The 55379-nt window shown below is 67.2% G+C and carries 53 protein-coding genes and 1 riboswitch (2 of these 54 cut by a window edge); of the genes, 32 read left to right on the forward strand and 21 right to left on the reverse strand.

What is annotated here, in order from left to right; translation table 11 throughout:
• Window positions 1-829, forward strand: partial view of a carbohydrate ABC transporter permease gene (locus NFU08_RS01775; RefSeq protein WP_174176316.1) — the 3' portion only. 125 nt of this gene lie to the left of the window's left edge; 829 of the gene's 954 nt are visible here — the last part of the coding sequence; its start codon lies beyond the left edge, outside the window; it ends in the stop codon at window positions 827-829.
• 26 nt (window positions 830-855) lie between these two features.
• Here the strand turns inward: NFU08_RS01775 and NFU08_RS01780 are convergent, their stop codons facing one another.
• Entirely contained in the window at window positions 856-1881 is a 1026-nt protein-coding gene (locus NFU08_RS01780) for a LacI family DNA-binding transcriptional regulator (RefSeq protein WP_174176318.1), read from the reverse strand.
• Window positions 1882-1906: 25 nt separating this feature from the next.
• Between NFU08_RS01780 and NFU08_RS01785 the strand changes: the two genes are divergently transcribed.
• Genes NFU08_RS01785 through NFU08_RS01795 form a run of 3 tightly spaced genes read left to right on the forward strand, consistent with a single transcriptional unit; the run spans window position 1907 to window position 7119 of the window.
• Window positions 1907-3967, forward strand: a complete 2061-nt coding sequence (locus NFU08_RS01785) for a beta-galactosidase (RefSeq protein ID WP_251420270.1) — start codon at window positions 1907-1909, stop codon at window positions 3965-3967.
• Window positions 3968-3973: 6 nt separating this feature from the next.
• A complete protein-coding gene (gene yicI / locus NFU08_RS01790) occupies window positions 3974-6148 on the forward strand; it encodes an alpha-xylosidase (protein ID WP_251420271.1) in 2175 nt (724 codons plus the stop codon).
• 35 nt (window positions 6149-6183) lie between these two features.
• Window positions 6184-7119, forward strand: coding sequence for an aldo/keto reductase (locus tag NFU08_RS01795; RefSeq protein ID WP_251420272.1), 936 nt, complete (start codon window positions 6184-6186; stop codon window positions 7117-7119).
• A gap of 337 nt (window positions 7120-7456) precedes the next feature.
• On the opposite strand, the gene NFU08_RS01800 is transcribed toward NFU08_RS01795, so the two are convergent.
• A complete protein-coding gene (locus tag NFU08_RS01800) occupies window positions 7457-7783 on the reverse strand; it encodes a hypothetical protein (protein WP_251420273.1) in 327 nt (108 codons plus the stop codon).
• Window positions 7784-8412: 629 nt separating this feature from the next.
• On the opposite strand from NFU08_RS01800, the gene NFU08_RS01805 reads away from it, so the two are divergent.
• Both NFU08_RS01805 and NFU08_RS01810 read left to right on the forward strand, forming a co-directional pair.
• Window positions 8413-8691: a putative quinol monooxygenase gene (locus NFU08_RS01805; RefSeq protein WP_251420274.1), complete on the forward strand. Its 279-nt coding sequence runs from the start codon at window positions 8413-8415 to the stop codon at window positions 8689-8691.
• A gap of 450 nt (window positions 8692-9141) precedes the next feature.
• Window positions 9142-9849, forward strand: a complete 708-nt coding sequence (locus tag NFU08_RS01810) for a hypothetical protein (protein WP_188812197.1) — start codon at window positions 9142-9144, stop codon at window positions 9847-9849.
• Window positions 9850-9999: 150 nt separating this feature from the next.
• Here the strand turns inward: NFU08_RS01810 and NFU08_RS01815 are convergent, their stop codons facing one another.
• Complete coding sequence (locus NFU08_RS01815) at window positions 10000-10383, reverse strand: DUF1304 family protein (protein WP_188812198.1); 384 nt, start codon at window positions 10381-10383, stop codon at window positions 10000-10002.
• Between the two features lie 978 nt (window positions 10384-11361).
• Here NFU08_RS01815 and NFU08_RS01820 point away from each other — a divergent pair.
• The gene (locus NFU08_RS01820) at window positions 11362-11610 is read left to right on the forward strand and encodes a hypothetical protein (protein ID WP_251420275.1); all 249 of its coding nucleotides are present in this window, start codon (window positions 11362-11364) and stop codon (window positions 11608-11610) included.
• A 126-nt stretch (window positions 11611-11736) separates the two neighbouring features.
• Here NFU08_RS01820 and NFU08_RS01825 read toward each other — a convergent pair whose 3' ends face one another.
• Window positions 11737-12102, reverse strand: a complete 366-nt coding sequence (locus NFU08_RS01825) for a peptidase inhibitor family I36 protein (RefSeq protein WP_188812199.1) — start codon at window positions 12100-12102, stop codon at window positions 11737-11739.
• Window positions 12103-12648: 546 nt separating this feature from the next.
• Between NFU08_RS01825 and NFU08_RS01830 the strand changes: the two genes are divergently transcribed.
• From NFU08_RS01830 to NFU08_RS01840, 3 genes are all read left to right on the forward strand, one after another.
• Complete coding sequence (locus NFU08_RS01830) at window positions 12649-13356, forward strand: protein tyrosine phosphatase (protein ID WP_174175236.1); 708 nt, start codon at window positions 12649-12651, stop codon at window positions 13354-13356.
• A 190-nt stretch (window positions 13357-13546) separates the two neighbouring features.
• Entirely contained in the window at window positions 13547-14125 is a 579-nt protein-coding gene (locus NFU08_RS01835) for an RNA polymerase sigma factor (RefSeq protein ID WP_174175234.1), read from the forward strand.
• Window positions 14118-14924, forward strand: a complete 807-nt coding sequence (locus NFU08_RS01840; RefSeq protein ID WP_174175233.1) for a hypothetical protein — start codon at window positions 14118-14120, stop codon at window positions 14922-14924. The genes NFU08_RS01835 and NFU08_RS01840 overlap by 8 nt, the downstream gene beginning before the upstream one ends.
• A 43-nt stretch (window positions 14925-14967) precedes the next feature.
• On the opposite strand, the gene NFU08_RS01845 is transcribed toward NFU08_RS01840, so the two are convergent.
• Window positions 14968-15531, reverse strand: coding sequence for a hypothetical protein (locus NFU08_RS01845; RefSeq protein WP_174175231.1), 564 nt, complete (start codon window positions 15529-15531; stop codon window positions 14968-14970).
• A gap of 178 nt (window positions 15532-15709) precedes the next feature.
• Between NFU08_RS01845 and NFU08_RS01850 the strand changes: the two genes are divergently transcribed.
• Both NFU08_RS01850 and NFU08_RS01855 read left to right on the forward strand, forming a co-directional pair.
• Window positions 15710-16210, forward strand: coding sequence for a sigma-70 family RNA polymerase sigma factor (locus NFU08_RS01850; protein WP_104186485.1), 501 nt, complete (start codon window positions 15710-15712; stop codon window positions 16208-16210).
• Window positions 16207-16866, forward strand: a complete 660-nt coding sequence (locus NFU08_RS01855; RefSeq protein ID WP_251420276.1) for an anti-sigma factor — start codon at window positions 16207-16209, stop codon at window positions 16864-16866. Before NFU08_RS01850 ends, NFU08_RS01855 begins: the two co-directional genes overlap by 4 nt.
• A gap of 19 nt (window positions 16867-16885) precedes the next feature.
• Here the strand turns inward: NFU08_RS01855 and NFU08_RS01860 are convergent, their stop codons facing one another.
• On the reverse strand, window positions 16886-17734 hold the full coding sequence (locus tag NFU08_RS01860; protein ID WP_251420277.1) for a DUF1206 domain-containing protein: 849 nt from the start codon (window positions 17732-17734) through the stop codon (window positions 16886-16888).
• Window positions 17735-17970: 236 nt separating this feature from the next.
• Between NFU08_RS01860 and NFU08_RS01865 the strand changes: the two genes are divergently transcribed.
• A complete protein-coding gene (locus NFU08_RS01865) occupies window positions 17971-19554 on the forward strand; it encodes a hypothetical protein (RefSeq protein WP_251420278.1) in 1584 nt (527 codons plus the stop codon).
• 3 nt (window positions 19555-19557) lie between these two features.
• A complete protein-coding gene (locus NFU08_RS01870; RefSeq protein WP_188731251.1) occupies window positions 19558-20004 on the forward strand; it encodes a hypothetical protein in 447 nt (148 codons plus the stop codon).
• Between the two features lie 35 nt (window positions 20005-20039).
• Here NFU08_RS01870 and trmB read toward each other — a convergent pair whose 3' ends face one another.
• Both trmB and NFU08_RS01880 read right to left on the reverse strand, forming a co-directional pair.
• The gene (trmB, locus tag NFU08_RS01875; RefSeq protein WP_174175221.1) at window positions 20040-20963 is read right to left on the reverse strand and encodes a tRNA (guanosine(46)-N7)-methyltransferase TrmB; all 924 of its coding nucleotides are present in this window, start codon (window positions 20961-20963) and stop codon (window positions 20040-20042) included.
• Between the two features lie 36 nt (window positions 20964-20999).
• Complete coding sequence (locus tag NFU08_RS01880) at window positions 21000-21419, reverse strand: hypothetical protein (protein ID WP_251420280.1); 420 nt, start codon at window positions 21417-21419, stop codon at window positions 21000-21002.
• Window positions 21420-21581: 162 nt separating this feature from the next.
• Here NFU08_RS01880 and NFU08_RS01885 point away from each other — a divergent pair, with 162 nt between their 5' ends.
• Window positions 21582-22886 carry an MFS transporter gene (locus NFU08_RS01885; RefSeq protein WP_251420281.1) on the forward strand — a complete coding sequence of 435 codons (1305 nt, stop codon included), beginning with the start codon at window positions 21582-21584 and terminating at the stop codon, window positions 22884-22886.
• A gap of 8 nt (window positions 22887-22894) precedes the next feature.
• Window positions 22895-24283, forward strand: coding sequence for an MFS transporter (locus NFU08_RS01890; RefSeq protein ID WP_251420283.1), 1389 nt, complete (start codon window positions 22895-22897; stop codon window positions 24281-24283).
• A gap of 64 nt (window positions 24284-24347) precedes the next feature.
• Here the strand turns inward: NFU08_RS01890 and NFU08_RS01895 are convergent, their stop codons facing one another.
• On the reverse strand, window positions 24348-25112 hold the full coding sequence (locus NFU08_RS01895; RefSeq protein WP_174175213.1) for a bifunctional 2-polyprenyl-6-hydroxyphenol methylase/3-demethylubiquinol 3-O-methyltransferase UbiG: 765 nt from the start codon (window positions 25110-25112) through the stop codon (window positions 24348-24350).
• A gap of 327 nt (window positions 25113-25439) precedes the next feature.
• Between NFU08_RS01895 and NFU08_RS01900 the strand changes: the two genes are divergently transcribed.
• Window positions 25440-27347 carry a DEAD/DEAH box helicase gene (locus NFU08_RS01900; protein ID WP_251420285.1) on the forward strand — a complete coding sequence of 636 codons (1908 nt, stop codon included), beginning with the start codon at window positions 25440-25442 and terminating at the stop codon, window positions 27345-27347.
• Between the two features lie 88 nt (window positions 27348-27435).
• Here the strand turns inward: NFU08_RS01900 and NFU08_RS01905 are convergent, their stop codons facing one another.
• Entirely contained in the window at window positions 27436-28086 is a 651-nt protein-coding gene (locus NFU08_RS01905) for an MBL fold metallo-hydrolase (RefSeq protein ID WP_174175209.1), read from the reverse strand.
• Between the two features lie 179 nt (window positions 28087-28265).
• Here NFU08_RS01905 and betT point away from each other — a divergent pair, with 179 nt between their 5' ends.
• Genes betT through NFU08_RS01920 form a run of 3 tightly spaced genes read left to right on the forward strand, consistent with a single transcriptional unit; the run spans window position 28266 to window position 33531 of the window.
• Window positions 28266-30449: a choline BCCT transporter BetT gene (gene betT, locus NFU08_RS01910; RefSeq protein WP_251420287.1), complete on the forward strand. Its 2184-nt coding sequence runs from the start codon at window positions 28266-28268 to the stop codon at window positions 30447-30449.
• A complete protein-coding gene (locus NFU08_RS01915) occupies window positions 30446-31945 on the forward strand; it encodes an aldehyde dehydrogenase family protein (RefSeq protein WP_174175207.1) in 1500 nt (499 codons plus the stop codon). The genes betT and NFU08_RS01915 overlap by 4 nt, the downstream gene beginning before the upstream one ends.
• 5 nt (window positions 31946-31950) lie before the next feature.
• Window positions 31951-33531 carry a GMC family oxidoreductase gene (locus NFU08_RS01920; protein ID WP_174175204.1) on the forward strand — a complete coding sequence of 527 codons (1581 nt, stop codon included), beginning with the start codon at window positions 31951-31953 and terminating at the stop codon, window positions 33529-33531.
• Between the two features lie 59 nt (window positions 33532-33590).
• Here the strand turns inward: NFU08_RS01920 and NFU08_RS01925 are convergent, their stop codons facing one another.
• The 3 genes from NFU08_RS01925 to pulA all read right to left on the reverse strand — a co-directional run bounded on the left by NFU08_RS01925 (window position 33591) and on the right by pulA (window position 38411).
• Window positions 33591-34583, reverse strand: coding sequence for an aldo/keto reductase (locus tag NFU08_RS01925; protein ID WP_174175202.1), 993 nt, complete (start codon window positions 34581-34583; stop codon window positions 33591-33593).
• Between the two features lie 64 nt (window positions 34584-34647).
• Window positions 34648-35286, reverse strand: coding sequence for a nucleoside/nucleotide kinase family protein (locus tag NFU08_RS01930; RefSeq protein WP_174175200.1), 639 nt, complete (start codon window positions 35284-35286; stop codon window positions 34648-34650).
• 47 nt (window positions 35287-35333) lie between these two features.
• Window positions 35334-38411 (reverse strand): pullulanase-type alpha-1,6-glucosidase, encoded by a 3078-nt coding sequence (gene pulA / locus NFU08_RS01935; protein WP_174175198.1) that lies wholly within the window; start codon window positions 38409-38411, stop codon window positions 35334-35336.
• Window positions 38412-38605: 194 nt separating this feature from the next.
• On the opposite strand from pulA, the gene NFU08_RS01940 reads away from it, so the two are divergent.
• The gene (locus NFU08_RS01940) at window positions 38606-39658 is read left to right on the forward strand and encodes a LacI family DNA-binding transcriptional regulator (protein ID WP_251420288.1); all 1053 of its coding nucleotides are present in this window, start codon (window positions 38606-38608) and stop codon (window positions 39656-39658) included.
• On the opposite strand, the gene NFU08_RS01945 is transcribed toward NFU08_RS01940, so the two are convergent.
• From NFU08_RS01945 to NFU08_RS01960, 4 genes are all read right to left on the reverse strand, one after another.
• A complete protein-coding gene (locus NFU08_RS01945) occupies window positions 39633-39971 on the reverse strand; it encodes a multidrug efflux SMR transporter (protein ID WP_251420289.1) in 339 nt (112 codons plus the stop codon). The two genes, NFU08_RS01940 and NFU08_RS01945, sit on opposite strands and share 26 nt — an antisense overlap.
• The gene (locus NFU08_RS01950; protein ID WP_251420290.1) at window positions 39971-40294 is read right to left on the reverse strand and encodes a multidrug efflux SMR transporter; all 324 of its coding nucleotides are present in this window, start codon (window positions 40292-40294) and stop codon (window positions 39971-39973) included. The genes NFU08_RS01945 and NFU08_RS01950 overlap by 1 nt, the downstream gene beginning before the upstream one ends.
• A 9-nt stretch (window positions 40295-40303) precedes the next feature.
• Window positions 40304-40369, reverse strand: a riboswitch (guanidine-III (ykkC-III) riboswitch).
• Window positions 40370-40512: 143 nt separating this feature from the next.
• The gene (locus NFU08_RS01955; protein ID WP_174175192.1) at window positions 40513-41043 is read right to left on the reverse strand and encodes a ferritin; all 531 of its coding nucleotides are present in this window, start codon (window positions 41041-41043) and stop codon (window positions 40513-40515) included.
• Window positions 41044-41129: 86 nt separating this feature from the next.
• A complete protein-coding gene (locus NFU08_RS01960; RefSeq protein ID WP_251420292.1) occupies window positions 41130-42311 on the reverse strand; it encodes an ROK family protein in 1182 nt (393 codons plus the stop codon).
• Window positions 42312-42438: 127 nt separating this feature from the next.
• On the opposite strand from NFU08_RS01960, the gene NFU08_RS01965 reads away from it, so the two are divergent.
• The 6 genes from NFU08_RS01965 (at window position 42439) to NFU08_RS01990 (ending at window position 49391) form a co-directional block, all read left to right on the forward strand.
• Window positions 42439-43770: an ABC transporter substrate-binding protein gene (locus NFU08_RS01965; protein ID WP_174175187.1), complete on the forward strand. Its 1332-nt coding sequence runs from the start codon at window positions 42439-42441 to the stop codon at window positions 43768-43770.
• Window positions 43771-43871: 101 nt separating this feature from the next.
• A complete protein-coding gene (locus NFU08_RS01970) occupies window positions 43872-44690 on the forward strand; it encodes a carbohydrate ABC transporter permease (protein ID WP_104186466.1) in 819 nt (272 codons plus the stop codon).
• Window positions 44687-45571, forward strand: a complete 885-nt coding sequence (locus NFU08_RS01975) for a carbohydrate ABC transporter permease (RefSeq protein ID WP_251420304.1) — start codon at window positions 44687-44689, stop codon at window positions 45569-45571. Before NFU08_RS01970 ends, NFU08_RS01975 begins: the two co-directional genes overlap by 4 nt.
• 23 nt (window positions 45572-45594) lie before the next feature.
• Window positions 45595-46683, forward strand: coding sequence for an ABC transporter ATP-binding protein (locus NFU08_RS01980; RefSeq protein ID WP_174175183.1), 1089 nt, complete (start codon window positions 45595-45597; stop codon window positions 46681-46683).
• A complete protein-coding gene (locus tag NFU08_RS01985; protein ID WP_251420306.1) occupies window positions 46680-48044 on the forward strand; it encodes an MGH1-like glycoside hydrolase domain-containing protein in 1365 nt (454 codons plus the stop codon). The genes NFU08_RS01980 and NFU08_RS01985 overlap by 4 nt, the downstream gene beginning before the upstream one ends.
• Window positions 48045-48047: 3 nt before the next feature.
• Window positions 48048-49391, forward strand: coding sequence for a Gfo/Idh/MocA family protein (locus tag NFU08_RS01990; protein WP_251420316.1), 1344 nt, complete (start codon window positions 48048-48050; stop codon window positions 49389-49391).
• On the opposite strand, the gene NFU08_RS01995 is transcribed toward NFU08_RS01990, so the two are convergent.
• Window positions 49381-49989, reverse strand: a complete 609-nt coding sequence (locus NFU08_RS01995) for a HutD family protein (protein WP_251420318.1) — start codon at window positions 49987-49989, stop codon at window positions 49381-49383. The genes NFU08_RS01990 and NFU08_RS01995 overlap by 11 nt on opposite strands.
• A 121-nt stretch (window positions 49990-50110) precedes the next feature.
• On the opposite strand from NFU08_RS01995, the gene NFU08_RS02000 reads away from it, so the two are divergent.
• Both NFU08_RS02000 and NFU08_RS02005 read left to right on the forward strand, forming a co-directional pair.
• Window positions 50111-50722, forward strand: a complete 612-nt coding sequence (locus NFU08_RS02000) for a phosphoribosylanthranilate isomerase (RefSeq protein ID WP_251420320.1) — start codon at window positions 50111-50113, stop codon at window positions 50720-50722.
• A gap of 82 nt (window positions 50723-50804) precedes the next feature.
• The gene (locus NFU08_RS02005; RefSeq protein WP_104186460.1) at window positions 50805-51206 is read left to right on the forward strand and encodes a YccF domain-containing protein; all 402 of its coding nucleotides are present in this window, start codon (window positions 50805-50807) and stop codon (window positions 51204-51206) included.
• 24 nt (window positions 51207-51230) lie between these two features.
• Here the strand turns inward: NFU08_RS02005 and NFU08_RS02010 are convergent, their stop codons facing one another.
• The 3 genes from NFU08_RS02010 to NFU08_RS02020 form a co-directional block, all read right to left on the reverse strand.
• Window positions 51231-51617: a VOC family protein gene (locus NFU08_RS02010; RefSeq protein ID WP_174175175.1), complete on the reverse strand. Its 387-nt coding sequence runs from the start codon at window positions 51615-51617 to the stop codon at window positions 51231-51233.
• Between the two features lie 84 nt (window positions 51618-51701).
• The gene (locus tag NFU08_RS02015; RefSeq protein WP_251420322.1) at window positions 51702-52511 is read right to left on the reverse strand and encodes a 2-phosphosulfolactate phosphatase; all 810 of its coding nucleotides are present in this window, start codon (window positions 52509-52511) and stop codon (window positions 51702-51704) included.
• Entirely contained in the window at window positions 52508-53377 is an 870-nt protein-coding gene (locus tag NFU08_RS02020; protein ID WP_251420325.1) for a DUF4031 domain-containing protein, read from the reverse strand. The genes NFU08_RS02015 and NFU08_RS02020 overlap by 4 nt, the downstream gene beginning before the upstream one ends.
• A gap of 255 nt (window positions 53378-53632) precedes the next feature.
• Between NFU08_RS02020 and NFU08_RS02025 the strand changes: the two genes are divergently transcribed.
• The 3 genes in view from NFU08_RS02025 to NFU08_RS02035 are tightly spaced (at most 41 nt apart) and all read left to right on the forward strand, a layout consistent with a single transcriptional unit that may run on beyond the window.
• Window positions 53633-54040 carry a molybdopterin-binding protein gene (locus NFU08_RS02025; RefSeq protein WP_174175169.1) on the forward strand — a complete coding sequence of 136 codons (408 nt, stop codon included), beginning with the start codon at window positions 53633-53635 and terminating at the stop codon, window positions 54038-54040.
• A 41-nt stretch (window positions 54041-54081) separates the two neighbouring features.
• Complete coding sequence (gene modA / locus NFU08_RS02030) at window positions 54082-54819, forward strand: molybdate ABC transporter substrate-binding protein (protein WP_251420635.1); 738 nt, start codon at window positions 54082-54084, stop codon at window positions 54817-54819.
• 25 nt (window positions 54820-54844) lie between these two features.
• Window positions 54845-55379: the 5' portion of an ABC transporter permease gene (locus NFU08_RS02035; protein WP_251420328.1), read on the forward strand. Its footprint extends 347 nt past the window's final position; the window shows 535 of its 882 coding nt (coding positions 1-535); its start codon is at window positions 54845-54847; its stop codon lies off the right edge, out of view.

Genomic DNA, 55379 nt, shown 5'->3' on the forward strand with positions numbered 1-55379 from the left:
GATCGTGGTGCTCGCCGTCGTCGTCCTGGCAGTCCTGGGGCCGCTGTACACGATCGTCCTCACCAGCATCTCCTCCCAGGCCACCATCACGCAGGCCGGCGGGCTGGTCCTGGTCCCCGGGGAAATCTCCTTCGCCGCCTACCAGCAGATCCTCAGCGGCGGGGTGGTCACCAGGGCGGTGCTGGTCAGCGTGGGCGTCACGGCCACCGGAACGGCCCTGAGCATGGTGGTGTCCATCCTCTGCGCCTACGGCCTGTCCCGGCCGGGGTCCTTCGCCCACACGCCTATCCTGTTCACCCTGCTGATCACCATGTTCTTCAGCGCAGGCATCATCCCGGCGTACCTGCTGGTGTCCGGCCTGGGCCTGATCAACACCTACTGGGCGCTGATCCTGCCCAGCTGCATCTCGGTGTTCAACATCATCATCCTGCGCGGCTTCTTCATGGGCATCGACCGGGGGATCCTGGACAGCGCCAGGATTGACGGCGCCAGCGAGTGGCGCACCCTCACCCAGATCGTGCTGCCCATGTCCAAGGCCGTCACCGCCGTCATCGCCCTGTTTTACGGGGTGGGCTATTGGAACGCGTTCTTCAACGCCATCCTCTACATCAACGACAGCTCCATGAACCCGCTGCAGGTGGTGCTCCGGTCCTACGTGCTCCAGGGTGTTTCTGTGCCCGGCCAGGTGGATGTTGGCACCGGGGCGGCGGCAGGCCCGGCGCTGCAGATGGCCGTGATCGTGCTCGCCATGATCCCCATCCTGATCGTGTACCCCTTCGTGCAGAAGCACTTCACCAAAGGCGTGATGATCGGCGCGGTCAAGGGATGAGCGTTCCCGTGTTCCTGCGGCAGCTGTCAGCGGACCGCCGCGGTGCTTGCCCCCTCGGAGAGGGTGGGGGCGATGAGCCGCAGCTCGGCGGGCTTGGCCAGGCTCAGCCGGTCCATCACCATCTCCACGGCGGCGCGGCCGATGTCCATGGCGGGGATGGACACCGCCGTCCAGGGCAGGAAGGCGGACGTGGCCACATCGGCGGGGGCTATGACCACCACCGAGATGTCTTCCGGGACGGAGAGGCTGTGCGCGGCGAGGTTCTCGCGCAGGATGGGCAGCAGTCCCTCGTTGTGCACCAGGAGGGCGGTGATGGCCTCCGGACCGGCGAAGACCTTGTCCAGCGCGCGGGCCAGGTCCTTGGAGTTCGCCTCGCAGGCCACCGAGACATGCGTGACCTCAAGTTCCCGGCATGCCTCCTCGAAACCGCGCAGGGCCCGGTCCGCATAGGTGGCGTGCCGGCGCAGCGAGGCGGGCGGGGAACCGATGAAGGCGATGCCGCGGTGGCCGAGCTCCACCAGATGGCGGACCGCGGTGCGGGAGGCGCCGGCGAAGTCGAAGTCAACGCAGCTGAGGCCACGCGGATCGTCCGGCATGCCGATCAGCACCGCGGGCTTGTCCAGCTTGGCCAGCACGGGGATGCGCGGATCGCGGGCCTCGATGTCCATCATCACCAGGCCGTCCACCATGGACTGGGACGTCACCCGCTCAATGCTGCCGGCGTCGTCCTGGGTCAGGAGCAGGACGTCCTGGTTGAACGTCCGGGCCGTAGTCACCACGGCGGTGACGAACTGCATCACTACTCCCACATTGACGTCCGCGCGGAGGGGCACCACCAGCCCCAGGACATTCGAGCGGCTGGAGGCCAGGGCACGGGCACTGGACCGGGGACTGTACTTCAGCCGGCGCATCGCCGCTTCGACGATTTCGCGGGTTTCTTTCGATATGGGACGGTTCCCGCTCATCACGTAGGACACGGTACTCGTGGAAACCCCTGCCTCTTTGGCCACGTCACTGATGGTCGCCGCCGTTGAAGCCTTTCGATTACTCATATCCATCATTTAACCAAGGAATTCCATGCATCCTCGAAGCCACGGCCTGAGCGCCGTGACAGAGCGGGCCGGGCTGCTCTTCGGCGCCGATTACAACCCCGAGCAATGGCCGGAGGAAAGCTGGCCGGAGGACATCCGACTGATGCAGCAGGCCGGCATCAACCTGGTCACCCTCGGCGTCTTCAGCTGGGCACGCCTGCAGCCCACCGAGGGCACCTGGGACTTCGGCTGGCTTGACCGGATCCTTGCCCTCCTCGACGAGGGAAACATCAAGGTCTGCCTGGCCACGCCCACCGCATCGCCGCCGCCCTGGCTGGGGCACCGCTACCCCAGCACGCTGCCCACGGACGCCGCCGGGACGACGCTCTGGTACGGCTCCCGCAACCAGTTCTCGCCGTCGTCGGCCGTGTACCGCAGCGCCGCACGGCAGGTCACCGCAGCGCTCGCCGAGCGGTACGGCCAGCACCCCGCCGTGGTGATGTGGCACGTGGGGAACGAGCTGGGACAGATCAGTTACGACGACGAAACGGCCGCCGCGTTCCGCACCTGGCTGCTGCGCCGCTACGGCTCCCTGGAACACCTGAACTCGGCCTGGGGGACCACTTTCTGGAGCCAGGGCTACAGCACCTGGGAGGAAATCCTGCCGCCGCGCACGGCGCCGTACCTCCACAACCCCACGCAGGTCCTGGACTTCAAGCGCTTTACCTCGGAGTCGCTGCTCAGACTTTTCACCGCTGAACGGGACATCATCCGCCAGTACTCCCCGGCTGTACCGGTCACCACCAACCTGATGGGGTTCTTCCGCGGCGCGGACTACTTCAGCTTCGCGGGGGAAACGGACCTGGTGGGCAACAACTGGTACACCGATCCCGGGCAGCCGCAGACCTGGGAACTGGGCGCCCTCACCCACGACCTGTGCCGCGGACTGGCCGGCGGCACACCCTGGCTGCTGATGGAATCGGCAGCCTCCGCGGTGAACTGGCGGCCCCACAACAGCGCCAAGGAACCCGGGGCCCTCCGCGTGGATTCGTTCTCCGCCCTGGCCCGCGGCTCCGACGGCATCTGCTTCTTCCAGTTCCGCCAGTCCGCCTTCGGCGCCGAACGCTTCCACTCTGCCGTGGTGCCGCTGGCAGGGGAGGACACCCGCGTGTTCCGCGAAGTCGCGGAGCTCGGCTCCCAGTTGCAGGACCTGCGGCTCCTCGCCGGGACCCCGGCGCCGTCCCGGATCGCTGTCCTCTTCGACTGGAACAGCTGGTGGGCGGCGGAGGCCCCGGACTGCCCCACGGACAGGCTCGGCGTCCTGGACCAGCTGCAGGCCTACTACCGGCCGCTGCTGCGGCGCGGCCTGTCCGTGGAGGTGGTGCACCCCTCAACGCCGCTGGACCGGTTCGACCTGGTGCTCGTCCCCAGCCTCTTCCTCCTCACCGAGGACAACGCCGGGGCGCTGGCGTCCTGGGTGCACCGGGGCGGGACGGCCGTCGTCGGGCCCTTCACCGGGGTGGCGGACAGCAACGGCCACCTCCGGCAGGGGCGGTTCCCCTCTGTCCTGGCGTCCATGCTCGGCGTCAGCGGCGAGGAATGGCGGCCCCTGGCGGAAGGAATCGGCCTCGACTTCGCGGCGCCCCAGGACGGCGTCACTGCAGATGTGCCGGCCGGGCTCCAGGCCACTGTCTGGTCCGAGGACCTCCGCCTGGACGGCCCCGGCGCTGCGGCGGCGGCCACGTTTGCCTCCGGCTCCCTGGCTGGAAAACCGGCGGTAGTCCGGAACAGCCACGGCAGCGGCACCGCCTGGTACGCGGGGTGCGACCTGCCCGGTCCTGCGCTGGGGCACATCGTGGGGGAGGCCCTGGCAGCAGCCCGCATCTCCTTGCCGGTGGCAGGAACGCTGCCGGACGACGTCGAACTCGCCACCCGCGGCGGCCACCACTTCCTGCTGAACCACGGCGCGGAACCACGCACCGTGACGCTCACCGGGCAGTCTGTGGACGTGCTCACCGGGGACGCCTGCGGGCCCCGCCTGACCCTGGAACCGTACGGCGCCCTGGTCCTCAAAGACAGCCCAGACCCTCTTGAGAACGGAAACTGACATCCCATGAAATTTACCGACGGCTACTGGCTGTACCGCAAAGGCTTCTCGGCGCTGCACCCGCGCGACGTTTCCGACGTTGTGGAGGACGAGCGGAGCCTGACGGTCTACGCACCCACCAAGCGCATCACGTCCCGCGGCGATGCCCTGAACCTTCCCCAGCTGACGGTCACCTTCGACGCGCCCCTGCCGGACGTCATCGGCGTGACCATCGAGCACTTCCAGGGCGGGCTGGACAACGGCCCGCACTTTGACGTGAACCGCACGGGACCGGCGCCGCAGTTCAGCCGGGACGCGGACACGGCCAGCATCACCTCCGGCGGGCTCACGGCACGGATCAGCACGGCCGGGGACTGGGGCGTCGATTTCCTGGGGAACGGCAGGCTGCTGACCACCTCCACGCCGCGCAGCGTCGGCGTCATCACGGACGACGGCGGGCGGACCTTTGTGCACGAACAGCTCAGCCTGGGCGTGGGCACCAACGTGTACGGCCTGGGCGAGCGCTTCGGCGCGTTCGTCAAGAACGGCCAGTCGGTGGACATCTGGAACGAGGACGGCGGCACCTCCAGCGACCTCGCCTACAAGAACGTGCCGTTCTTCATCACCAACGACGGCTACGGGGTGTTCGTGAACCACCCGGAGAAGGTGTCCTTCGAGGTGGGGTCGGAGGTGGTGTCCCGAACCCAGTTCAGCGTGGAGGGCCAGAGGCTCCAGTACTTCATCATCCACGGGCCCTCGCCCAAGGACATCATCCGCCGGTACACCGAACTGACCGGGCGGCCATCGCGGATCCCGGCCTGGTCCTACGGCCTGTGGCTCTCCACCTCCTTCACCACGGACTACGACGAAAAGACCGTGAACTCGTTCATTGACGGCATGGAGGAGCGGAAGCTGCCCCTGTCCGTCTTCCACTTCGACTGCCATTGGATGAGGTCCTTCCACTGGAGCGACTTCGTCTGGGACCCCGCCACGTTCCCGGACCCGGAAGGCATGCTGGCCCGGCTCCACGACCGGGGGCTCAAGGTCTGCGTCTGGATCAACCCGTACATCGCCCAGCGCTCGCACCTGTTCCGGGAGGGGCTGGAGCGGGGCTTCCTGGTCAAGCGGCCGGACGGGTCGGTGTGGCAGTGGGACATGTGGCAGGCCGGCATGGGGCTGGTGGACTTCACCAACCCGGACGCCGTGCTCTGGTACCAAGACAAGCTCCGCGGCCTGCTGGGCCAGGGCGTGGACTCGTTCAAGACGGACTTCGGCGAGCGCATCCCCACCGATGTGGTGTGGCACGACGGGTCCGATCCGGACAGGATGCACAACTACTACGCGCAGCTGTACAACAGGACGGTTTTCGACCTGTTGTCCAAGGAGCTGGGCGAAGGCGAAGCCGTGGTGTTTGCGCGATCCGCCACGGCCGGCGGCCAGACCATGCCGGTGCACTGGGGCGGGGACTGCGAATCCACGTTCGCTGCCATGGCTGAATCGCTGCGCGGCGGGCTGTCCCTGGCGGCGTCGGGCTTCTCCTTCTGGAGCCACGACATCGGCGGCTTTGAGGGCACGCCCGAGCCGGAAATCTTCAAGCGGTGGATCGCGTTCGGGCTGCTGTCCTCCCACTCAAGGCTGCACGGGTCCAACTCCTACCGTGTGCCGTGGCTGGTGGATGAGGAATCCGTGGACGTGCTCCGGCACTTCACGGAGCAGAAGATGCGGCTGATGCCCTACCTGCAGATGGCGGCGGAGCAGGCGTACGCGGAGGGGATTCCCCTGATGCGTCCGCTCTTTATGGAGTTCCCCGAGGACCCGGGCTGCGCGCACCTGGACCGGCAGTACATGCTGGGGCCGGACATCCTGGTGGCACCGGTCATGGACCCGTCCGGCACCGTGTCCTTCTACCTGCCCGAGGGCACCTGGACGCACCTGGAAACAGGGGAGCAGCTGGCGGGCCCGCGCTGGCACCGCAAGGAGTATTCGGTGATGCAGGCTGCCACGTGGGTCAGGGAAGGGGCTGTGCTGCCCATCGGTACAGTGTCGGACCGGCCGGACTACGACTGGGCACGGGACATGCAGTTCCGGGCGTTCGCCGCGGCGGACGGGACACGGCACATTGCTGTGCCCTCGCCGGACGGTTCCACCACGGACTTTGAGGTGACCGTCAGCGGCGGCGACGTGTCCGCCGTCGTAGCCTGATGGAATCTGTCACCGAGGCGAGGATACCCGCAGCCATGAAAACCCTGGGCCGCACCGGCCTCCCTGTCACCGATGTATGCGTCGGCACGAGTTCGCTGGGAAACCACCCGCGGAACGGCACCGCGGCGGAGCGGACGGCAACGGCAGTGGCGGCCGTCCGCGCCGCCCTGGCCGGGCCCTTCAATTTCCTGGACACCTCCAACGAATACGGGCACGACGGCGGCAGCGAGTTCTGGATCGGGCAGGCCATCCGGGAGGCGGGCGGGCTGCCGGCGGGCTTTGTCCTGTCCACGAAGGTGGATCCCATCCTGGGGACGGCGGACTACTCCGGGGACCGTGTCCGGCGCAGCGTGGAGGAAAGCCTTGAGCGGCTGGGGCTGGACAGGCTGCCGCTGGTCCACCTCCATGATCCGGAGAAGATCAGCTTCGGGGAGGGTGTTGCGGCGGGCGGGCCGTTGGAGGCGCTCGTTGATCTGAGGGACCAGGGGGTGATTGGGCACCTCGGCGTGGCCGGCGGACCCATCGACCTGGAACTGAAGTACCTGGCCCTGGAGGTGTTCGACGTGGTGATCAGCCACAACCGGTACACGCTGGTGGACCAGACGGCGGAGCCGCTCATCGAGGACGCACGACGGCGGGGCGTCGCCTTCATCAATGCCGCGCCTTTTGGCGGCGGCCTGCTGGTGAAGGGGCCCGATGCCACCGCCAACTACTGTTACCGGCCGGCCAGCCCGGAACTGCTGGGCCGTGTCCGGGAGATGCAGGAGCTCTGCCGCGAGTATTCGGTGCCGCTCGCCGCCGCGGCCCTGCAGTTCTCCACCCGCGATCCCCGCATCACCTCAACCATCGTGGGGATGGCGGAGCCAGAGCGGGTGGCCGAAGCGGCACGCCTGGCGCAGTGGAGCATCCCGGAGGACTTCTGGGAACGCATGCTGCCGTTGGCTTCGGCCGGGAATGCGGATTTAAGGTAGAGAGTCAGTACACGGAATCGGGCTGGGGGCTACGGGACATATTTACGGGAGTCACCGGCCGGGGGACGAACTCCACGATGCCGCGACGATTGCAGTGGTGCCGCCGCGGTCCTCACCTGGTCCCCGAGACGTGACTGTCTCCCAAGGGTTTCGAGGCGATTTGATGTGTAGCGTTTGGGGCACCTTCACCGGGCAATTTTGCGGGCGGGTCTTACGGGAATCGTCGGGCACCGGGATGCCACGCTCCTCAATGGAAATCATCTGTCTGTCGCACTGACCCGGCTGGGGACCGGCTAACGGGCGACTTCGATCTGGGTCGGGGCAGGATTCATCCTGCCTAGGCGGCGATCTGATCCACGAAGGTTCCCCACACCAAAAGTGCTCCTGATAAGGCCATCAGTCCGCCAACGATCCAACCAGAAGATCGGGGAAGCGAATTGGTATTGCCGCGTGCCTGGCTCATGAAATTTCGCATCAGGATGACGAGAGCCGCCACAAAGCACAGGAGCGCCGCGCCTAAAATCCAAGCATATTGAGGGGTCGTGTTCCGCAAACCCATAACGTATCCGATTACAAGGAACACGATGCCAAAACCCAGTACCGCAGCTAGGACTCGGGCGATGCCACGAGGATTTCTCCCGTTGTACTTTGTCTCAGCGTTCATTCTGAGATCGTATTTGCCTTACCACCACCTGAACAGGCCGCACTCGGAAAGGCCTTAGCTTTTCTTACCCTCTACATTGCTGGTTGGCACCAAGGCGCCCGGTGCGGGATCCCCAAATGGACGACTCTGGGTCTTGCCCGTCTCCGCGCGGCGCTAAGCATGGTCTGATGGACGGATGAAGAACTGGGCTTGGGGCTTTATTGGGGTAGCTACGTTATGCATGGCTTTAGGGCTGATCGCAGTGGGTTTCCTTCAGCCTGGAATCACATGCGCTGAAGACGATACTTCCGCCGGCTGCCCGTCGACGCCTGTTCATGCAGTAATGCTGGTGTCAGGAACTGTTCTTCTTCCAACGGGTATCTTGTTCTTGATTCGGTCAGGGAAAAAGAACGCCTGGCACCGGATTTGGTAGCTCCATTCAAGTAGCGGATTGTTCAGGGTCGTCACGAGTAGCACGTTGATGGATCCGCTAACGGGCGGCTGGAGGTGTCATCTATCCCCGCTATGTAAATCGCAGCGATAATGAAGGCTTTTTCACCGCGATAAATGTCACCCCTTTGGCGCCTGATAGCCGGCCCTTCACCAAACGACGTTCTAAGCCCTGCGTCGAGCGGTGCAAGGATGGCTCTGTGAGTAACGTCTTCCTTAGCGGCCAACTCGTCTGTGGCAATCAGAACGAGGCGGTGCTCGTTGCAGAGTTCCTCCCAGTGCACATCGAGCTGACGCGCGCTGAGCAAGGGTGCCTGTTCTTCGAGGTGGTCGTCACCGAAAACCCGCTGATCTGGCAGGTTGACGAGAAATTTCAGGATGCTGAGTCGTTCCGAGCGCACCAGCTGCGAGTCGCCGAAAGCGAATGGGGCAGGGTAACTGCGAACATTGATCGCCACTACGAAATCAAAGGCATCTAAGTCGGCGACGCGACGCGACTCATCTCATCGCCACTCACCGATCTCCAGCTCCTCGGAGTAGCACAATGGAGGACCCGCTTACGGACGCCTAAGCGAGCATCCGGACGGCTAGCATGAGAACTTGCGCTTGTATTTACAAAGAGACCATGGGGGCCAGCATGATCAGGAAATCGGTAGCAATCTCGATGCTAGCGCTGGCGGTGAGCATTACCCTCCTGGTAAGCGGCGGAATCGCGCTCTGGCACGCCGGGATAGTTGCGGACGAAAATAATCTGACGACAGGCTTCGCGCCTTACCTATGGGTTCCATTCGGGACGGGACTCATCGGCTTCATGGTTAGCCTCCCTTGGTTTCTAGGCACGGTTACCACCACACCACGGCTTAGGAGTGAGCGTTAGAGGATCGGCTTACGGTCGGTTCACCTCGTCGTCACGAGGCAGAATGTAGGTCATGGGGAATGATGACGGGACGCCAAGACTAGTTCAGCTCGGGAATTGGGACGTTAAGCTCTCGCTGCTGGAAGGGCCGGGTGCTGCTTGGGACGACATCGTCTCCGCTTGGTTGCCGGCGGAGAACAGGCTTCCACCGAGAGCTCCGCATGACTTCCCGTCGAATGGCTGGAGAATCGTTCACACCTTCCACCCGGAGTGGGCCCACGAGGCCATGATCCTGGGCGCCCCATCACAGGGTAAACCCAATAGGTGGGTGCTCGTTCAGCTGTCCCGAGACGACAACGGTTGGCAGTTCGCTATGCCGTTCTCCAGCTGTGGGCCTATTCCCATCCGAGAGGAACGCCGGGCTGGGCTGCGTCTGGACTGGGCAAAGACAACCTATTCAATGGCGTTGGGATCTATGCCTGAGGTCAACGTCGTCCTCGTCAACGAATCATTGCAGGAGTGGACACCCACCGGGGAAGACACGTCCCACGTCCAAGGCCTAGTGCTGACACAACACGGCGAGCAAATCGGAAACGGCTGGTACGCCACAGGAAGCACCCCACGGTTACCAACGCTCAAACCAGGGCAGGAAACACTGCTTCCAGCGTTTCGCAATAATCCCGAGCTCAAGAACCTTCCTGCCGGCGATTACCAAATGGTGGCCTTTCTGGCCGCCCTGAACCTTCGGACAGTCATCCCTGCAAAGCTCACCATCGAATAATCGACCGGCCACAACCCCGCCGGCGAGACTGCCCCCTAAGGGATCCTCTTGCGGACGCTTCAAGCGGTCCGTAGAGCCACCACCATACGGGCGCTGCTGTGACGCGAATCAACAAAAAACGCCGCCACTAGCATTCGCCAACTACCACCCCTAGTGAACGAGAACGTAGAAGACGATTGCCAGCGCCGGGAAGAGCGCCTGGCCGATGGCGCTGACGAGGAGGCGCTTCTCTGTGACCCACAGCCAAAAACCAAGGAAGACGTGGCACGCGCAGCAGAAGATCACTATGGCCGACCCGCTGGCGGGAGTGCCTGAGAAGTTCACCAGCCACAGGCCCACTGCGATGCCCAAGCCGAAGGTGATGTTGTAGGCGCCAACATTCATCGCCCACATCCGGACTGCGTGCACGTTTTCCTGCCTGATCAGAAAGATCCGGTGGAACCGTTGGTCGCCATGGAAGAAGACCTCCAGGATGCCAACGCTTATCAGCGCCAGGCCGGTGGCTCCGGCGAGTATCTGGCTCAGCACATTCATGCCGCGCTCCTAGCCCAACCTTGCAGTCTCCGCTTCTTGCGTGCAGGTTACGCTTCAGGCGCGAAGACCTTCAAGGGGCGGATTGCAAACACAGTCCACTACCCACTACCTATGCCCGCCCGCCTCCAGCCCGGCCCCAACAGGCCGCCATAAACGAATCCGTCTACGATGATCTGCGGCTCTTCAACCACAGCGCCGAGGTCCGCCAAGCCAACGGCTCGCTGACCAGTGGCCGCCACAGGATCCCCTTGCGATCACAGTGCGTCTGCCGCCAAGCTGGCGTTCACCCGCTACAGCAGACACCTTTCAGAGGTAAATTGTGAAAATGAGTGAGAGGTTCGCCGACAGGGTTACGGTCCCCGATGTCGTGGGTTTACCATTTCACGTCGGGCGAGATGTGGCGGCCGATGCCGGCGTTGCCTTGGCGAACCCTGATCCAGACGGGCCGCCTATCGGCGAGCTTGCTTGGCCGGGACTTTTCTACATCACGTCCCAGCGTCCACCCGGCGGGACCAACGTTTATCGATGGGACTCCGTCGCTGTCGAAATCGTCGCGCACGGAGACGCGGAATCCAATGCTTGGCTGCAACACCCTGGAACACCGCCCGCGGATTCCGCTCATGCGATTCCAGAGCGCGAGCAGTATGTTGATCTCACGGAAACGCAACCTCCACCTGAGTGACGCCTCGCCGCAAGTCCTATACATGCCAAGCAAGTCGTCTGCGGTCCCAAGCAGGCGAGGGGACAGCCCCGGTGGGGAGTCCCCTTGCTGGCTCCGCCATGCGACAAATAGCGCCGTGAAAAAGCCGTCATTTAGCGCCGAGAGTCACAAATAGGTGCCGAAAAAGGCCGTTTGGGGCCGGTATTTTTGATCAGAACCCATTGCCGGTATCAAAGCTGGTCGAACAGGGGGAAAGAGGGTATTTGACCTGTTTTCAGTCAAGCGGGACCCCGGGACGCGGCTATGTGAGCCGGAACGTGATTGGTTATACCCGGGTCAGTACCCGGGGGCAGTCCCTGGATGCCCAGGTCGATGCGCTGGTCGCTGGCGGTGCTATCAAGGTCACCACCGCAACCGAACGCGAAGCCGGCGAACTGAACGGCGACATGTATGTGCTGGAGCCTTCCAAAGCACAGGGGGGACCCGACTGGGGCAACGTGCGGGGGTGGCCACGGCCGTCGGTGGCGTTCACCAGCACTATTCCCGCTGTCGTCTTCAGAAGCTGACCGCACAGCAATGGGGTCAGCAGCTACTGAAATTGAAAGATCAGGGACTCTGTCTCGCGGAAACCTGGGCGTTTCCGCGAGACGGCTGCTTGAGCGCCCGGCCCCGATCAGGACACCGATATGTGATTAGTAGCGGGTGATTACGCTGATCCTGTTTGCAAAGTCCCCGAGGTATCCCAGCTTGGCGCCGGCCCCCATAGCCCACCCCTGCTGGCCGCCGATCTGCCGATGCACTCCCCACATCGAACCCGTACGGTTCCAAATGCTTTCGATGTTGTCGTCCATCCCTGTCGGGCCGATATTGTCGGAGAGGTCCGGATCGCCGACCTTGTACTGGGCGATCACTCCAGTGCCGTTCGGCCCGGTGAACGCACAGAAGTACCCAGCTTCACACCGGTCCCATCCTGTGGCGGCCTGCGCTGGCGTCGCTATTCCCGCGAGGCCCACGAACGCTGCCGCGACCGTCACCAAACCAGCTTTAAAGACTCGCATATTTCCCCCTGTTTTCTCCCGATGCGCAACGTGACGCTCACGCCGCTGACCACCTCGTGTTCAGGTTAGCCGACCCCAGCCTCCCCGTTACGACGCCCGAGCATCTCGGCTTGTCATCCCCCTCGGGTCTTGCCCCGAAGCCCGCCAATCGGCTACCCCCGGGATCCGATCTGGAAAAACCCATGACCTCACGCATCCGACTGATCACTACCGGTGACTGTGAAGCCCTGGCCGAACTACAAATACGCAACCGCGATTTTTGTCGTCTTGGGATCCCGTTCGGAGGGATGACTACTTCACTTGGAGGGGTAGCGCGCGAACATCGAGGCAGTTCTGGCACGTCTCACGCTTGGCGAGGCCATGTCCAGGGGCCACGACGCGGTGTGAGCGGGCTCCAGCCTCCACGGTCAGCAGACCACCGATGCTGGCGCGCTGAAAAAGTTCCTGCACGCCCGTAACCTTTCCGCCGTCCCCTGCGATGTAGGAGGTGATGGGCCCGCCCGACGGGCCCGAATCGAAAGTGTTGTCTAGGTTTTGGAGTTTTAAATGTCGTTGTTCACCGTCCTCGCCACCAGCAAAGTCGCTGCCGGAGTCCTGGCAGCCGGCACCATTGCCGTCGGCGGAACCGGCGCCGCAGCCGTTTCCGGCGTCCTCCCCGCCCAGGCGCAGCAGACCGCCCACGACCTCTTCGGCGCTCCCGCCCCGGAGCTCGCATCGGAAGCAGCCAGTGACGCGCAGGCCAGCGCGGAAGCCACCGCCGAGGCCGCTGCCGAGGCCGGCAACGAGACCGCAGCAGACGCCGACGCCGACGTTGCTGCCGACGCAGAGGCGTCAGCCGCAGCCGACGCCAAGGCCACCAACGAGAACGCCTCCGCCAACGCTTCCGCTTCTGCTGCCGCGGACACCGCCGTTGACGCAGCCGGCGCCGCAGCATTCGGCCTGTGCACCGCCTTCACCAACGGCGGCCTGAACGCTTCCTCCGAGGGCTTCTCCTCCCTGGTGATCGCTGCTGAAGGCGAAGCGAACGTGGAAAGCTACTGCGCCGACGTCGTGACCGAAGCTGACGCCGCCGCCGAGGCCGGCGCCGCAGCAAACGGCTCCGCAGCTGTTGACGTTGAGCGCCCCGAGCTCCCGGCCGTTCCGGCAGTGCCTGCCGTTCCCGGCGTTGACGGCAAGCCCGCCGTCCCCGCCGTCCCTGCTGTTCCCGCCCAGGGCGGCAACGTAGTGGACACCCCCTCCGTTTCAGTCCGCTAAGGGCTGATCGCTAGTCTGTACTGCGGGAACCGGCCCCAGGCCTGTTCCCGCAGTACAGACAGACCCGGCGGGCCCCGAACGCAACCACCCGTTCGGGGGCCCGCCGGGAGCACCTGCCGACAGGCAGCAGGAAACACAGGGGACAGGCTGTCCCTTCCGGAAACCGGACAGCCGCACCCCGCGTCCTGGGATGGAGGAGCCGCTGGTGCTCAGCACTTTGGCCCAAGAAGAGATCGACATATTCGAGAGTGCGGCCGGAACAGACCCGGCTGTGCTCTTCGGCGCTGCCTACAGGTCCTTCGCCGGCCCCGTGCAGGGATACCTCAAAGCCCGTGGCGTGGACGATCCGGAAGCAGTTACCCAGGACGTGTTCCTGGCGTTCTACCCTAAAATCAGCGAACTTACCGGGGGACTCCAGGGCGCCAAGTCCCTGCTCTTTTCCATTGCCCACGCACGGATGGTGGATTACTACCGCCGGCTGGAGCGCAGGCCCCAGCTCAGCCCGTACGATCCACACCAGGATGCCAGGACCACTCCGTCCGCGGAGGACCACGCCGTTGAACTCACCGGCGGGGCCGTGGCCCTGCTGGATGGACTCAGCGAGGAACACCAGGAAGTGCTGGCCCTCCGGGTGGTGGCCGATCTGTCCATCGACCAAGTTGCGCAGATCATGGGCAAGAGCCCCGGTGCCATCAAACAGCTCCAGCGCAGGGCCCTTCACAACCTCAAGGTACAAACGCTCCAGAGAAACCAGGCGAATCATGAGTGACACCGCAGGAACCCGCAGCGACGCCTTTGTCGACGAGCTGCTGCTTGAGGCAGGCATGGACGACGACGGCCGCCTCCGCCCTGCCCTGCTGGAGCTTCGTGCGCTCGCGGACGCCGCGCCCGAGCCTTCCCCCGCGATTGCGGCGCTGATGGCCCCTGCCGGAGCGGCTGCACCTGCCGCGGCCGCAGCCGCTGCCGCCGCACCGGGTGCCGCCGCAGCCGGCGCCGCAGCCGGTCCCGCTGCCCCCCAAGAGTCACCGCGGGTTGACGAACTGGCCGCCCGCCGCAGGGCCAAGCGCCGGATTGCCCTCACCACCCTCTCCGTGGCGGTCTCGCTGGGTGCCGGCGGGGCTGTTGCCGCAGCCTCGGACCAGGGGATCCGTGACTCGCTCACGCAGCTGAACCACACCATCACGTCCTTCGTGACGGGGAGCGGCGCATCCCCGGCCGGTCACCAGGGCGAACAGCCGGCCGCGCCGCTGCCCACGGCACCCGCCGGAACCGCTCCAGCCGGAACCGCACCGGCCGGCACTGCGCCTGGCGGCTCCGCCTCGGTTCCCGGGGACCCGGCCGAAGCCACGCACCCGGCCGCCGCCCCGCCGTCGGACGGTGCAGTTGCGCCGGAGGCCCCCGTCGGGCAGGGGACAACCCCGGGCAAGCCCGGCGATGTCCCCGTGCCCGGCGCTGTGCCCGAAAACGTGCCCGGGCACATTGCCGACGGGCTGGGCAAGGCACCGGAAGTGCCGGTCCCGTCACAGGTTCCGCTGCCCGGGAACCTTCCGTCCGTCCCGCTCCCGTGACGCCTGAGCACTGGACAGCAGGGCCGGGTACCGGAAGGCCGGCTCAGTAGCCGGATGCACCCATCCTGATCATTTCGCCGGACGGATCCGCCAGGTACCAGACGCCGTTCACGCCATGGCCCAGGATGTCGCCGGGCTTCGTGTCCTTGGCGAAGTAGTACAGCGGCAGTCCGTTCAGCGTCACCTGCTTCGCGCCGTCCGGCGTCGTGATGGTGCCTACGGTCCCGGTGACACCTTCCACCTGGGGCGTCTCAGCGGCGGTGGTGACCGGGGGCCACGCTGCCAGGCAGGCGTCCGTGCAGGCACTGGTCCCGGAGTCCTTCACGTCCTTCGTGAAGAAATACACGCTCATCCCGTTGGCGGCCACCACAATGTCCCCGGCGCTTGAGGAAGCCGTCTTAAGGTCGACGGCGGCACTTGCCGGCGGGGCGGACGTTGCGGACGGCGGGGTGACGGACGCGGCGGGGGCGGTTGCAGAGGCCGGCGGTGAACCTTCCGTGACGGCCGGGCTGGTGGTTGCCGGTGCCGTTCCCGGGCTGCCGCCGCAGGCAGCCAGTGCCGCGGAAAGGGCCAGGACGGCGAGTCCTGCGCCCACGTTGAGTTTCATGGCGTTGCTCCTTGCTGGTGGGCCCGGCGTCGGACCGCCGGACGCTAACCCTTACGACGCACCGGGGTGAACAATGGTTCACACAGGCCGCCGCCGGCGGTTGAACCTTCCGGCCGCGGGCGGCGTCTTTACGGTGGTAAGCAGGAATGTGGTGCAGACGCCCGGCAGGAGGGACGGCATGCCGCTGGATGAGGACGTGGTGGCGTCCATCTACCGCGACCACGGCGCAGCCCTGCGCCGCTTCGTGCTCAGCGCCTCCCACGACCCCCAGCTTGCCGAGGACGTGGTGCAGGAAACGGTGCTCCGCGTATGGCAGCACACCCCCGAGATCACGGGCAGCCTCCGCAGCTACCTGTACCGGACGGCCAGGAACATCATGATCGACAACTACCGCAGGGCCCGGCGCCGACCCGCCGAAACCCTGGAAAGCGGCCTGACAGAACCCGCCGCTGTTCCGGAGAGAGTGGACGAGCTGCTCAACCGCGTGCTGGTCGAGGAGGCGCTGCTGCGGCTGAGCAAGGAACACCGGGACGTCCTGGTGGCGCTGCACTACCGCAGGTTCACCGTGAACGAGGCCGCCGTCCAGCTCAACATCCCCAGCGGCACCGTCAAATCCCGCGCCTACTACGCCGTGCGGGCGCTGCGGACCATCCTGGACGAGATGGGGGTGGAACGGTGAACAGCGCCGAAACCCACCACCTGCTCGGCGCCTACCTGCTGGGCGGACTCGACGCGGAGGATCTGCAGGCCTTTGAAGCCCACCTGCAGGAGTGCGGACAATGCCGGAAGGAACTTGCCGGCCTGGAGAAGGTTCCCATGATGCTGGACGCCCTTCCGGTGCCGGACGCTGTTGCGCTGACGGTGGCACCGGGAACGGCGGACACGCTGCCCCCTTCCGATCCCGCGCCGCTGCTGCGTAAGCTGGCCCGCCGCCGTCGGACATTACGACGGCGGTGGACGGCGCTGGCGGGCGCGGCCGCCGCCGCGTGCCTGGCACTGGGCCTGGCCGCGGGTCCGCTCCTGGCCCGGCCGCCGCAGCCGGACGCCACCTACTCGGTGCAGTCCGCCGGCGGCCTCCAGTTCAGCATCGACCTCGCCCGGAAGACCTGGGGAACCGAGCTGGCCGTGAACGGAAGCAGCCTGCCGCAGGACGGGACGCTGTCCCTGTGGGTCCGGGACCGGGCGGGTGGCGAGGACCGTGCCTGCGCCTGGACGGCCACCCCCAGCGGCAGGGTCAGGATCACGGGGGCCACGCCCGTCCAGCTGGGGAGCATCTCCAGCGTGGAACTGCGGGACGGCACGCAGCGCGCCGTGGCCGTGGTGACCGTCCCCTGATTCTCCTGGCGCTACCGGTTTAGCGGTTCATTTTGGCCAGCTTGGCCCGCACCATCATGAACACGCCGTAACAGATCAGCCCGGCACCCACCGCGGCCAGGAGGTAGATCCCGAAGGGCTGGTCGCGCAGTGCCCGCAGCCCGCCGTCGAGCCCGGTTGAGTCCTCCGGGTGCGCCTGCAGGGTGGCGATGGCGATCAGCAGGCCCGTCAGCAGCAGCACCGTTCCCTTGGCTACGTACCCGGTGACGCCGAGGACGGTCACAGCGGTCCGCGCCGAGGGGGATGCGGGCATGACCAGGTGTTTCTCGAAGGATTTCTTCACCCCGCGGATGCCGTACACCACCCCGGTCACCGCGATGCCGACACCGAGCAGGACCAGCAGGGCCACGCCGCCGGGAGCCTTCATGACCGCGATGGTCAGGTCGCTGGCGGTCTTCTGGTTGTCCCCGCCGGAGCCCGTTCCCGTGGCAAAGGACATCAGGGTCAGGGCGAGCCCGGCGAACACCAGCGCCTGGGCGCCTGCCTTGGCCTTCTTTCCGGCCTTTTCCTTGGTGGGCAGGTGGTTGTAGTCGAAAATGGCATCGCTGACCTGCCACAGCGCCAGTGCAGCGCACGCCGCGAAACTTGCCCAGAGGAGGAACGGCCCGGCCGGCTGGGTGGCAAGCTCCGCCACCGCGCCGCTGAAGTCCGCGTTCCCGGTACCGCCAAACGCCAGCCGGATGGCGATTGCCCCCACCAGCAGGTGCAGGATCCCGCTGGCCGCAAACCCGGCCCTGGCCAGCAGTTCCAGCGTCCGCGAATTGGTGACGTTCTCCGCCGCGTCGGCGGCCTGCTTCAGTTCTCTTTTGATGGCGGTTCCTTTGTGCACGTGCTCTTCCGTTGTGCGCCCCTGCACACTAGGGCAATCGTGCCACGCCCGGGCGGTACTGGAACAGTAGCCTCCCCTGTGGCCTGGCCGCGGCGGTTGCGCCCCGGCCAGGCCGCGCCCGGTTGCCTGTGACACGGGGCGATGGGGAGGGATGCCCATCGCCCCGCCGTGGCAGCCGTGCAACGATATGGACCAGCGATTGAACACGCACCGCGAACTTCTTCCGGGGGAACACCATGACTTTTTACGGCGCTGACGTCAGCCAGCTGCGGGCCTTGGCCAAGGCCGCCGACAGGGCGGCGTCATCGCTGAGCACCCAGGCAAGCTCACTGCACAGCCAGATCCAGTCGGCGCCGTGGAAGGGCAGCGACGGTGACCGGTTCCGGCAGGAGTGGAGCGGAAGCCACCGCCCAGGCCTGGAAAAGGTGGTGTCCAGCCTGCGGGAGAACTCCAGGATCCTGCTGCAGCATGCCGAGGAACAGGAGAAATCATCGTCATCGTCCCCGGCCGGGACCGGCGGGAACAGTGCCTGGGACCGGATCACGTCACTGGCTGACCAGGCCCGGGACTGGCTGCGGGAACAGGCAGCCGCCGCAGCAGCAGCCGCTGAACACCGCCGGGAGCTGCAGTCGGATCTGGAGCGCATGCTGGAGGCAAGCCCGGAAGAGCAGGCCGCCTGGTGGGACAGCCTGTCCGCAGCCGACCGGCAGTACCTGATCGAAGGCGGCAATGACGCCGGCCCGTTTGCCCGGGACCTCATGCGCATGGACGGCGGGATCCCCGCCTCCGTGCAGGAGGAGGCCAGGCAGCACCTCCAGGAGCTGGCCAAGGCGGACATCCCCGTCTACTCCGAGACCGGCACGGCTTCCATTGAAGCCCGCGTCGCCTGGGTCCACGGCGGCGCCGAAGTGGGCACCGAGGTGGTGGAGAACGCTGACGGCTCCGCCACCATGAAGGTGTACGGGAACATGGGCCTGGGGGTGAATGACACCACCGGCGCTGCGGGAGTCACGCTCAGCGGCGAGGTTTCGCGCGAGTACACGTTCGGAAGCGTGGAGGAGGCCATGGAGGCCCGGGAACAGATGTACCGGGACCTGCCGCCGGACAGCGTGGGCGAGATCAAGGATGTGGCCGGCAACCCGCCGGGCTACATCCTGGACACCATCAACGAGGCCGCGGGCGACAACGGCTCCACAGGCCAGACGGACAAGGCCAAGGGCACCCTGTCCCTTGAAGCAGAGGGGGAGGCAGGCGCCGGCTCCGGCTCCGCGAAGCTGGACCTGGCCTACGAACGGAACCTCACGGACGGGACCGCGACGGCGGGCGGCGAGGTCTCTGCGCAGGGCAAGCTCAACCTGGACGGCCGGGTGTTCGAAGCCTCCGGCAAGGGCGGCCTGCAGGTCAGCCTGGACAAGGACAGCAACATCGATTCGGTGACGGTGTCAATGGACGGAACTGTAGCGCAGGGCGTCACGGCAGGCACGGACGTCAAGGCGGCCAAGGTAGAGTCCTCCGTCAGCGTGGGCAGCCAGGGCACCGTGAAGATCAACGTCGACTACACACCGGAGAACAGGGACGTCATCGACAGCTACCTGCGGAACGTCGCCCTGGGCAATGACTACGGCGCGGCCCGGGACGCGGCGAAGCTCTACGAGGCCGGGTCTGCCACCGTCCAGGTCAACAGTGTTGTCACCGCCTCCCACGAGGCGGGCCTTGACGTGAAGGTGGGCGAGGTGGAGGTCAAGACCGAACACCAGGCCACCACCAACGTGTCCACGTACTATAAGGTGCCCAACGACACCAAGCTCGAGAGGCTGTGATCCATGTCAGTGCACATCGAATCCCCGCTGGGGTTCACCGCAGAATTCCCCGAGCACACCCAGGTCCTGGAGGATTCCACCGCCGGGCCCAACACCGAGCAGTACGGACTCCTGGGCGACGTCCTGGTGACCGTCATCAAGGACGATGCATCCGTGCAGGGTGCCCCGCAGGCGAACGGGTGGGCGCACCTGATGTCCGAGTTCTACCGGGAAGAGCGGGGTGGTTCCCTCCTTGCCGAGGGCGAACTGAACCTTCCGGGGAAAGCTGCGTACGCCGTGGTGGTGGGTTACAACGACGCCGGGGGTTCGGCGAAGGTTGCAGCGACAGTGGGCGTCTGGGAGAACGGGCGGTTCATCGGAGTGGTGGTCATCTGGCCCTCTACGGACCCGTCCATTGAACCGAGGCTCGGGATGCTGAAGGAGATTGTGGCCGCCATCAGCGTGGCCTGACCCGGTCGCTGGCCGCTCCCTGTCCCCAGCGCTGGTCAGCGCCGGCGGTAGCAGAGGTCGAAGATCAGCCGCCCGGCCTCGTGGGCTTTTGCCTCGAAGCTGGTCCGGATCCTTCCTTCGAAGCGGGGTGCCCAGCCGCCCGTTTCGTCGATGCCTTCGTTGGGTCCGGTGTGCGCAGTGCTGACGGGAGCCCGGCCTTCCCTGACCGGGGCCCCGCCCACCACGGACTCGACGCCGGACTGCCATACCTGCGTCAGGGGGCTTTCCGGCCCGCGGCGCTCGCCGGTGTGGAGGTTTTCGAAGTCTTTGGAGTCCGCCAGGACGTCGCGGACGTGGACGGCGTAGTTCGACCAGTCGGTGGCAATGCGCCACAGCCCGCCCGGTTTCAGCGCCCTCGCCGCAAGGTCCGCGAACTCGGGCTGGATGAGGCGGCGCTTGTGGTGCCGGGACTTGTGCCAGGGGTCGGGGAAAAAGACCCAGAGCTCACTGACGGATCCGGGCGGGAGCATGGTGGCCAGAACCTCCGGGGCATTGGCCTCAACCACCCGGACGTTGCTGAGTCCGCGGCTGTTGATCTTGATGATGGTGTTGGCCAGGCCCGGGGTGTAGACCTCCACCGCCAGGAAATCCGTGTCCGGGTTCTGTTCGGCGGCATGGCACACGGCATCGCCCAGGCCGGAGCCGATTTCCACAATCAGGGGAGCCGTTCGGCCAAACTCCGCTTCGGCGTCGAAGGTGTAATCCGGGTGGACGGAGGTGTTGGCAACGTGCCGCGGGACGTCCACAGCCCACCGTTCCGCATGCTCCTCCCAGGCCGCCTGCCGCCGGCCCTGCAGGCGCGTGCCGCGGCGGACAAAGCTCACCGGCCGTCCGCCATACGTGCCGAAGGAAGCCTGTGTTCCGGGCGTGACGGGCCTCGGGACATGCGGCTGCTGGGGGTTTTCTGGGGATTCGCTCATCCCTTCCAGAATAGCGGCGCAGGAGAGGAGCTTCACTTACAGGTTCCCCAGCAGGTCAAGCGCAGGACCCAAAGCAAGGGCCACGACTAAACCGGCAATGCATGAGGCGGCAGCCGCCGACGGCCGGTCAGGCGATGACTCAGGTGAGCGATTGATGGCATGTATCGCCAAAGCCAGGGACGGTACAGCAAAAAGGAGCGGCAGGCTGAAGAACACCAAGGGGGTCACCCAGGGCATCTCCGACGGCCCCTCTGAGGGATAGGTGGCAAGCATCGCGAACATGGCCAGTGGGGCGGTGATAACCATGCTGGCCAAGGCAAGAATGGCCAAGATCAGGCTGGCTGTTGCCCCGCGAACGTTGCGGTCTTCGAAAGCTTCATGGGCTTCCGCTTTACGAAGCGACTCGTGCTGCGCCGTCCGTTTCTCCGGGGGCTCATTTGGTGGCGGAACACCCATTTGCTCTCCTGGTGCTCTTATGGGCTGATGACTGATGACGTGGGCCGGCTCGTTTGACTGCGCCTGACTGCAACTCCACGGTACGGAGGCAGCGGAGGCCCCAGAAGATGTCGCATCCCGTATGTGGATAACCGGGGAAACAAGTCCTGCAAGAATGGGCGGGTGAGGGAAGCGACGAACGCCGGGGCAAGGAAGCAGCGGACTGATGAACCTGCGGCGGGGGAGCAGCCGGCAGGCACCCTGGTGGATGCCGAGGTTGATGAGTCGCCTGCGGCCGGGCCCACGCGCGTTGGGAGCCGCCGGCAGCTCGCCTACCTGGGGCTCTGCCTGGTCCTGATCGGCCTGAACCTGCGCACAGTCTTCTCCAGCTTCTCGGCGGTCCTGCCCGAAGTGACGGCCCAGGCCGCACTCCCCGGCTGGGCCGTGGTGGTGCTGACCACGGTGCCCGTCACCCTGCTGGGAGTGTTCGCGCCGCTTGCCCCGGTCCTCGCCAGGCGGTTCGGCGCTGAGCGGGTGCTCCTCGGCGCCATGGCCGTCCTCACGGCCGGGCTGCTGCTCCGCCCCGTTGAGCTGCCGGGAGCCAGCCACCTGCCCGGGCTGCTCGCCGGGACAGCCGCATGCGGAGCCGCCATCGCCCTGTGCAACGTCCTGCTGCCCGGGCTGGTCAAGCGGGACTTCCCGCACCGGCTGGGCTTGATGGGAGGGCTCTACACCACGGCCATCTGCGCCTCGGCGGCACTCGGGGCGGGCTTCACCTACCCGGTGTACACGGCCTCGGGGGAGTGGACCCTGGCGCTGTGGTTCTGGGCCGCGCCTGCCGCCGTCGTACTTTTGCTCTTCCTGCCGGTGGCACTCCGCCAGCCCCGCATCCGGCACCAGGCTGTCAGGGACGGCGTCAACGTGTGGCGCTCCGCGGTGGCCTGGCAAGTGACCATCTTCATGGTGCTGCAGGCCATGATGTCCTTCAGCGTCTTTGCCTGGCTGGCCCCGATCCTGCGGGAACGGGGCGTGGACGGAGCCACGGCCGGGCTGATCGTCTCCGTGTGCATCGTGCTGCAGATGCTCGGCTCACTGTTTGCCCCGGCGCTCGCAGCCAGGTTCCGGGACCAGCGTGCCATCAACACCGTGGTGGCCCTGATGACCGGCGGCGGCTTCGCCCTGAGCATCTTCGGTCCCCTTGACCTGGTCTGGGTGTGGGCGGGGCTGCTGGGCCTTGGCCAGGGAAGCCTCACCGCCGTCGCACTCACCATGATCATGCTCCGCACCCGCGACGGGCACACTGCGGCGCACCTGTCCGGCATGATGCAGGGCGTGGGCTACGGGCTGGGCTCCACCGGGACGCTGATGGTGGGCCAGCTGCATCAGGCCACCGGGTCCTTCACCGCTGCCGGAGTCCTGTTCCTGGTGGTCGGCCTGCTGGCCGCGGTCTTCGGGTACCGCGCCGGCCGCAACAGGTACGTCAGCTGAGGGACAAGGTGCAGGATTCCGTGGTTCCAGCCACCCGTCCGGCGTCGGGAATCCTTGCCGGCCCGTACCTCTGGGTGACCGTGGGCACGTGCGCCCTGGTGTTCCTGGCAGCGTTTGAATCCCTTGCCGTCACCACCATCATGCCCCTCGTCAGCCGCGAACTCGACGGCGCGGCCCTCTACGCCCTCGCCTTCGCCGGTCCGCTGGCCACCGGGGTGATCGGCATGGTTGCCGCCGGAAACTGGTCCGACCGGCGCGGACCCACGGCCCCGCTCTACACCTCCGTCGCGTTGTTTGTGCTGGGACTGCTGATCGCGGGAACCGCTGCATCGATGCCGGCGCTCGTGGCAGGCCGCCTGGTGCAGGGCCTCGGCGGGGGAGCCCTGACCGTCTCGCTGTATGTGCTGGTGGCCCGCATCTACCCCGGCGCGCTGCACCCAAAGATCTTCGCGGCGTTCTCGGCCGCGTGGGTGATCCCGTCCCTCGTGGGCCCGTTCGCGGCCGGCGTCGTGGCGCAGGTCTTCAGCTGGCACTGGGTGTTCCTGGGCGTTGTGGGCCTGGTGATCCCGGCGCTGCTGATGATCGCCCCTGTCCTCAAAAGGCTGGACAGCAAACCCGCCGGGCAGCCCGCCACACCCTGGGCAGTGGGCCGGCTGGCGTGGGCAGCGCTGGCCGCCGCCGCGGTGCTCGGGCTCAACCTGTCCGCCCAGGTGCGCGTTCCCGGCATCCCCGCAGCCGCAGGCGCCCTTGCCGTCGTCGCTGTAGTTGTGGCGCTGCTGGCAGTCCGGCCGCTGGTTCCCCGGGGCACCCTCACTGCCCGGCGCGGCCTGCCCAGCGTCATCCTTACCCGCGGGCTCGCCTCCGCCGGGTTCTTCGGCGCGGAGGTCTACCTGCCCTACCTGCTGATCGAGCAGTACGCCTTCCCGCCCACCCTCGCGGGCCTGACCCTCACCGCCGGGGCACTGTCCTGGGCCGGCGCGTCAGCCGTCCAGGGCAGGCTGGGTGCCGGGCTGCCGCACCGCCGCGCCGTGGGCATCGGGGCGCTGATGGTCCTCGGAGCGGTGGTCCTGGCCCTGGCAACGGCAGCGCTCAATTGGCCGGCCGCCGTCGCCATAGCAGGCTGGATCTCCGCCGGCGGCGGCATGGGGCTGCTGTATCCGCGGCTCAGCGTGATGACCCTGGCACTGTCCACCAAGGAGAACGAGGGCTTCAACAGCTCCGCCATGTCCATTGCGGATTCCCTGGGCGGGGCGCTGGCGCTCGCCACCACGGGCATCGTCTTCGCGGCGTTTACGACGACGGCGGGTTCCTTCGCCGGGGTCTTTGGCCTTGCCGCCGTGCTTGCCGCCGCCGCAGCCGCCGTGGCGCCCCGGGTCGCCGCCGCCAAAACCCCCTGAGTTTTTGTCAAGGCAGGGGTGAGGCCTCGGAAGCCTGCATGTCCGGACAAAACTCCATCGGGGGTCAGGGGAGCCGGGTTGCGCGCACCACGACGTCGGCGATGGTTGCCTGCTGGCCCTCCGGCCCCGTCACCGGCCGCTCCCGGCTGGTCTGGACCTCCAGCTGCCACCCTGGTCCGGCAAGTCCCAGTTCCTGGACCAGCTCATCGCCGGTGTAGAACATTCCCCGGTGGTGGTGCCCGGCACCGCCCCACGGCGGCAGCCGGTCCGGGTGGTGGCCCACCACCAGCAGCGTGCCGCCGGGCTTGACCGCTGACGCGGCCGTGCGCAGCGGCCCCTGCCAGGCGAGCTCCTGGGAATGCAGGAACTGCGCTGTCACCAGGTCGAAGGACGCCCCGGGCTGCCACTGCTCCAGGTCCGCCTGCTGCCAGGTGATCCGGCTCGCGATGGCGCCATCCGCGGCATGGACGCTTTCCCGGGCGAGTGCCGCCTTCTCGTGCGAGCGGGCCCGGTCCAGCGCCACCGCGGAAACGTCGACGGCGGTGACGGTCCAGCCCTGCTGGGCGAGCCAGATGGCATCCGCGCCCTCACCGCAGCCCAGGTCCAGTGCCTTTCCCGGCCGCAGGCCCCCGGCTTCCCGGACCAGTTGCGGGTTGGGTTTGCCGCTCCACATCTGGGGTTTGCTCCGGTACCGCTCATCCCAGGTGGCAGCTGCGTCCGCTGGGCCGCCTATCGCCGCGCCCCCGGCAAGCGTGCCGCCGGAAAGGCCGGCGCCGCCGTCGTGCGGGTGATGCTGCGTGTCATGCTGGTGGGCCGCGTTTTCGCTCATGCCCCAAGCCTGCCCCGCGCCGCCATTCAAGGCAACGGGGAGGGACTGGGGAAACCTGCCGGCGGCGGGATGCTAGACTGGTGGAACTTGATGTGCAGTGATGCCCAGGTTTTCCTGTTCGGAGGTACACCTCCAGCCAGGGACTGGGCTTTTTTCATGTGAGAGGCACATCCTGCGTCGATGAACGCGTTCCATTTGGTCCCGGCTGACTGCCAAAATTTGCAGCGGCCCGGTTGATCACCTGACTTTTCTTCGGCGAACCCCTGGTCCAACCGGCATCGGGGGCCGATATCCGCCTGGATACCGCCTGAAAGACCGTATAAATACATGACTACTTTTTCTGCCCTCGGTACACCCAAGGCCCTTGCAGACACCCTCACCGCACAGGGAATCGTTGAACCGTTCCCCATCCAGGTCAAGACCCTCCCGGACACGCTGTCCGGGCGTGACGTCCTGGGCCGCGGCCGGACCGGATCCGGTAAAACCATCGCTTTCGCCATCCCGCTTGTAGCAAGACTCGCTGAGCGGGAAGCCAAGCACTTCCGCAAGCCCGGACGCCCCATGGGCCTGGTCCTGGCGCCCACCCGTGAGCTGGCAACCCAGATCAACGCCACCATCGAGCCGCTGGCCAAGGCCGCCGGCCTGAACACCACCGTGATCTACGGCGGCATCTCCCAGGCGCGCCAGGAAAAGGCGCTGCGTGCCGGCGTCGACATCGTCATCGCCTGCCCCGGCCGCCTGGAGGACCTGATCCGCCAGCGCGTCCTCACCCTTGAGGCCGTGGAGATCACGGTCCTGGACGAGGCGGACCACATGGCCGACCTCGGCTTCCTGCCCGTGGTGAAGAAGCTCATGGACATGACCCCCAGCCAGGGCCAGCGCCTGCTCTTCTCCGCAACACTGGACAACGGCGTGGACAAGATCGTCCAGCGCTACCTGTCCAACCCGCTGACCCACTCCGTGGACGATCCGCAGGCTGCGGTCACCACCATGGAGCACCACGTGCTGGTGGTCAACGACCAGACCGTCAAGAAGCAGCTGATCGTTGAGCTTGCCTCCGGTGCAGGCCGCCGCGTACTTTTCATGCGGACCAAGCACCACGCCCGCAAGCTCGCCAAGACCCTGACCGACGCCGGCATCCCCGCCGTCGACCTGCACGGCAACCTGTCGCAGAACGCCCGCGACCGCAACCTGGCCGAGTTCTCCTCCGGTGACGTCCGCGTCCTGGTGGCCACGGACGTCGCAGCCCGCGGCGTGCACGTGGACGACGTCGAACTGGTCATCCACGTCGACCCGCCCACCGAGCACAAGGCGTACCTGCACCGCTCGGGCCGTACCGCCCGCGCCGGTTCCGACGGCACCGTGGTCACGCTGACCCTCCCGGAGCAGCAGACCGACGTCAAGAAGCTGATGAAGGCCGCCGGCGTCGAGGTCAACTTCGAGCGCGTCACCGCGAGCTCCCCGCTGGTTGCAGAACTGGTGGGCGAAATGGCCGAGAAGATCGATCCGCGCACCCGCGCAGCGCTGCTGGCCAAGAAGGCCGCACAGCAGGGCGGCGGCACCTCCACCGGTGCCAACGCCGAGCGCAAGCGGGCCCGCCGCCAGGCCGCACCCACTGCAGGTGGACGTGGCGGACGCGGTGGACGCGGCCGGGTTTCGGCTGAGCCCACCCGCACCGACCTTCCCCGCGCCGAGCGCCGTGCCGTCGCTTTTGAAGGCCGGACCGAAGCCCGGGCAGCTTTCGACCGGGTAGCTGAGCAGAACGAGGACCGCGCAGTGGCGGCAGCAGCTGCCCGCCGCAACAACCGCGGACGCGGCACGGCCTCCACGCACCGCAACGACGTCCCCGCGGCAGGTGGCCGTGCATCGGCTGGCCGCGGTTCGGACGGGCGTGCAGAGTCACGCGTCACCCGCAGTGACGCCCCGCGTGGCGGCACCGGCCGCCCGGCTTCCTCAGGGCGCCCGGCTGCTTCCGGCGGCCAGCGCAGCGGTCGCCCCGCAACGGGCCAGCGTGCAGCAGCAGGTGCAGGTGCAGGTGCAGGTGCCCGTACCGGTGGCGCCCGCTCCGCCGGTGCAGCTTCGGCCGGCGGCGGCAACAAGGCCGTCTGGTCCTCCAACACCGGCGGCACCTCCGGCGGATCCTACGCCGGCAACGGCGGCGGTTCCGGCCGTCCCGCCCGCAGCGGTCCCCGCCGCGCATCGGCCCCGGCGTCCAACGAACGGCGCAGCCGCTAATCCCCACTAGTTCCCCCATCGAGTGCTCCGTAGTTGTCCTTTAGACGCGTCATAAAGACAACTACGGAGCACTCGATGCGTTTAACGGCTACCAGCCGCGGGCACGCCACTCCTCGAGGTGGGGCCGTTCGGCCCCCAAGGTTGTCGGCTTGCCATGGCCCGGGTGCACCACGGCGCCATCCGGGTAGGCCCCGAACAACCGCTCGCTCACATCGGTGAGGAGCTGGTTGAACCGCTCCGGGTCCTTCTGGGTGTTGCCCACACCCCCGGGGAACAGCGAATCACCGGAGAAGATGTGCACGGGTCCTTCCGGGGCCTCATAAACAAAGGCAATCGAGCCGGGCGTGTGACCGCGCAGATGGACCGCCGTCAGCGAAAAGCCGTCCACGGCGACCGTATCCCCGTGCTCCAGGTTCCGGTCCACCGCAACCGGCAGCGCGCCGGCGTCGTCCGTTCCTGCAGCGGTGGGGGCGCGGGTGGCCTCCACGAGCTCCTTCAACGCCCGGACGTGGTCCCAGTGCTGGTGCGTGGTGGCGACCAGTCCCAACCGCGGGGCCGCGGACGTGTCCGCGGCACTGTCTGCCAGCAGCTGCCGAATGGCCGGCGCATCATCCGCGGCGTCGATCAGCACCTGTTCGCCGCTGGCTTTGGCAGTGAGCAGGTACACGTTGTTGTCCATCTCGCTGACCGAAATCCGGCGGATGGTGATGTCACGGAGGTCGTGAATGAGTGAGTCCATGGGCTTCAGTCTGGACTAGTGACCGGACTCATAAAAGTCGGCCCTTCGGGAAACGGCTTGGTAGCGTCGAAAACCAAGCCACAGTCACTCATGGTGCGGGCTGGGGTCTTTCGGCTGTGTCCGAAAGCCAATGAGCCGACGTCGTCCGCACCACAGCCTCAAAACTGGAATGGGACACGATGAGCCACAACGCAACGCCACCCGCGGCCACCGCGGGAGTAAAAAACGCTGATCCACAGTCGCAGCAACCACCGGGCGGGAAGAACTCCCCGGCCGCCGACGCCGGCCCCGAAGCCACCACCCGGGTGAACAAAGCCGTGTTCTTCGGCTCCGCTTTCGGGGTGCTCGGCATCGCCGTGTGGGCCATTGTTGCCAAGGACAACGCAGAAGCCGTGATCGGATCCATGGTGGGCTGGGTGTCCACCAACATGGGCTGGTACTACTTCCTGATCGTCACCGCGGTAGTGGTCTTCGTCCTGTTCGCCGCAGTATCCCGTGTGGGCAGGACCAAGCTGGGCCCGGACCATTCCAAACCGCAGTTCGGAATGTTCACCTGGGCGGCCATGCTGTTCGCGGCCGGAATCGGCATCGACCTGATGTTCTTCTCCGTTTCCGAACCCGTCAGCCAGTACCTGGCGCCCCCGCAAGGGGAAGGCGGAACCGCCGAGGCCGCCCGGCAGGCTCTCGTATGGACGCTGTTCCACTACGGCATCACGGGCTGGGCCCTGTACGCCCTGATGGGACTGGCGCTGGGCTACTTCTCCTACCGCCACAACCTGCCGCTGAGCATCAGGTCCGCGCTGTACCCCATCTTCGGGAAGAAGATCGAAGGCCCGATGGGGCATGCGGTGGATATCGCCGCGCTGCTCGGCACCATCTTTGGCATCGCCACCTCACTGGGCATCGGCGTCGTGCAGCTCAACTACGGGCTCAACTTCATGTTCGGCATCCCGGAGAACCTTGCCGTGCAGATCGGCCTGATCGCCCTGTCCGTGGTGATGGCCACTGTGTCCGTGGTGTCCGGCGTGGAAAAGGGCATCCGGCGGCTTTCGGAACTCAACGTGATCCTGGCCGTGGCCCTGATGCTGTTCATCCTCGCCACCGGCAAGACGAACTTCCTGCTGGACGGGATCGTCCAGAACATCGGTGACGTGGTGAGCCGTTTCCCCGCCATGACCCTGGACACGTTTGCCTATGACAAGCCCACAGAGTGGATGAACGCGTGGACCCTGTTCTTCTGGGCATGGTGGATTGCGTGGGCACCCTTCGTGGGCCTGTTCCTGGCCCGCATCTCCCGCGGCCGCACCATCCGGCAGTTCGTGCTGGGCACCATGACGGTCCCCTTCCTCTTCATCGTGCTGTGGATCTCCATCTTCGGAAACTCCAGCCTCGACCTGGTCATGGGCGGCAACATGGCCTTCGGCGACGCTGCCATGAGCCATCCGGAACGTGGCTTCTACAGCCTCCTGGCTGAGTACCCGGCTGTCCCCCTCACAGCGGCCGTTGCAACATTCACGGGCCTGCTGTTCTACGTGACATCGGCGGACTCCGGCGCCCTGGTGATGTCCAACTTCACCTCACACCTGAAGGACGCGGACTCCGACGGCCCTGAGTGGATGCGCGTGTTCTGGGCTGTGGCCACCGGGCTGCTGACCCTGGCCATGCTCACGGTCGGCGGGGTCACCACGCTACAGAATGCCACGATCGTCATGGGCCTTCCGCTGTCCCTGCTGCTGGTGTTCATCATGCTGGGCCTCTACAAGGCCCTCCGGGTGGAGAACTCGCTCAACGACAGCTACCGCGCCAGCTTGCCCGGCATCATCACGGGCCGCTCCAGCGACCTGCGCGGAGGACGCACCTGGCGGCAACGGCTCAGCCGCGCCATGAGCTACCCAGGGCGGAGGCAGACCATCCGGTTCGCTGAAACGGTGGCCGTCCCGGCACTGCAGGAAGTTGAAGCCGAACTCAAAGCACAGGGTGCGGAGACCGCGCTGACCGTCACCACCGTGGAGCCCTGCGGCATCCGCAGCATCGACCTGCAGCTGCCCATGGGCGAGGAGCGGGCCTTCAAATACCAGATCTACCCGGTGCAGTACGAGACGCCCAGCTATGCCACGCGCAGAGCTGATCCGGACGACCACTACTACCGCATGGAGGTGTTCTCCCAGGAGGGCAGCTACGGCTACGACCTCATGGGCTACACCAAGGAACAGGTCATCACGGACGTCCTGGACCACTACGAACAGCACCTTGAATTCCTGCACCTGAACCGTGCAGCCCCCGGAAACACCGTCCTGGTTGAGGACCAGGTGGCAAAAGACAACTGGGAATCCGACTTCGACATGCAGGAGGAAACGAAATGAGCAAGGCAACGCTTTACATCGGCGGGAGCTGGACCGCAGCGTCCGACGGCGGCACCCGGGACATCCATTGCCCGGCCGACGGCGGACTCGTGGGGTCTGTCTCGGAGGGGACCGCCGCGGATGCGGACCGTGCCGTGGAGGCGGCGAGGGCTGCCTTCGACTGCGGCGAGTGGTCCGGGAAATCAGCCCTGGAGCGGGGCACCTTCCTGGTCAGCGTCGCCACCCGGCTGCGGGAGCGCAAGGACGAGTTTGCCCGTGCCGAGACGCTGGACACCGGCAAGCGCCTGGTGGAAAGCGAGATCGACATGGACGACATCGCCAACTGCTTTGAGTACTTCGGCAAGCTTGCCGGCCAGGATTCAGGCCGCGTGGTGGATGCCGGCAGCGCCACGGTGGTGAGCCGGATCGAATACGAGCCCGTTGGCGTGTGCTCGCTGATCGCCCCGTGGAACTACCCGCTGCTGCAGGCCGCCTGGAAGATCGCCCCTGCGCTCGCCGCGGGCTGCAGCTTCGTCCTCAAGCCCAGCGAGCTGACCCCGCACACCTCCATCCTGATGATGGAGGTCCTTGCGGAGCTGGGACTGCCCGACGGCGTCGCGAACCTTGTGCTGGGCGACGGCAGGACCGTGGGCCCCGTCCTTTCCGGCCATCCGGAGGTGGACCTGGTGTCCTTCACCGGCGGCCTGGAAACCGGCAAGGCCATCGCCGCCTCGGCGGCAGCGTCGGTCAAGAAGGTGGCGCTGGAGCTGGGCGGCAAGAACCCCAACATCGTCTTCGCGGACGCCAATTTCGACGCCGCCCTGGACAACGCCCTCAACGCCGCGTTCGTCCATTCCGGCCAGGTCTGCTCGGCCGGCGCCCGGCTGATTGTGGAGGAGTCCATCGCGGAGAGGTTCGTGGATGAACTGGTGCGCCGCGCGCAGCAGATCCGCCTCGGCGGCCCGTTCGACCCGGACGCCGAGACCGGCCCGCTGATTTCCGCCGCCCACCGCGACAAGGTCACCGCTTACGTCGAGAAGGGCATTGCCGAGGGCGCCCGGCTGCGCTGCGGCGGTGCGTGGGGCGAAGGCGAACTCGAGAAGGGCTTCTACTACCTGCCCACCGTCCTGGACCAGGTCAAGAGCGGCATGTCCGTGGTGGTGGACGAGGCCTTCGGCCCCGTGGTCACCGTGGAAACCTTCACCTCCGAGGCGGAAGCCGTAAAACTGGGCAACGACACCCACTACGGCCTGGCCGGTGCCGTCTGGTCCCAGGACGCCGGCAAGTCCCAGCGTGTGGCCCGGGCATTGCGCCACGGGACCATCTGGATCAACGATTTCCACCCCTACCTGCCGCAGGCGGAATGGGGCGGGTTCGGCCAGTCCGGCGTCGGCCGTGAACTGGGGCCCACGGGCCTGGCCGAGTACCAGGAAGCCAAGCACGTCTACCAGAACATCGATCCGCAGGTGACCGGCTGGTTCGCGGACCACGCCGCCGCACCTGCAGGGAGGAACTAAGGCACATGGCAGCAAAGACGGAATTCGACTACATCGTGATCGGCGGCGGCTCCGCCGGGGCCGCCGTGGCGTCACGCCTGAGCGAGGACCCGGCCGTGGAGGTGGCCCTGGTGGAAGCCGGGCCCGATGACCGGAACCTTCCCGAGATCCTGCAGCTGGACCGCTGGATGGAGCTGCTGGAATCCGGCTACGACTGGGACTACCCCATCGAGGAGCAGGAAAACGGCAACTCCTTCATGCGCCACGCCCGGGCCAGGGTCATGGGCGGCTGCTCCAGCCACAACTCCTGCATCGCGTTCTGGGCGCCCCGCGAGGACATCGACGAGTGGGAGCAGAAGTTCGGCGCCACCGGGTGGAACTCGGACCTGGCCTTCCGTCTGTTCAAGCAGCTGGAAACCAACGAGGACGCCGGCCCCGACGCACCTCACCACGGCGACAGTGGACCGGTGCACCTGATGAACGTCCCGGCGTCGGACCCTACGGGCCGGGCCATGCTGGAAGCCTGCGAACAGTCCGGCATTCCGAAGGCGCAGTTCAACACCGGGGAAACGGTGATTAACGGTGCCGGATTCTTCCAGATCAACCGCCGCGCGGACGGTACCCGCTCCTCCAGCTCGGTGTCCTACATCCACCCGATCATGGACCGCGGGAACTTCACGCTCCTGACCGGGCTGCGCGCCAAGGAACTCACCTTCGACGCCGCCAACCGCTGCACCGGCGTCGCAGTGGTGGACAACGGATTCGCCAGGACGCATGAGCTCACGGCGCGGGCCGAGGTGATCGTTTCCACCGGAGCCATCGATTCCCCCAAGCTGCTGATGCTTTCGGGCATCGGCCCGGCCGCCCAGCTGGAGGAATTCGGCATCCCTGTCCGCGTGGACTCACCGGGGGTCGGCGAGCACCTGCAGGACCACCCCGAGGGTGTGATCCAGTGGGAGGCCAGGCGGCCCATGACGGAGACGTCCACGCAGTGGTGGGAGGCCGGCATTTTCACCACCACCGAGGAAGGCCTGGACCGGCCCGACCTGATGTTCCACTACGGCTCGGTGCCGTTCGACATGCACACGCTGCGGCAGGGTTTCCCCACCACGGAGAACGGCTTCTGCCTCACGCCCAACGTCACGCATGCCCGCAGTCGAGGAACCGTGAAACTGCGCAGCAAGGACTTCCGGGACAAGCCCAGGGTGGACCCCCGCTACTTCACCGACGCGGACGGCCACGACATGCGTGTGATGATCGCCGGCATCCGCAAGGCCCGCGAAATTGCCGCGCAGCCGGCGCTGGCTGACTGGGTGGGAACCGAGCTGTACCCCGGCCCGGACATCCAGAGCGATGAGGAGATCACCGACTACATCCGGAGGACCCACAACACCGTGTACCACCCCGCCGGGACTGTCCGGATGGGCGCGGCCGACGACGGGATGTCACCGTTGGATCCCGAACTGCGCGTCAAGGGCGTCACGGGGCTGAGGGTGGCTGACGCGTCCGTCATGCCGGAGCTGACCACCGTGAACCCCAACATCACCACCATGATGATCGGCGAACGCTGTGCCGAGCTGGTCCGGGAAGCACGTTCCGCCTCCTGACCTGACGCGTGCCGAAGGGCGGCCCCCTGGGGGGCCGCCCTTCGGTGTCGTGTGAGGCTCTATTCGCGCCCTTCGGACACCCACGTGGGATCGGCTGAGCGGGAACCGACGACGGCGTCCGACGCTTCGCCGAGCGCGTCCAGGTGCGCCGGGGCGAGTTCCAGGTCCAGGGCGCCGAGGTTCTCGTCTATCCGGTGGGCTTTGCGGGTGCCGGGGATGGGGACGACGGGCAGCCCCAGCCTCCTGCCCTGCGCGAGCAGCCAGGCGAGGGCAACCTGCGCGGGCGTCGCGCCCAGGCTGTCCGCCACGGCCTGCACCGTGTCCACCACCGCCCGGTTGGCACCGGCGGCATCGGGTGCGAAGCGGGGGATCCGGCGGCGGAAGTCCTTCTCGCCCAGGCTGGAGGCGTCCACGGTGCCGGTGAGGAATCCCCGGCCCAGCGGCGAGTACGGCACAAAACCGGTTCCCAGGGCGGCAGCGGCAGGAACGACGTTGCGTTCCACGTCACGGCTCCAGATGGACCACTCGCTCTGGACCGCCGCAATGGGGTGCACGGCGGTGGCTTCCTCCAGCTCCTGGGCCGTTACTTCGGACAGCCCCAGGTGCCTGATTTTGCCCTGCTGCACCAGCTCCGCCATGGCTCCCACGGTTTCCGTCAGGGGAACGCGGAGGTCGCGGCGGTGCATGTAGTAGAGGTCGATCACGTCTGTGCCCAGCCGGTGCAGGCTGCGGTCCACGGCCTGGCGGATGTAGGCGGCGTCGCCGCGGATGTCCGTGTAGCCGTCCGCCGGCGTGCCCACCAGCCCGAACTTGGTGGCCAGCTGGACCTCGTCCCGCCGCTCCTTCAGAAGCTGGGCGACCAGTTCCTCGTTGCTGCCCCCGCCGTAGATGTCCGCAGTGTCGATGAAGGTGACACCGGAGTCGACGGCGTGGTGCAGCGTGCGGAGCGCGTCCTCCTGGTCCACCTCCCCGTACACGGGCGTCAGGGCCATGCCGCCGAAGCCGAGCGGGCTGGCAGTGAGTCCGTCTCCGAGGGTTACTACGTGTGCCATCAGTTCTCCTGGTTCCTCGCCGTGACCGGCGCCGTTTCGAGATGCCGTTGGTAGTGGCAACTTCCTAGTGCCAGGGAATAATCCTGCTGGCCGCCGGACGGGTGGCCTCGATCAGCACGGCGTTGGCCTGGTCCGGGCCGGCTGCCCACGCTTCCGCCGCGGCCCGTTCCATTCCGAATGAGATGTGCCGTTCCACCAGCCGGTTCAGCCGCAGCGCCGGGGGTACATCGACAAACCAGACCTCATCCAGCTGCGCCCGGATGTCCTTCCACGGTTCCTGCTCAAACAACAGGTAGTTGCCTTCCGTGATCACCAGAGGGACTTCCGCGGGAATGGCGATGGAGGCCGCCACCGGTTCATCGAGGGTGCGGCGGAACTCCGGCGCGTATACCACTGCCTCGTCCCGCCGCACCAGGCGGCGCAGCAGCGAAAGGTACCCGCCGGCGTCGAACGTGTCGATGGCCCCCTTGCGCTGCCGCAGCGGCGTGCCCTCAATGATGGTGTTGCCCAGGTGGAAACCGTCCATGGGCACCACCACCGCCTCACCGGGCCCGAACTGCTGCTGCAGCCAGGCAGCGAACGTGGACTTTCCGGCGCCCGGTGCCCCCGCGATGCCCAGCAGTATCCGCCGCCCGACACCCGGCGCGCCGCGAACGGCATGGCGCAGCCCGGCGACGGCTGCGGAGATCTCGGGGGAGTCCATGGCAAAAGCCTAGACTGCCCGGGAAACCGTTGGGCTGCCTCGCGGGCCTAGCCGAGCTGGAACACCGCCACGGTGCGGGCCGGAACGGTGAAGGTTCCGGTCGCGGGATCGTGCGCGGCCGTCTTGACCACAGGATCGGTGCCGCCGGACTGGACCGGGTGCAGGCCGTAGGACGCGCCTGCCGTGGCGGCCACCGTCTGGCTGACTGTGTCATCGGCGGCGTTGAAGACCACCACCAGCCCGCGCAGGTCCTTGTCCACATCCGGGCCCACGGAGTCGTCGATGTGCATGACCACCACGCCCGGAGCCTGTCCGGGACCGCCGTCGGGGAAGGACACCTTCTGCTGGACCAAACCGGCCTCGCCGAGGTGGAACAGCGGCGTGCTCTTGCGGATCTGCAGGAGCTCAGCAGCCCGGCCGCGCGCCTCAGCGATGTCGCTGGTGGCCGGCTTCTGTGAGGGGTCTGCCAGCAGCGGGCGCATGTAGCCGTACTTGTCCTCATTGTCCGCCTTGGGCGGCAGTCCCCGGCCGAAGCCATTGGTGCCGTCCGTGTGGTCCATGATGTTGAACCAGTCGCCCGAATCGTAGCTGTTGCGGTCCAGGGACTTGCTGCGCAGCGCTTCGCCGCCCGCGTGCCAGAAGGAGATGCCCTGGCCAAAGGCCGTGGTGCTGAGGGCAAGCGTCTGCATCCGGGTCCGCTCCGCCATGGGGGTGTCCTGCGGCAGCTTCAGCGCAAGGGCGTCGAAGAGCGTCTCGTTGTCATGGGCCTCCACATAGGTGACGGCCTCCTGCGGGTCGCTCGTATAGCCTGCGGGAGCACCGTTGTACGGCACGTCCGCCCCCGTGACGGTGGCGCCGGTGCGGTCCACGAAGGAGTAGTCCTTCAGGTTGCCTGTCAGCCCCACCTTCACCAGGTCCTGGGCCAGCAGGAGTGCTTCCTTCTGCTGTTCCGGGGTCCCGTTGGCAGGGGAGCTGTTCGGGTCCGTATAGAGTCCGGACGCGAAACCCTGGACCCGGGGGTCGGGGTCGAAGGGGCCGCCGCCGCGCACGGCATCGCGCAGGCGGTCGTTGAAGGTGCCGATGCCGGTGCCGGCCATGTTTTCCTGGGTGGCCTGGACGAACCGGGCGTTGTTGGCCACCTCGCCGAAGTTCCAGCCCTCCCCGTACAGGGTGATGGCCTTGCCGTCCACGCCGTCCTTGGCCAGGGTCAGCTGGTCCAGGGCCGCCCGGACGTCCAGCATGTTCTGCTTCGAGTGGTGGCCCATGAGGTCAAAGCGGAAGCCGTCCAGCTTGTACGTCCTGGCAAGCGTCACCAGGGAATCGATCATGAGCTTGCCCATCATGGTGTTCTCGGTTGCCGTGTTGGCGCAGCAGGTGGACGTCTCAAGGGACCCGGTGCCGGGGTTCAGGCGGTGGTAGTAGCCCGGAACGATGCGGTCCAGGTTGTTGCTCCCGGACTGTCCGGCACTCGAGGTGTGGTTGTAGACCACGTCCTGGATGACCCGCGCGCCGGAGGTATTCAGGGCAGCCACCATCTCGCGGAATTCGGTGATCCTGGTGGCGCCGTCGGGATTGGTGGCATAGGAGCCCTCCGGTGTTGTGTAGTGCAGGGGATCGTAGCCCCAGTTGAACCCGTCCCTGGCTGCAGTCTCCGCGACGCAGGCCTGCTGCTCCTCCGAATCCGCGGGCAGGGCGGCGAGGTCGCAGGCCGGTTCGAGCTGCTCGCTGCGCCGTTCCTCGATGGTGCCGATGTCATTGACCGGGAGCAGGTGGACTGCGTTCATCCCGGCGTCCGTAAGCTCGCGGAGGCGCTGCATGCCGTTGCTGTCGGTGTCCGTGAAGGCCTTGTAGGTTCCCCGGTGCGCCTCCGGCACGGTCTCATCCGTGATGGAGAAATCGCGGACGTGGAGTTCGTAGAGGGAGAGGTCCTCGGGCTTGGTGAGGGTCGGTTTCTGCAGCTTCTTCCAGCCCTCGGGGGCCAGCGCCTTGTCCTCCAGGTCCACGAAGAGGCTGCGCCCGGAGTTGGCGGACAGGCCCACGCTGTAGGGGTCGGTGACCAGGTTCCGTTCAACCTTGCCGGTTTCCGGAACAAAGACCTCCACCTCGTACAGGTAGTAGGCGCCCTTCCAGTCCTTCTCTCCGGTCATGGACCAGACGCCGTCCCGGGACGGTTCCATGGGGCGGCTGGAGACGGGGTCGCCGCCGGAGCCTGATGCGTAGGTGTGGATGGTGACGCTGCGCGCCGTGGGCGCCCACAGGGAAAGCTCCGGCCGGTTGCCCTTCCAGCCCAGCCCGAGTTCACGCCCCGCCGCGTCCTGGTAGAGAGCGTCCAGGACCCCGGGGACCTGGACTCCGGTGGCGGCGGTGACCTGGCCGTCCGCACCGACGGCGGCAACGAGCAGCTGGCCCTTCAGCAGTTCCTTGGCCCGCGCTGCGTCGCCTTCGGCCAGCCGCAGGGAGGCGAATCCGGAGAGGTGGGGATACTTGGCTGCCAGTCCCGCATCCAAGGTCTGGTTCGTCTTCTCAAGTGGTACGTAGCTGCCTCCGGTGACCTGGCCGTCCGCCACAGCCAGGCCGCCGTCGGGCGCGCTGTAAAGCCGGTAGGTGGTTCCCTCCGCCGCCGGCGCCTGCCACGCGATGGTGTCCGCCGACAACCAGTGCGCGCCAGCCTCGGCGCCGAGGGCATCGGGGACATTGTCCGTGAGGGTGTGGCTGGCGTGGTCGTAGGTAAAGGTCACAGGCCCGCCCGGGGCGTTGAGCACCAGGTCGCCGCCGCCGGCAGCGCCGCCTGCGCCGTAGTTTTCATCCCATGAATTGTTCAGGGCAACCTTCATCCCGTAGGTGCCCGCAGGGATATCGAACGTGGCGCGGTAGAGCGAGGCGGAGCCCTCCACCGGCTGCAGCCTGCTGGCCGCGCAGTCGGGTTGCCAGTCCCCGGGGCAGCCGATCTCGGACTGCAGCGAACCGACGAGGGCCACGGCTTGCGGCACAGCGGTGTGATCCGCGGAGGCCGGGAGGGCGAGGCCGCCCAGCGCCAGGGGAGTGGCGCAGGCTGCCGCCAGCGCGGCTGCCAGTTTTCTGTTGAGCGCAGGCGGTGGCCCGGCTGGTAGGGATTTGTGGGACATGGAAGACCTTCCTTGGAAACGCCCCGAACGGCAACGGTGGGGAGCGGGGTGTCCCAAGAGCCTAAGTTTCGCCTCCTACGCACGTCAACGGTTTGCTGAAAATTTCACGCTTTGTTTTCATGCCACGTGTACTCCTGTGTCCGTACACTGGGAAGCACGAGACCTCCGGAATGCTGTTCCGGCGAAGGAGCACCATGAGTATGACCGGGAGCGGGACGGAACCCGCCGCGGCCGAGCGGCCGAAACTGGAAGACCTTGCACGGAAGGTCGGCGTCAGCATCGCCACGGTGTCCCGGGTGGTCAATGGGCGGAAAGGCGTGTCCCGGGAGGTGCGCCAGGCCGTTCTCGCTGCCATGGACGATCTCGGGTACGAGCGGCCCGACCGCACCCGCAGCGCAGCCAGGGGGCAGGTGGGAATCATTGTCCCCGACCTCACCAACCCGATTTTCCCGGCCATCGCCCAGGCGGTGGTCTCCCTCCTCTCCCAGGAGGATTTCATCCCCGTTATCTGTGCGCTGCCCGGCGGAGGCCGTTCAGAGGACGAGTACATCGAGATGCTCGTGGCGCAGGGGGCAGCCGGCATCATCTTCATCTGCAGCGCCCACGCGGACGGCCAGGCCAGCCTGGAGCGCTACCACCGGCTGCGCGGCCGGGGCATCCCGTACGTCCTGGTCAACGGCCCCCGCCCTGAGCTCGGGGCGGCCTCGGTGTCCAATGACGACGCCGCCGCGATCAGGACGGCGGTCCAGCACCTGGCCAGCCTGGGACACCGGAAGGTGGGGCTTGCAGTCGGCCCGCACCGCTTCATTCCCAGCCGGCAGAAACTGGCAGGTTTCCGGACCGCGCTTGCGGACTATCTGGGCGTCGACGATCCCGCACTCCACACGGCCACGAGCATGTACACGGTGGAGGGCGGCCAGAGCGCGGCCAACGAGCTCCTTGACTCCGGCCACACGGCGATCGTGTGTGCATCAGACGTCATGGCGCTGGGGGCCATCCGCGCGGCACGGGCCAGGGGGCTGCGGGTGCCTGAGGACGTATCTATCGTGGGCTTTGACGACTCAACGCTGATGGCCCTCACAGATCCGCCGCTGACGACGCTCCGCCAGCCGGCCGCCGCGATCGCCCACGCTGCAGTCCATGCGCTCGCAGCCGAAATGGCCGGTGAGCAGTCCACGCGCTCGCCGGTGGTCCTGGGGTCCGACCTTGTCCTGAGGGGTTCTACCGGTCCTGCGGCAGCGCCTTGAGGCCGGCGGCGCAGCCAACGATCCCGGCAATGAACACAACCTTCAGCACGCTGAACGGCTCCACGCCGGTGGCCATCGCCCAGCCCACCGTCAGCGCGGCGCCGATGCCCACCCACACGGCGTAGGCGCTGCCCAGCGGAATGGTGCGGATGGCCCAGCCCAGGCCCAGCATGCTCAGGGTTGCCGTCACGGCGAAAACAAGGGTGGGGACGGGCTGGCTGAACCCGTTGGACAGTCCCAGCGCGGTGGCCCATACGGCTTCGAGGACGGCCGAGGCCAGCAGCACCAGCCAGGGGAGCGAACGCCGCAGCATTACGCCACCACCTTCAGGCCAACCACGCACACAGCGATGCCGGACAGCAGGAGGAGGCGCGCCGCCGTCGGGCGTTCCGCCTTGGTGACGATGGCGTAGGCGGAGGTCAGCACCACGCCCACCCCGACCCACACTGCGTAGGCGGTACCGGTGGGGATGGACTGCATCGCGATGGCCAGGCCGCCCGTGCTCGCGGCGACAGAGACCAGGAAGAGCGCGGCGGGGGCGAGGCGCTTCCGCCCCGAAGCCTGGAAAGCGCGGTGCAGGGATGCGGCCCAGACTGCCTCGAGCGCCCCGGAGAGAAGAAGTATTAACCACGACATGGCAGATCCTTTGGCCAGTCTTGTCGCGTTCCGGGTACTGAACCGTCGTCCGGAGGCCCAGGTGCGGAGCCTTGGTTTCCAGAGTAGCAACGCACGACGGCGGCGGGCAGGTTTGGTGCCCAACCTCACCAGGTGCCCTCCCGCCCAACTAGGTAGCAGCAGATGCTCTTTTGGGGGCTCAATCCGACATCTGCTGCGACCCAGTTGGGCCGCGGCGGTTAGAGCGCCCCGCCGGCAGCCTCGGGGGCGGAGGAGTCCCGGCCGCCGTCACCGATGGTTTCGCGGGCAATGAAGTTCTCGATATCGAACAGGTTGTCCGCGCGCTCTGCGATGTTCAGCAGGGTGGTCATGGACGCCACTTCCTCCACCTGCTCCTTCAGGAACCACAGCATGAACTGCTCGCCCAGGGCATCGTTTTCGCCGCGGGCAGCCCGGAACAGGTCCTCGATGTTGCGGGTGACTTCCTTTTCCTGCTGAAGTGCCAGGGCCAGCGGCTCGGTGACGGAGGCGAAGTCGTTGCGGACAGCCGGAACGCCGGGAATGGTGAAGGGGATGTCCCGGTCAAGCATGTACTGCACCATCATCATGGCGTGGTTCCGTTCCTCCACGGACTGGCGGTAGAAGTAGCGCGCCAGCTGGGGGAGGTCCTGGTTGGCGAACCAGGTGGCCACGGCAATGTACTGCTGCGACGCGGTGAACTCGTTGCCGATCTGGGTGGACAGGAGTGCATTGAACGATGAAGTGGTCATAGCCCGAGTCTAGGGACGGCCCGGGTGGGCCACCAGTGTGGAAAGGCTCTGCTTCTGCAAGGCAAGGCTGCCCTGTGACAAATTACTCAGCCGGCCCGCTGCGCCAGCAGCTGTTCCACCCGCTCCGGCGCGTAAAGGCTCTCCTCCACGAGCTTGCACAGTCCAACAGCCGTGGCCGTCCGGCTGTCCGCGGAGACAACCTCAAGGTCCACCAGGGAAGGTTCAAAGGCGTCGTCGAGGATCTGCTGCCGGCAGGCCGCCAGGAAATCCGGAAGCACGCCTACCAGTCCGCCCACTGCGATCCGGCCGGGATTCAGCGTCCCCACCGTCGCTGCGAGCGCACGCCCCAGTACCCGCCCGGCTTCCGTGACGGCGGAGCGCACGGCGGGATCGCTGCCGCACGCATCAACGAGCCGGCGCAGGGTGCCGTAGCCGGCAAGATCCGGTTCCGCGAGGAGCGCACGTCCGGACGCCGCTGCCGCGAGGCAGCCGTCCCGGCCGCAGCGGCAGCGGCGGCCCGCGGCCTCGGGAATCCGCACGTGCCCGATGTCCCCGGCGGCACCGTGGGCGCCGCGGACCAGGGCTCCCCGCACAATGATGCCGGAGCCGACGCCGGTGCTGACCTTCACTGCCACGAGGGACTCGAGCGGCTCCCGGACCTCGCCGACCGCCATCGAGCGGGCATCATTTTCCAGCAGGACCGGGCAGTCGAGCCTCGCCTCCATAACGTCCTGCAGGCGCTGCAGGTCCCAGTGGGCCAAGACCGTGCGTTCCAGGCCCAGCCGGTGAAGGGGGTCCACCGGGGCAGGCAGCCCCACCCCCGCTCCCACCGGCTGCCGCCCGTCGAGGAGCCGCAGGGACTCCTCGATGACAGCGCCGGCCACGCCTTCCTGGGGCTGGCTGATCTCGACGGGCAGCCGGGCGGAGGCCACGATGTCCCGGCCCAGGGACAGGAGGTGGATGCTGGCGTGGGTGTGCCCGATCTCGATCGCGAGGACCAGCTTGTTGCGGTCATCGAAGCGGAGGGCCCGGGGCGGCCTGCCGCGCTGGGAGCGCAGCGGCGTGGATTCATAGACCAGGCCCGCAGCGAAAAGGGCGTCCAGCCGCTCATAAAGGGTGGACCGGGCCATGCCGGTAATGTCCAGCAGGTCCGCCCGGCTGTATCCGGCGGTGCTTGACCGCAGGAGCTGGAGGACGTGGCCGGCGCTGGTGGCAGGACCCGCGGGAGGCTGGCCTGAGCCCCCGACGAGCGTCCTCTGCTGGGTCATCCTGCCCGCTTCCTTTGCGTAGGTGGCCTGCCCGCGCCGCGGCCTGGCCATTGACGTGATCTAGATCACACAATTATGATCGATCACCAGACAAAAATACTATCTGCCCTCGCAGCAGGAGGTTCCAATGTCGGATCTTGCCCACCGTGACCTCAGCCGGCGGACCATGCTGAAGGGAGGGTTGATGGCCCTGGCCACCGGCCCCCTGCTGGCAGCCTGCGGCGTGAACACCAGCGGGAGCGGAGGGGAAGGGTCGGTCAACTTCCTTTCCACCCAGTTCTCCCCCGTGGAGGAGAGGCAGAAATATGAAGCCACGCTGAAAAAGTTCGCCGGCGATATCCAGGTGGCCTACAACCCCGTGGACACCGGCATCTTCAACACCACCCTGAAGTCCCAGCTTGCCGCAGGGAAGGTTGAAATAGGCATTGCAGCGGGCCTGCACAGCGACCTCATCCCCTTCGCGTCCCAGTTCGAGGACCTCAGCTCCCTGACCAGCGACCTTTCGTCTGCCGGCTATTCCGATGACCTGCTGGAGCTGGCAAAGCTCGGAACGGATTCTCCCCGGTACATCCCGTGGATCCAGGCGACGTATGTGGTGGCGGTCAACAAGAAGGCGCTGGAGTGGCTGCCGTCTGGCGCCGACGTCAACAACCTCACCTACGAGAACTTCCTGGCGTGGGCCCAGGCAGCCAAGGCGGCGAACGGGGGGCGCCCTGTGTTCGGCATTCCCGCCGGGCCGAAGGGCCTTCACCACCGCTTCTACCAGGGCTTCCTGCTCCCAAGCTTCACCGGCGGGCAGATCACCACGTTCCGCAACGCCGATGCCGTCACCGCCTGGACGTACATGCGCGACCTGTGGGCCAACATGAATCCGGCCTCCGCCAATTACGACTTCATGCAGGAGCCGCTGGGCAACGGGGAAGTCCTGGTGGCGTGGGACCACGTGGCACGCCTCATCAACGCGGTCCAGGACAAGCCCGACGACTGGCTGATGGTGCCCGCCCCGTCCGGTCCGAAGGGCAAGGGCTACCTGCTCGTCGTCGGCGGCATGGCCGTCCCCCAGGGTTCGCCGGAAAAGGACAAGGCCTTCGAGCTGATCAAGGCATTGTCGAAGCCGGAGGCGCAAATCGAGACGCTGAAGTCCAATGCTTTCTTCCCGGTGGTGGAGGCGGATATTGGAAGCGACCTCCCGGGCGGTATCGCCCTCGAGGCCAAGGCCGTCAAGGCGCAGCAGGAAGCTCCGGACGCCATCCTTGCGCTCCCGCCGGTGGGCTTGGGCGACAAGGACCCGCAGGTCTCGCAGCTGTTCAAGAACTGCTTCCAGGAGATCTGCCTGAACAACGCAGACGTCAAGGCGACGCTGGACCGCCAAGGGGCGGAGCTGGCCAGCATCATGGACACGCTGAATGTTCCCTGCTGGGCCCCGGATCCCGACGCTGACCAGTGCAGGGTTGCGTGATGGCTTCCCCGGACGCACCCGCTGCCGTAAGGCCCCGGCCCCGGCCCCGGCCCGCAAGGCCGCGCGGCCGGCCGCCGCGGAGGAGCGGAACCTCGGCGGCAATGCTGCTGATTGCCCCGTCCATCGTTTTCATGACCCTGCTGTTCGGCTGGCCCATGGTCAGCGGCATCCTCCAGGCGTTTGGCGGCCCGGAAGGACTGACGACGGCGAATTTCACCCGGATGGCGCAGGACCCCTACTTCTGGTCTTCAGTGGGCAACACCCTGCTGCTGATCGTGGTGATGATTCCGATCCAGTTCGTCCTGGCGCTGGCCATGGCCCTGCTGATCCGGGCCAAACCGCGCGGGTCCTCGGTGTACTTCTATATCTGGGCCATCCCCCTGGCGGTCAGCGACCTTGCCGCCGGCCTGGTGTGGCTGACGGTCTTCACGGACCGCGGGTACCTGAACTCCGTGCTTGCCTCCGTGGGCCTTGAGCCGGTCTCGTGGCTCGCCTACGACAACTACGCCTCCATGTTCATGGCCGTGCTGATCGCGGAAGTCTGGCGGGCAACGTCACTGGTGTTCGTGATCGTCGTTGCCGGTCTGCAGTCCATTCCCAAGGACTATGAGGAGGCGGCCGGCGTCTTCGGGGCCGGCTTCTGGGACCGGCTGTGGCACGTGACCCTGCCGCTGTTGCGTCCCAGCCTCCAGACCGCGCTGATCCTGCGGACCATCCTGGCCTTCCAGACCTTCGCGGTGGCACTGGCCCTCACCGGGCAGAACTTCCCGCTGGTGGTCGGCGAGACCTACCGCTGGTACACCGGGCTCCAGGACGCCAACGTGGCGTCCGCCCTGGCCCTGGTGGTGATGGCTGTGTCCATGGTCACCGCCGTCGGATACCTCAAGCTCCTGAAAGACCAGTCGGAGGCCCCGCGATGAGCCACGCCACCACCAACAAGGCAACGGCCCCGGCAGACCGCCCGGTGCCGGAGGTGGACCGCAGGCCGCTGGCTAGGCGGCGCCGGAACCGGATCCTGCTCCAGGTGGGCTGCATCCTCATCACGCTTTTCATGGCGCTGCCGATCTACCTGATCGCCCTGTCCGCCACCTCCAGCAGGGCGGCCCTGCAGGAGTTCCCGCTGAGCTTCATCCCGAACAATTTCTCCCTTGAGACCATGCAGACGTTCCTGCAGTCCACGGGTATCCTGGGCGGCCTCATAAACTCCGTCCAGGTGGGCATCTTCACGCTCCTGCTGTCCCTGATCATCGGCGTCCCGGCCGGTTACGCGGTGGCGCGTTTCGCCTTTCCCGGCAGGGACCCGTACCAGCTTTTCCTGCTCTTCACCCGGGCCCTGCCCATCGTGGTGCTTTCCGTGCCGCTGGCCCAGCTCTTCCTCCAGACAGGGCTGTATGACAGCGTCCTGGCCGTCGTCCTGCTCCACACAGCACTGGCACTCCCCACCACCATCCTGATTACCTCCTCGGTGTTCCTGGGTGTGCCGCGCGACGTCGAGGAAGCCGCCCGCATCTTCGGCTGCAGCCCGGTGCAGGCCTTCCTCAAGGTGGTCATGCCCATGGCCATCCCGGGCATCGCGGCGGCCTCGATCTTCACCTTCGTGATGTCCTGGAACGAGGTGCTGGGAGCGTCGATCCTTACCCTGAACCAGCGCACCCTTCCGGCCCAGGTCCTCAGTTCCCTCGCCGAGTCACCGCTGGCCTACCGGTTCGCCGGCGGCTTCCTGCTGGTGATCCCGGCACTGATCTTCATCTTCTTCATGCGCCGCTACCTCACCAACATGTGGGGCTCCACCATCCGCTGAGTGCGTTCCAGAGAGGCTGTTCCATGGCTGACATCTCGATCAAGGGTCTCAAGAAGACCTACCCGGGCAGCACCGAGCTGGCCACCAACAACGTTTCCCTTGATGTTGCCGAGGGCGAGTTCATGGTGCTCCTGGGGCCTTCGGGCTGCGGAAAGACCACCCTGCTGCGCATGGTGGCGGGACTGGACTTCCCGGACGAGGGAAGCATCTCCATTGGCGGCAGGGACGTGACTTACCTGCCGCCGCAGGACCGGAACCTGTCCATGGTGTTCCAGTCCTACGCCGTCTTCCCGCACCGGAAGGTCCGCACCAACATCGGGTTCGGCCTGGTCATGAAGAAGGTTCCCCGGGACGAACTGGAGAAGAAGGTCGCGTGGGCGGCGGACCTGCTCCAGCTGACCCCCTACCTTGACCGGTATCCCGCCCAGCTGTCGGGCGGGCAGCGGCAGCGCGTCGCCGTCGCACGCGCCATCGTCATGGACGCCGACGTCCTGCTCATGGACGAGCCCCTGTCCAACCTCGATGCGCTCCTGCGCCTCGACTTCCGGGCGGAGCTGAAAAAGATCGTCCAGCAGCTGGGCTCCACCACCCTTTACGTCACCCATGACCAGGTGGAGGCCATGAGCCTCTCGGACCGGGTCGCCGTGATGAAGAAGGGGCAGATCGCCCAGCTGGGCCACCCCATCACGGTCTATGAGGAACCCGCAGACCGGTTCGTGGGAGGGTTCATCGGTTCACCGCCCATGAACTTCCTGGAGGGCCGCGTCACCCAGCAGGGCGCCCTGGAAGTCGCCGGCCAAAGTACCGAGGCCCCCGAATTCCTGGCCCGCTCCGCAGCCCGGTCCGGCGGCCTTCCCGTGATGGTCGGAATCCGGGCGGAGAACATCTATCTCGAGGACCGCGGCACGCCGGGAACCCTGGACGCCACCGTGGAAGTCGTGGAACCGCTGGGACACGCCACGCTGCTGACCATGGACCTGGGCGGGCAGACCATCAAAGTGCAGGTGGCCTCCACCGTGCGGGTCTCCTCGGGGGAAAAGGTGGGGCTGCGCTTCGACCAGGCTGCAATCCGGTTCTTCGACACGGAAACCCAGCTTGGATTGACGGCATGAGCCAGGCGCCGGAAGGGAACAGCGGAGACAGCTATCCAATCCGCACCCTTGAGGAACTGGGGAGCCGGGCAAGGGACGTCCTGGCAGCCAACGACATCGGCACCATGGTCACGGCGGCGCCGAACCTCTACCCGCACATGTGGAGCTGGGATGCCGCCTTCGTGGCCACCGGCCTCTCCACCGTGAGCGTGGCCCGCGCCCTGCAGGAGCTGGACTACCTCGTGGCCGCGCAGTGGAAGAGCGGGATGATCCCGCACATCGTGTTCTCCGACGTCCCCGGCTACTTCCCCGACGTGGACCGTTGGGGGACCCGCGGCGTTTCGCCGGAGGGCGTGCAGTCCAGCGGGATCTGCCAGCCGCCGGTCCACGCCACCATGCTGCGCCGCATCGTGGAACGCGCGACGGCGGCCGGCGGCGAGGATGCCAGGCTCGCGGAGGAATTCACCCGGCGGACCCTGCCGCACTGGATCGACTGGCACGCCTGGCTCCGGAGCGCCCGCGGCGGGGACGGCTCTGGCCTGCTCACCATCTACCACGGCTGGGAGTCCGGGATGGACAACTCGCCGCGTTTCGACGGCCCGTACTCCAGGGTCCAGCCCGGCGACATGGAGCCGTTTGTCCGCACGGACACGCTCAAGGTCACCGACCACAGCCAGCGACCCAGCGACGAGGAGTACAGCCGCTACCTGTGGCTGGTGCAGCAGATGGCCGCCGTGGGGTTCGACGACGCCCGGCTGCCGGCGGTGATGTCCTTCCAGGTCAAGGATGTCTTCATGTCGGCGATCTTTGCCGCGGCCAGCGAGGACCTTGCCGTGCTGGCTGAACAGTTCGGCCTGCCCGAGGAAGCGCCCCAGCTGCGGCAGTGGGCCAGGGAATTCCGCGACGGCGTCGACGCCACCGTGGATGAGGAGACCGGACTGGCGCGGGACAGGGATGTGCTGACGGGCGAATGGATCGGACCGCCCACCATCGCCGGGTTCGCACCCCTGGTTTCCACCGCGGACCAGGCCCTCCTCGACAGGCAACTGGAGATCTTCGAGGGGCCGGACTGGAGCGGAGACCCTCGCCTGGCCTTCCCGCTCCCGGCCTCCACGTCCACCACGTACGAAGGATTGAAGCCCCGGCAGTACTGGCGGGGACCGGTGTGGCCGGTGATGAACTGGTACCTGGCCCACTGCCTGCGCAGGCGCGGCGACGGGAAGCGCTACCACCAACTGCGCGAGGCCTCCCTCGCCCAGCTCATGGAGGGCCACTTCGGTGAGTACTACGAACCCTTCACCGGTGAACCGCTGGGCAGCATGGACCAGTCGTGGACAGCGGCCGTGGCACTGGAATGGCTTGCCGATCCCGGGAACGGCTGACCCGTGGGCGCCCTGCCGCAGGGGCTCCCCGTAAACGACGGCGACAGCGCGGCCGGCAGGCACGCAGGCACGGTGCGCCTCCTCATCGCCGGCGCCGGAGCCAGGGGCGCCGCGTACGCCCGCCTCGCCGCCGCCACCGGCCGGGCCACCGTGGTGGGCCTTGCCGAGCCGCGCGCCGAGCTGCGCGGCCCCCTGGCGAAGGAACTCGGTGTCCCGGACAACGGGGTTTTCGACAACTGGCAGGCGATGCTGGCCGGCCGCCTGCCCGCCGACGGCATCATCATCGCCACACCGGACCGTGAACATGCGGGCCCCTTCGCAGCAGCCGCAGCCCACGGCTACCAGATCCTCCTGGAAAAACCCGTCGCCGCCGACCCCGCAGGCTGCGCCGAACTTGACCGCCTCAGCCGTGAAACCGGCACCAGGGCAACGGTCTGCCACGTGCTGCGCTACACCCCGCTGACGGCACTGCTCAAGCAGCTCCTGGCCGGCGGGGCAGTTGGCCGCATTATCTCCGTCCAGCACCTGGAGCCCGTTGGTTTCTGGCACTTCGCGCATTCCTACGTCCGCGGGAACTGGCGCCGCGAGGAGAACTCAAGTCCGTTCCTGCTGGCCAAGTGCACGCACGACGTCGACTGGCTCTCCTTCATCATCGGCAGCAGGCCCCTGCGGGTATCCTCCTTCGGGCAGCTGGCCCACTTCCGTCCCGAGGGGGCGCCGGAAGGCGCAACCCGGCGCTGCACCGACTGCCCGGCTGAACCAAGCTGCCCCTACTCCGCACTGAAGATCTACGGCGCCGGGCGGCCATCGAACGGCGGCAGGCCGGACCCGGCACGGGCGTACTTCGCCGACGTCGTGGATCCGGGTGGCACCCCCGAATCACTGCTGCACGCCCTGGCCACGGGCCCCTACGGCCGCTGCGTCTATTTCTCGGACAACGACGTCGTGGACCACCAGGTGGTGAACATCGAATACGAGGACGGCACAACCGCCGCGTTCACCGCCACGGCCTTCACCGCCGCGGGCCCCCGGCGGACCCGCATCTTCGGCAGCCACGGAGAGATCACCATCGAAGCCGGAGCCATCTCCGTCTACGACTTCCTGACCGGATCAACAACTGTCCACCCCGTGCCCGCCGCCGTGCCGCAGGTCCGGGGCGAAAAGCACGAAGGCGGCGACCGCGGCCTCATCTCCGCCTGGGTTGCGGCGCTCGCCGGCGGGGACTGGTCAGGAGTGGTGTCCGGACTGGACGAGTCCCTGGTCAGCCACGCCGCCGTCTTCGCCGCCGAGGAAGCGCGCCGGAACCATGCCGTAGTGGACGTCGGGCGCTTCAGCCTCAGCCAGTAATTTCATCGATGGACACAACGGCCAGGAAGCCGCGGCCCAGGACCTCCGGGGAACCGCTGTCCGAGCCCACCACGGCGTCGTAGCGGTCAAGGGCCACCGGCCCCAGCGCCCCGGACCCGGCAGAGGCAGCGCCAGGGGCGGCAGGGGAAGAGGCAGTCGCCTGGCCCTGCAGCAGGACGCCCAGCTGGCCGGCGAAAAGGGGATGGGCCCGTTTCTTCGAGAGCTCAATGATGGACGTAAAGCCCTTGTACTTCCCGGCCCGGGTGATGACGTTGAGGTTGCGGACGTCCCCCGTGGGGAGGGCGCAGGTGGTCTCGGCCCCGCCGGGGAACCGGAACGCGCGGTACTTTTCGAGGGGATGTTCAGCGCCATCCACGGTAAGCAGCAGGAGCTCGCCTTCAACCACGGTGAGCACCCGCTCCATTCCGGGAAACGGCGAGAACTCCCCGGCCTTGCCCACCTCGGCGATGCTGACCCGCCAGTCCCACCCGCCGTCGTGTCCGGAGTCGACGCCGGAATGGCCCGCGATCTGGCGTGTTACCCCACCGCCGTTGCGCCACGGTTCAGGTTTAAGGTCGGCAAAGCGGATGATCTCCATCTGTTCAGCCTAGTTGCCCGCCCGGCGGCGGTGTGCAGGCGGCAGGGTGTCGGCAGCTCCCATCCTTCCCTGCTACTCTCCTCCGGGGGGACAACACGAAAACAGCCTGAAGGAGCCGGGAATGTTCGTCAAAGTGTGTGGTCTCAGCACGCCGGAATCTGTTCGCGAAGCGGTGGCCGCGGGAGCGGATGCGGTGGGTTTCGTCCTCACCGCCAGCCCCCGCGTGGTCTCGCCCTCGCAGGCATCGGCCCTGCTGGCCGAGGTCCCGGAACGGGTTTTGCCGATCGGCGTATTCCGCGACGAGCCCGTTGTTGACGCCGTGGCCATTGCCCGCGCCGCCGGGCTGGAATGGATCCAGCTGCACGGCACGCGCACCCGCGAGGACGTTGCCACCGTGCACGACGCCGGGATGAAGCTGGTCAGGGCCGTCACCCTGAGTGCCACGCCCGAGGAACTGGAGGACTGGGGCGAGGACCTGCTCCTGATCGACGCCGCCGTTCCCGGTTCTGGCGAGGCCTGGGACTACGGTTCGGTGGCCGGCCTCCCTGCCCTGCAGGGACGCAGCTGGCTGCTGGCCGGCGGCCTGGACCCGGAGAACGTGGGGAAGGCTTCAGCTGCCGCCCGCGCCTGGGGCGTGGACGTTTCCTCCGGTGTTGAGGCATCCCGCGGCGTCAAGGACCTGGCCAAGGTCCGCGCCTTCGTGCATGCGGCAAAAGCCGAGTCCACGGTCTAGGCGGCACGGCGGGAGCCGGTTCAGGGGCGTCTCAGGGAAGCCCCTGAGCTGTGTGCCGGCGGACGCGGGGGACAATGGATGAATGAAGACACTGCTCAACATCATCTGGCTGGTTTTTGGCGGGTTCTGGCTCGCGCTCGGATATTTCGCGGCCGGTGTCATCTGCTGCCTGCTGGTCATCACCATCCCGTGGGGCATCGCCTCGTTCCGGATTGCCGCCTATACCCTCTGGCCCTTCGGCCGGACCGTGGTGGACAAGCCCGGCGGCACCGGCGTCTTCCCGCTGCTGGGCAACGTGATCTGGCTCCTGGTGGCAGGTGTCTGGATCGCTATCGGGCACGTGGTCACCGCTTTCGCCATGGCGGTCACCATCATCGGCATCCCGCTGGCCATCGCCAACCTGAAGCTCATCCCGGTGTCCCTGATGCCGCTGGGCAAGCAGATCGTGCCCACCAGCCAGCCGTTCGTCTCCACCTACCGGTAGACGGACCCGCGTCGGGCAGCCAGCTCAGCCGGCAGCCTCGTCCGGCCGCAGGGCGCGCAGCACGCAGAACTCGTTGCCGTCCGGATCAGCCATCACCACCCAGGTAACGTCCGGGCCCTGGCCCACGTCCACGCGCATGGCGCCCAGGCCTTCCAGCCGTGCCACTTCCGCGTCCCGGTCCTCGGGCCGGAGGTCCAGGTGCAGCCGGTTTTTGGCCTCCTTGCGCTCGGGCACCCTAAGGAACAGCAGGTCCGGGACCACGCCGTCCTCCGGGCTGCCCGCCGGTGGTTCGAGCACGATTTCATCGTCTGCCTCGTAGGTCCGACGCCAGCCCAGGGCCCGTTCCCAGAAGCCGGCAGGTACCTGCGGGTTGGTGGAATCGATGCAGAGGGCCTGGATGCGCACAGTCATCCGAGCAGTGTTGCACCCGGGCGCGGCAGCCGTAAAGGTTCAGCCGGAGAAGCCCCGCACCACCGGTCCCGGCGGACGGCATCGTCAGCGCGGACTGAACACCCCGTTGACCAGGAGGGCCACGGCGTCGCTGTCGTCCAGTTCGGCGGCGATATCGACGTCGGCCCCGTAGCCGCCGCCGGCCAGCTCGCGGCCGCTGGAACAGCCGTGGAGCATCTCGCGGAGGCGCGGCTCGGCGGCTTCAAAGGCGGCCATGGCCGCTACAGCCTCCGGCGAGTAGCCGTGCCGGCCGTCCTCCGGCTCGTACCCGCCCTTGCCCGCGGCCACCAGGCCGGCAATGAACGCGCCCGCGCCGATCTGGTCCTCCACGGCTGGCCGGAGTCCCCCGCCGGGCCAGCGCTCGCCGGCGGCAATCACTGCGATGACGGCATCCGCGGGGAGGTTGGCGGCCACCCACTCGGCGGTGGCGGCAGCGTTGCGGAGGCTCACGGCGGCCACTAAGGGGACTTCGCGGGCCAGTTCGTGGCAGAGCGCGGAGCCGTTGGGCGACGGCAGGACCACCCGGTCCAGGGATGCCGCGGCCCGGAAGCTTGCGGGGGAGAGGCTGAGTCCGCCTCCGTCGCGGGGACCTGCCAGGTGCGCGCCGTGGCGTGCGGCGAAGTCCTCAGCGCCGGTGTCCTTCCACGGAAAGGGGAAAACTTCCGCTCCGCGGTCCAGGGCGATGCTGACGCAGGTGCTGAAGGACAGGACGTCCACCACCACGGCAAGGTCCGCGCCGGACGCTACTGTCCTGGCGCCGTCGAGCCCCCACTCCATCCGGACTGCGGAGGGCAGCTGCCGGTGCGCCGCGCTTGCCGTCATGGTGTGGCGGGGATTGGAGGTGGATGCGTTCACGCCAGTTCGCCTTTCAAGTTGCGGTGCGCGGCGTCCAGCCACAGCTCCCGTGCCCTGCCGCTGTGGAACAGCGGGTCCAGTTCCAGCAGGCGGCGCACGACGGCGGTGCGCCCGGCGGCGAAGTCAGCGTCGCCAATATGCGCGTAATCCTGGCGGACGGCCGCAATGTACCGCGCGTACTCCCCAGGTTCCCCGCCAAGGATGGAGAGGTCGGCGTCGCAGAGGAGGGCGCCGTCGTCGTCCCCTTGGTCCGGGCGGTGGTCCGAGGTCAGCCGGACCAGCCGTCCCACCTCGCACACCTCAGCCTCCGGAAGGCCTGCCGCCTGCAGGCGGTCTTCGGCGAGGCGGGCGGACTCCTCCTCGTCCTGGCCGGCCACCCCGCGGTAGACGGCGTCGTGGAACCAGGCCGCCAGCAGTACCGTGCGCGGCGGGTCGGCGGGATCGGTGAGCAGGTCGAGGGACTCGAGGACGGACAGCAGGTGGGTGCAGCCGTGGTACCGGCGGTGCGGCTCGCTCCACCGGTCCAGGAGGTCCAGGAAGAGGGCGTCGTGGCCGGGCATCACGGCGTTCCAGCGGTTCAGCAGCGGAACCTTCAACGACTTGTTGCGCCGGCGGGCGGGAATGCGGAGTCCGCTGGCGATCAGCGTGCGGACCAGGATCCGGGCTTCGACCGGAACGGCACCGGCAGCCACCAGGTCATCGAAGCGGCGCTCCGGGACGTCGTAATGGTCGCCGTCGAACGCCCGCTCGGGGATGCCCGCCGCGGCTGCGAACAAGTGCAGCTCCTCCAGTGACTCATCCGAAACGAGGTGGGAGAAGTGGGTTCCGTGCGCAGGCCACAGCGGCGGGTCGATGAAGATGGCCATGGGGGAAGTCTAATTGGGCCCGAACCCGCGGAGGGGGTGCGCTCCCGCCCGGTTACGTGGTGGCGGCGGCCGGTTTCCGCCCCGGCCCGCCGGCAGCTCCGGCGTGTCCGGGCAGGCAACCGGGCAGGAGCGCACGCCGGGCCGGAACCAGGCAGACTCCGGGCGCCCACCGGAGTGGCGTCCGCCGCCCAAGCCGCGCCGGAAATGCGGCAGCAGGGGGCGCTTTCATCCGTATCTGCGGATTAGACTGACGGCATGAACATTATCCGTGTGGCCGAGGCAGCCCGGTTCCTCGGCGTCAGTGACGATACCGTCCGGCGCTGGACGGAGAACGGGAGCCTCACCCCGGTGAAAGACGACGCCGGCCGGCTGGCAGTCGACGGGCTGGAGCTGGCCCTGCATGCGCAGAAGCTCGCCCAGCTTCCGGACGATCCCCACCGCACGGGGAGCTCGGCCCGCAACCGGTTCGTGGGCCTGGTCACCAACATCACCGCGGACAAGGTCATGGCGCAGGTGGAACTGCAGTGCGGGCCGTTCCGTGTGGTGTCGCTGATGAGCAGTGAGGCCGTGCGGGAGCTGGGGCTGGAACCCGGCTCCGTGGCCACCGCAGTGGTCAAAGCCACCACGGTCATCATCGAAACGCCCCGGGGCAAGGCGCTGTGACGGGGAAACAAAAACTGACGGCGCTGCTGCTGGCGGTTCTGATGACCGCCATGCTGGCCGCGTGCACCGGCAAGGGTGACGCGGACGCCGGCAGTGGCAGCAGCACACTGACCGTGTTCGCCGCAGCCTCCCTCAAAAGCAGCTTCACCGAACTCGCCGAACGCTTCGAAGCGGAAAACCCCGGCACCACCGTCACCCTCAGCTTCGCGGGATCAGCTGACCTTGCCACCCAGCTCAGCCAGGGAGCGCCCGCGGACGTGTTCGCGTCCGCGGACTCCGGCACCATGGCCAAGGTGCAGGAGGCCGGCCTGGTGGACGGCAGACCGCGAAACTTTGCCTCCAACACCCTGGCCATCGCAGTCCCGCCAGGAAACCCGGCAGGCATCCGCTCCTTCGCGGACCTGGCCAAAACCGGTATCAAACTCGTGGCCTGTGCCCCGCAAGTGCCCTGCGGGGCGGCTGCCGCCAGGGTGGCGGACAGTACCGGTACCGTGCTCAGCCCGGTCAGCGAGGAAAACTCCGTGACGGACGTCCTGGGCAAAGTCATCTCCGGTCAAGCGGACGCAGGGCTCGTGTACGTCACGGACGTCCGGTCAGCCGGCGCCCGGGTGGAGGGCATCCCCTTCCCGGAGGCGGCCGCCGCAGTGAACCCGTACCCTGCCGCCGTGCTGGCCGGCAGCCGCAATAAAGCCGCGGCCGGCAGGTTCCTGGACCTTCTGGCTGGCCCCGAAGGCCAGGAGGTCCTGGCGGCGGCCGGCTTTGGACCGGTTCCGGCATGATGCGCATCCACGGGGCGGGCGCCAGGTGACCGGCGGGCACGCGGGCCGCCAGGCGTACACCGGCGTTCCCCGCTGGCTGTATGGGCTCGCAGTCCTCGCCGCCCTGGTGGTGGTCCTTCCGCTCGTTGCGATGGTAGCGCGGGTCAACTGGGCCAACTTCATCCCGCTGGTCACGTCCGCGCCGGCCCTGGCGGCGCTGGGACTGAGCCTGCGCACGGCTGCGGCCAGCACCGCCCTCTGCATCGTGCTTGGGGTGCCGCTTGCGGTGGTCCTGGCCCGGGGCAGGTTTCCGCTGCTGGGGCTCCTGCGCTCGCTGGTGCTGCTGCCCCTGGTGCTGCCGCCGGTGGTTGGCGGCATCGCCCTCCTGTACACGTTTGGCCGGCAGGGGCTCCTGGGCGGGGCGATCGAGGTGCTGGGGCTGCAGATCGCATTTTCCACCACCGCCGTGGTGCTGGCCCAGACGTTTGTGGCCCTGCCGTTCCTGGTGGTGAGCCTCGAAGGTGCCCTCCGGACCGGCGGCCAGAGGTACGAGGCTGTGGCCGCGACGCTGGGGGCGACAC

Source organism: Pseudarthrobacter sp. NCCP-2145, from assembly GCF_023708005.1.
Taxonomy (GTDB): Bacteria; Actinomycetota; Actinomycetes; order Actinomycetales; family Micrococcaceae; genus Arthrobacter; species Arthrobacter oxydans.

Bases quoted from the DNA above. Each gene is read 5' to 3' on its own strand.
- NFU08_RS01780 (WP_174176318.1), bottom strand. From the start codon at position 1,881: ATGAGTAATCGAAAGGCTTCAACGGCGGCGACCATCAGTGACGTGGCC.
- NFU08_RS01785 (WP_251420270.1), top strand. From the start codon at position 1,907: ATGCATCCTCGAAGCCACGGCCTGAGCGCCGTGACAGAGCGGGCCGGG.
- yicI (WP_251420271.1), top strand. From the start codon at position 3,974: ATGAAATTTACCGACGGCTACTGGCTGTACCGCAAAGGCTTCTCGGCG.
- NFU08_RS01795 (WP_251420272.1), top strand. From the start codon at position 6,184: ATGAAAACCCTGGGCCGCACCGGCCTCCCTGTCACCGATGTATGCGTC.
- NFU08_RS01800 (WP_251420273.1), bottom strand. From the start codon at position 7,783: ATGAACGCTGAGACAAAGTACAACGGGAGAAATCCTCGTGGCATCGCC.
- NFU08_RS01810 (WP_188812197.1), top strand. From the start codon at position 9,142: ATGGGGAATGATGACGGGACGCCAAGACTAGTTCAGCTCGGGAATTGG.
- NFU08_RS01815 (WP_188812198.1), bottom strand. From the start codon at position 10,383: ATGAATGTGCTGAGCCAGATACTCGCCGGAGCCACCGGCCTGGCGCTG.
- NFU08_RS01825 (WP_188812199.1), bottom strand. From the start codon at position 12,102: ATGCGAGTCTTTAAAGCTGGTTTGGTGACGGTCGCGGCAGCGTTCGTG.
- NFU08_RS01830 (WP_174175236.1), top strand. From the start codon at position 12,649: ATGTCGTTGTTCACCGTCCTCGCCACCAGCAAAGTCGCTGCCGGAGTC.
- NFU08_RS01835 (WP_174175234.1), top strand. From the start codon at position 13,547: ATGGAGGAGCCGCTGGTGCTCAGCACTTTGGCCCAAGAAGAGATCGAC.
- NFU08_RS01840 (WP_174175233.1), top strand. From the start codon at position 14,118: ATGAGTGACACCGCAGGAACCCGCAGCGACGCCTTTGTCGACGAGCTG.
- NFU08_RS01845 (WP_174175231.1), bottom strand. From the start codon at position 15,531: ATGAAACTCAACGTGGGCGCAGGACTCGCCGTCCTGGCCCTTTCCGCG.
- NFU08_RS01850 (WP_104186485.1), top strand. From the start codon at position 15,710: ATGCCGCTGGATGAGGACGTGGTGGCGTCCATCTACCGCGACCACGGC.
- NFU08_RS01865 (WP_251420278.1), top strand. From the start codon at position 17,971: ATGACTTTTTACGGCGCTGACGTCAGCCAGCTGCGGGCCTTGGCCAAG.
- NFU08_RS01870 (WP_188731251.1), top strand. From the start codon at position 19,558: ATGTCAGTGCACATCGAATCCCCGCTGGGGTTCACCGCAGAATTCCCC.
- trmB (WP_174175221.1), bottom strand. From the start codon at position 20,963: ATGAGCGAATCCCCAGAAAACCCCCAGCAGCCGCATGTCCCGAGGCCC.
- NFU08_RS01880 (WP_251420280.1), bottom strand. From the start codon at position 21,419: ATGGGTGTTCCGCCACCAAATGAGCCCCCGGAGAAACGGACGGCGCAG.
- NFU08_RS01895 (WP_174175213.1), bottom strand. From the start codon at position 25,112: ATGAGCGAAAACGCGGCCCACCAGCATGACACGCAGCATCACCCGCAC.
- NFU08_RS01900 (WP_251420285.1), top strand. From the start codon at position 25,440: ATGACTACTTTTTCTGCCCTCGGTACACCCAAGGCCCTTGCAGACACC.
- NFU08_RS01905 (WP_174175209.1), bottom strand. From the start codon at position 28,086: ATGGACTCACTCATTCACGACCTCCGTGACATCACCATCCGCCGGATT.
- betT (WP_251420287.1), top strand. From the start codon at position 28,266: ATGAGCCACAACGCAACGCCACCCGCGGCCACCGCGGGAGTAAAAAAC.
- NFU08_RS01915 (WP_174175207.1), top strand. From the start codon at position 30,446: ATGAGCAAGGCAACGCTTTACATCGGCGGGAGCTGGACCGCAGCGTCC.
- NFU08_RS01920 (WP_174175204.1), top strand. From the start codon at position 31,951: ATGGCAGCAAAGACGGAATTCGACTACATCGTGATCGGCGGCGGCTCC.
- NFU08_RS01925 (WP_174175202.1), bottom strand. From the start codon at position 34,583: ATGGCACACGTAGTAACCCTCGGAGACGGACTCACTGCCAGCCCGCTC.
- NFU08_RS01930 (WP_174175200.1), bottom strand. From the start codon at position 35,286: ATGGACTCCCCCGAGATCTCCGCAGCCGTCGCCGGGCTGCGCCATGCC.
- pulA (WP_174175198.1), bottom strand. From the start codon at position 38,411: ATGTCCCACAAATCCCTACCAGCCGGGCCACCGCCTGCGCTCAACAGA.
- NFU08_RS01940 (WP_251420288.1), top strand. From the start codon at position 38,606: ATGAGTATGACCGGGAGCGGGACGGAACCCGCCGCGGCCGAGCGGCCG.
- NFU08_RS01945 (WP_251420289.1), bottom strand. From the start codon at position 39,971: ATGCTGCGGCGTTCGCTCCCCTGGCTGGTGCTGCTGGCCTCGGCCGTC.
- NFU08_RS01950 (WP_251420290.1), bottom strand. From the start codon at position 40,294: ATGTCGTGGTTAATACTTCTTCTCTCCGGGGCGCTCGAGGCAGTCTGG.
- NFU08_RS01955 (WP_174175192.1), bottom strand. From the start codon at position 41,043: ATGACCACTTCATCGTTCAATGCACTCCTGTCCACCCAGATCGGCAAC.
- NFU08_RS01960 (WP_251420292.1), bottom strand. From the start codon at position 42,311: ATGACCCAGCAGAGGACGCTCGTCGGGGGCTCAGGCCAGCCTCCCGCG.
- NFU08_RS01965 (WP_174175187.1), top strand. From the start codon at position 42,439: ATGTCGGATCTTGCCCACCGTGACCTCAGCCGGCGGACCATGCTGAAG.
- NFU08_RS01970 (WP_104186466.1), top strand. From the start codon at position 43,872: ATGCTGCTGATTGCCCCGTCCATCGTTTTCATGACCCTGCTGTTCGGC.
- NFU08_RS01975 (WP_251420304.1), top strand. From the start codon at position 44,687: ATGAGCCACGCCACCACCAACAAGGCAACGGCCCCGGCAGACCGCCCG.
- NFU08_RS01980 (WP_174175183.1), top strand. From the start codon at position 45,595: ATGGCTGACATCTCGATCAAGGGTCTCAAGAAGACCTACCCGGGCAGC.
- NFU08_RS01985 (WP_251420306.1), top strand. From the start codon at position 46,680: ATGAGCCAGGCGCCGGAAGGGAACAGCGGAGACAGCTATCCAATCCGC.
- NFU08_RS01995 (WP_251420318.1), bottom strand. From the start codon at position 49,989: ATGGAGATCATCCGCTTTGCCGACCTTAAACCTGAACCGTGGCGCAAC.
- NFU08_RS02000 (WP_251420320.1), top strand. From the start codon at position 50,111: ATGTTCGTCAAAGTGTGTGGTCTCAGCACGCCGGAATCTGTTCGCGAA.
- NFU08_RS02005 (WP_104186460.1), top strand. From the start codon at position 50,805: ATGAAGACACTGCTCAACATCATCTGGCTGGTTTTTGGCGGGTTCTGG.
- NFU08_RS02010 (WP_174175175.1), bottom strand. From the start codon at position 51,617: ATGACTGTGCGCATCCAGGCCCTCTGCATCGATTCCACCAACCCGCAG.
- NFU08_RS02020 (WP_251420325.1), bottom strand. From the start codon at position 53,377: ATGGCCATCTTCATCGACCCGCCGCTGTGGCCTGCGCACGGAACCCAC.
- NFU08_RS02025 (WP_174175169.1), top strand. From the start codon at position 53,633: ATGAACATTATCCGTGTGGCCGAGGCAGCCCGGTTCCTCGGCGTCAGT.
- modA (WP_251420635.1), top strand. From the start codon at position 54,082: ATGACCGCCATGCTGGCCGCGTGCACCGGCAAGGGTGACGCGGACGCC.